Origin of the sequence: Halomonas sp. TG39a, assembly GCF_000744395.1 — a bacterium.
GTDB lineage: Bacteria > Pseudomonadota > Gammaproteobacteria > Pseudomonadales > Halomonadaceae > Vreelandella > Vreelandella ventosae_B.
The window spans coordinates 1,730,147-1,787,817 of record NZ_JQLV01000001.1 but is presented as its reverse complement, the minus strand read 5'-3'; the positions used below and the strand labels follow the sequence as shown (position 1 = coordinate 1,787,817).

General features: G+C 48.4%; 51 protein-coding genes, 1 tRNA gene and 1 pseudogene (2 of these 53 running past the window's edge). 21 read left to right on the top strand and 32 right to left on the bottom strand.

What is annotated here, in order from left to right; genetic code table 11:
* On the top strand, positions 1-1,445 hold the 3' portion of the coding sequence (gene purH / locus U738_RS07855) for a bifunctional phosphoribosylaminoimidazolecarboxamide formyltransferase/IMP cyclohydrolase (protein WP_200882487.1). The gene continues 154 nt to the left of window position 1, outside the view; only the last 1,445 of its 1,599 coding nucleotides appear in the window; its start codon lies off the left edge, out of view; the stop codon is at positions 1,443-1,445.
* A gap of 111 nt (positions 1,446-1,556) precedes the next feature.
* Here purH and U738_RS07850 read toward each other — a convergent pair whose 3' ends face one another.
* Entirely contained in the window at positions 1,557-3,014 is a 1,458-nt protein-coding gene (locus U738_RS07850) for an NAD-dependent succinate-semialdehyde dehydrogenase (protein WP_035579000.1), read from the bottom strand.
* A gap of 119 nt (positions 3,015-3,133) precedes the next feature.
* Positions 3,134-3,685, bottom strand: coding sequence for a GTP cyclohydrolase I FolE (gene folE / locus U738_RS07845; protein ID WP_035578999.1), 552 nt, complete (start codon positions 3,683-3,685; stop codon positions 3,134-3,136).
* A 359-nt stretch (positions 3,686-4,044) separates the two neighbouring features.
* On the opposite strand from folE, the gene U738_RS07840 reads away from it, so the two are divergent.
* A complete protein-coding gene (locus U738_RS07840; protein ID WP_035578996.1) occupies positions 4,045-4,611 on the top strand; it encodes a hypothetical protein in 567 nt (188 codons plus the stop codon).
* Positions 4,612-4,647: 36 nt separating this feature from the next.
* Here the strand turns inward: U738_RS07840 and U738_RS07835 are convergent, their stop codons facing one another.
* Positions 4,648-5,622: a serine/threonine protein kinase gene (locus U738_RS07835; protein WP_035578993.1), complete on the bottom strand. Its 975-nt coding sequence runs from the start codon at positions 5,620-5,622 to the stop codon at positions 4,648-4,650.
* Positions 5,623-5,676: 54 nt separating this feature from the next.
* Positions 5,677-6,381 (bottom strand): ComF family protein, encoded by a 705-nt coding sequence (locus U738_RS07830; RefSeq protein WP_035578992.1) that lies wholly within the window; start codon positions 6,379-6,381, stop codon positions 5,677-5,679.
* A gap of 83 nt (positions 6,382-6,464) precedes the next feature.
* Here U738_RS07830 and U738_RS07825 point away from each other — a divergent pair.
* The 3 genes from U738_RS07825 to U738_RS07815 all read left to right on the top strand — a co-directional run bounded on the left by U738_RS07825 (position 6,465) and on the right by U738_RS07815 (position 8,538).
* A tRNA-Leu gene (locus tag U738_RS07825) sits at positions 6,465-6,549 on the top strand.
* Positions 6,550-6,870: 321 nt separating this feature from the next.
* Entirely contained in the window at positions 6,871-7,500 is a 630-nt protein-coding gene (locus tag U738_RS07820; protein ID WP_035578989.1) for a hypothetical protein, read from the top strand.
* Between the two features lie 51 nt (positions 7,501-7,551).
* A complete protein-coding gene (locus tag U738_RS07815) occupies positions 7,552-8,538 on the top strand; it encodes a hypothetical protein (RefSeq protein ID WP_035578987.1) in 987 nt (328 codons plus the stop codon).
* 81 nt (positions 8,539-8,619) lie between these two features.
* On the opposite strand, the gene U738_RS07810 is transcribed toward U738_RS07815, so the two are convergent.
* Positions 8,620-9,381, bottom strand: coding sequence for an SDR family oxidoreductase (locus U738_RS07810; protein WP_035578984.1), 762 nt, complete (start codon positions 9,379-9,381; stop codon positions 8,620-8,622).
* 182 nt (positions 9,382-9,563) lie between these two features.
* On the opposite strand from U738_RS07810, the gene U738_RS07805 reads away from it, so the two are divergent.
* The 6 genes from U738_RS07805 to U738_RS07780 all read left to right on the top strand — a co-directional run bounded on the left by U738_RS07805 (position 9,564) and on the right by U738_RS07780 (position 16,463).
* On the top strand, positions 9,564-10,049 hold the full coding sequence (locus tag U738_RS07805; RefSeq protein ID WP_035578982.1) for an FxsA family protein: 486 nt from the start codon (positions 9,564-9,566) through the stop codon (positions 10,047-10,049).
* A gap of 235 nt (positions 10,050-10,284) precedes the next feature.
* Complete coding sequence (locus U738_RS07800; RefSeq protein ID WP_027959273.1) at positions 10,285-10,578, top strand: co-chaperone GroES; 294 nt, start codon at positions 10,285-10,287, stop codon at positions 10,576-10,578.
* Between the two features lie 85 nt (positions 10,579-10,663).
* A complete protein-coding gene (gene groL / locus U738_RS07795; RefSeq protein ID WP_035578979.1) occupies positions 10,664-12,307 on the top strand; it encodes a chaperonin GroEL in 1,644 nt (547 codons plus the stop codon).
* 1,032 nt (positions 12,308-13,339) lie between these two features.
* Positions 13,340-14,998, top strand: a complete 1,659-nt coding sequence (gene ltrA, locus U738_RS07790; RefSeq protein WP_035583339.1) for a group II intron reverse transcriptase/maturase — start codon at positions 13,340-13,342, stop codon at positions 14,996-14,998.
* Between the two features lie 121 nt (positions 14,999-15,119).
* Complete coding sequence (locus U738_RS07785; protein ID WP_035578978.1) at positions 15,120-15,425, top strand: hypothetical protein; 306 nt, start codon at positions 15,120-15,122, stop codon at positions 15,423-15,425.
* A 303-nt stretch (positions 15,426-15,728) separates the two neighbouring features.
* A complete protein-coding gene (locus U738_RS07780; protein ID WP_035578975.1) occupies positions 15,729-16,463 on the top strand; it encodes an RNA methyltransferase in 735 nt (244 codons plus the stop codon).
* Positions 16,464-16,527: 64 nt separating this feature from the next.
* Here the strand turns inward: U738_RS07780 and U738_RS07775 are convergent, their stop codons facing one another.
* A complete protein-coding gene (locus U738_RS07775; RefSeq protein ID WP_035578972.1) occupies positions 16,528-17,877 on the bottom strand; it encodes a Na+/H+ antiporter family protein in 1,350 nt (449 codons plus the stop codon).
* 206 nt (positions 17,878-18,083) lie between these two features.
* Between U738_RS07775 and U738_RS07770 the strand changes: the two genes are divergently transcribed.
* The 7 genes and pseudogenes from U738_RS07770 (at position 18,084) to mntR (ending at position 23,693) form a co-directional block, all read left to right on the top strand.
* A complete protein-coding gene (locus tag U738_RS07770) occupies positions 18,084-19,481 on the top strand; it encodes a GntP family permease (RefSeq protein ID WP_035578969.1) in 1,398 nt (465 codons plus the stop codon).
* A gap of 58 nt (positions 19,482-19,539) precedes the next feature.
* Positions 19,540-20,748, top strand: a complete 1,209-nt coding sequence (locus U738_RS07765; protein ID WP_035578968.1) for an MFS transporter — start codon at positions 19,540-19,542, stop codon at positions 20,746-20,748.
* Positions 20,745-20,870, top strand: a complete 126-nt coding sequence (locus U738_RS23710) for a hypothetical protein (protein ID WP_268746281.1) — start codon at positions 20,745-20,747, stop codon at positions 20,868-20,870. The genes U738_RS07765 and U738_RS23710 overlap by 4 nt, the downstream gene beginning before the upstream one ends.
* A gap of 35 nt (positions 20,871-20,905) precedes the next feature.
* The gene (locus U738_RS07760) at positions 20,906-21,355 is read left to right on the top strand and encodes a potassium channel family protein (protein WP_035578965.1); all 450 of its coding nucleotides are present in this window, start codon (positions 20,906-20,908) and stop codon (positions 21,353-21,355) included.
* Between the two features lie 27 nt (positions 21,356-21,382).
* Positions 21,383-22,390, top strand: a pseudogene (locus tag U738_RS07755) (cation:proton antiporter domain-containing protein); the annotation flags it as partial.
* Between the two features lie 138 nt (positions 22,391-22,528).
* A complete protein-coding gene (locus U738_RS23800) occupies positions 22,529-22,924 on the top strand; it encodes an NAD-binding protein (protein ID WP_442905701.1) in 396 nt (131 codons plus the stop codon).
* 289 nt (positions 22,925-23,213) lie between these two features.
* A complete protein-coding gene (gene mntR / locus U738_RS07750) occupies positions 23,214-23,693 on the top strand; it encodes a manganese-binding transcriptional regulator MntR (protein ID WP_035578960.1) in 480 nt (159 codons plus the stop codon).
* A 207-nt stretch (positions 23,694-23,900) separates the two neighbouring features.
* On the opposite strand, the gene U738_RS07745 is transcribed toward mntR, so the two are convergent.
* The 3 genes from U738_RS07745 to U738_RS07735 form a co-directional block, all read right to left on the bottom strand.
* A complete protein-coding gene (locus tag U738_RS07745; protein ID WP_035578958.1) occupies positions 23,901-24,659 on the bottom strand; it encodes a DUF3750 domain-containing protein in 759 nt (252 codons plus the stop codon).
* A gap of 352 nt (positions 24,660-25,011) precedes the next feature.
* On the bottom strand, positions 25,012-25,959 hold the full coding sequence (locus tag U738_RS07740; protein WP_081899067.1) for a glycosyltransferase family 2 protein: 948 nt from the start codon (positions 25,957-25,959) through the stop codon (positions 25,012-25,014).
* Positions 25,960-26,487, bottom strand: a complete 528-nt coding sequence (locus U738_RS07735) for an SGNH hydrolase domain-containing protein (protein ID WP_035578954.1) — start codon at positions 26,485-26,487, stop codon at positions 25,960-25,962.
* On the opposite strand from U738_RS07735, the gene U738_RS07725 reads away from it, so the two are divergent.
* Positions 26,486-27,651 (top strand): IS3 family transposase gene (locus tag U738_RS07725; protein ID WP_092490829.1). Its coding sequence is split into 2 segments (ribosomal slippage): positions 26,486-26,747 and positions 26,747-27,651, totalling 1,167 coding nucleotides; the frame shifts between segments, so codons are not numbered across the junction. The two genes, U738_RS07735 and U738_RS07725, sit on opposite strands and share 2 nt — an antisense overlap.
* On the opposite strand, the gene U738_RS22665 is transcribed toward U738_RS07725, so the two are convergent.
* The 23 genes from U738_RS22665 to U738_RS07610 all read right to left on the bottom strand — a co-directional run bounded on the left by U738_RS22665 (position 27,648) and on the right by U738_RS07610 (position 56,179).
* A complete protein-coding gene (locus tag U738_RS22665; protein WP_051912765.1) occupies positions 27,648-29,267 on the bottom strand; it encodes an acyltransferase family protein in 1,620 nt (539 codons plus the stop codon). The genes U738_RS07725 and U738_RS22665 overlap by 4 nt on opposite strands.
* 186 nt (positions 29,268-29,453) lie before the next feature.
* On the bottom strand, positions 29,454-30,212 hold the full coding sequence (locus U738_RS07715) for an AAA family ATPase (RefSeq protein WP_035578951.1): 759 nt from the start codon (positions 30,210-30,212) through the stop codon (positions 29,454-29,456).
* 177 nt (positions 30,213-30,389) lie between these two features.
* The gene (locus tag U738_RS07710; RefSeq protein WP_035578949.1) at positions 30,390-31,130 is read right to left on the bottom strand and encodes a glycosyltransferase family A protein; all 741 of its coding nucleotides are present in this window, start codon (positions 31,128-31,130) and stop codon (positions 30,390-30,392) included.
* Positions 31,131-31,144: 14 nt separating this feature from the next.
* A protein-coding gene (locus U738_RS07705) for an IS3 family transposase (protein WP_092490829.1) occupies positions 31,145-32,310 on the bottom strand; the annotation gives its coding sequence in 2 pieces (ribosomal slippage) (positions 31,145-32,049 and positions 32,049-32,310; 1,167 coding nt in all).
* Positions 32,225-32,554: a glycosyltransferase family A protein gene (locus U738_RS23795; protein ID WP_442905700.1), complete on the bottom strand. Its 330-nt coding sequence runs from the start codon at positions 32,552-32,554 to the stop codon at positions 32,225-32,227. The genes U738_RS07705 and U738_RS23795 overlap by 86 nt, the downstream gene beginning before the upstream one ends.
* 65 nt (positions 32,555-32,619) lie before the next feature.
* Complete coding sequence (locus U738_RS07695; protein ID WP_050713514.1) at positions 32,620-33,579, bottom strand: glycosyltransferase family 2 protein; 960 nt, start codon at positions 33,577-33,579, stop codon at positions 32,620-32,622.
* A gap of 264 nt (positions 33,580-33,843) precedes the next feature.
* Positions 33,844-34,659, bottom strand: coding sequence for a glycosyltransferase family 2 protein (locus tag U738_RS07690; protein ID WP_035578944.1), 816 nt, complete (start codon positions 34,657-34,659; stop codon positions 33,844-33,846).
* Positions 34,660-34,809: 150 nt separating this feature from the next.
* Entirely contained in the window at positions 34,810-35,709 is a 900-nt protein-coding gene (locus U738_RS07685; RefSeq protein WP_035578942.1) for a phosphoribosyltransferase family protein, read from the bottom strand.
* Positions 35,710-35,928: 219 nt separating this feature from the next.
* The gene (locus U738_RS07680; RefSeq protein WP_035578940.1) at positions 35,929-37,137 is read right to left on the bottom strand and encodes a glycosyltransferase family 4 protein; all 1,209 of its coding nucleotides are present in this window, start codon (positions 37,135-37,137) and stop codon (positions 35,929-35,931) included.
* 125 nt (positions 37,138-37,262) lie between these two features.
* Positions 37,263-38,618 carry a UDP-glucose dehydrogenase family protein gene (locus U738_RS07675; protein ID WP_035578938.1) on the bottom strand — a complete coding sequence of 452 codons (1,356 nt, stop codon included), beginning with the start codon at positions 38,616-38,618 and terminating at the stop codon, positions 37,263-37,265.
* Between the two features lie 51 nt (positions 38,619-38,669).
* Positions 38,670-39,737, bottom strand: coding sequence for an NAD-dependent epimerase (locus tag U738_RS07670; protein ID WP_050713516.1), 1,068 nt, complete (start codon positions 39,735-39,737; stop codon positions 38,670-38,672).
* Positions 39,738-39,804: 67 nt separating this feature from the next.
* A complete protein-coding gene (locus U738_RS07665) occupies positions 39,805-41,001 on the bottom strand; it encodes a hypothetical protein (protein WP_035578936.1) in 1,197 nt (398 codons plus the stop codon).
* Between the two features lie 199 nt (positions 41,002-41,200).
* Positions 41,201-43,201 carry a polysaccharide biosynthesis protein gene (locus U738_RS07660; protein WP_081899063.1) on the bottom strand — a complete coding sequence of 667 codons (2,001 nt, stop codon included), beginning with the start codon at positions 43,199-43,201 and terminating at the stop codon, positions 41,201-41,203.
* 49 nt (positions 43,202-43,250) lie between these two features.
* Positions 43,251-44,402, bottom strand: a complete 1,152-nt coding sequence (locus U738_RS07655; RefSeq protein WP_035578934.1) for a hypothetical protein — start codon at positions 44,400-44,402, stop codon at positions 43,251-43,253.
* Between the two features lie 24 nt (positions 44,403-44,426).
* Positions 44,427-46,241, bottom strand: coding sequence for an ABC transporter ATP-binding protein (locus U738_RS07650; protein ID WP_035578931.1), 1,815 nt, complete (start codon positions 46,239-46,241; stop codon positions 44,427-44,429).
* A 6-nt stretch (positions 46,242-46,247) separates the two neighbouring features.
* Positions 46,248-48,500 (bottom strand): polysaccharide biosynthesis tyrosine autokinase, encoded by a 2,253-nt coding sequence (locus tag U738_RS07645; protein WP_035578929.1) that lies wholly within the window; start codon positions 48,498-48,500, stop codon positions 46,248-46,250.
* 43 nt (positions 48,501-48,543) lie between these two features.
* The gene (locus U738_RS07640; protein WP_197671935.1) at positions 48,544-49,698 is read right to left on the bottom strand and encodes a polysaccharide export protein; all 1,155 of its coding nucleotides are present in this window, start codon (positions 49,696-49,698) and stop codon (positions 48,544-48,546) included.
* 482 nt (positions 49,699-50,180) lie between these two features.
* Entirely contained in the window at positions 50,181-51,173 is a 993-nt protein-coding gene (locus U738_RS07635) for a phosphoribosyltransferase (RefSeq protein ID WP_050713520.1), read from the bottom strand.
* Between the two features lie 528 nt (positions 51,174-51,701).
* Complete coding sequence (locus tag U738_RS07630; RefSeq protein ID WP_035578927.1) at positions 51,702-52,139, bottom strand: low molecular weight protein-tyrosine-phosphatase; 438 nt, start codon at positions 52,137-52,139, stop codon at positions 51,702-51,704.
* Positions 52,140-52,192: 53 nt separating this feature from the next.
* Complete coding sequence (locus U738_RS07625; RefSeq protein ID WP_231896713.1) at positions 52,193-52,831, bottom strand: ElyC/SanA/YdcF family protein; 639 nt, start codon at positions 52,829-52,831, stop codon at positions 52,193-52,195.
* Between the two features lie 7 nt (positions 52,832-52,838).
* The gene (locus U738_RS22890; protein WP_081899062.1) at positions 52,839-54,170 is read right to left on the bottom strand and encodes an O-antigen ligase family protein; all 1,332 of its coding nucleotides are present in this window, start codon (positions 54,168-54,170) and stop codon (positions 52,839-52,841) included.
* Between the two features lie 38 nt (positions 54,171-54,208).
* On the bottom strand, positions 54,209-54,769 hold the full coding sequence (locus tag U738_RS07615) for a sugar transferase (RefSeq protein WP_200882486.1): 561 nt from the start codon (positions 54,767-54,769) through the stop codon (positions 54,209-54,211).
* Between the two features lie 384 nt (positions 54,770-55,153).
* Positions 55,154-56,179 carry a sigma-54 interaction domain-containing protein gene (locus U738_RS07610; RefSeq protein ID WP_050713521.1) on the bottom strand — a complete coding sequence of 342 codons (1,026 nt, stop codon included), beginning with the start codon at positions 56,177-56,179 and terminating at the stop codon, positions 55,154-55,156.
* A gap of 469 nt (positions 56,180-56,648) precedes the next feature.
* Between U738_RS07610 and U738_RS07605 the strand changes: the two genes are divergently transcribed.
* Positions 56,649-57,491 carry a CsgG/HfaB family protein gene (locus U738_RS07605; RefSeq protein ID WP_050713522.1) on the top strand — a complete coding sequence of 281 codons (843 nt, stop codon included), beginning with the start codon at positions 56,649-56,651 and terminating at the stop codon, positions 57,489-57,491.
* Positions 57,481-57,671 carry the beginning of a hypothetical protein gene (locus U738_RS07600; RefSeq protein WP_035578923.1) on the top strand. 574 nt of this gene lie beyond the right edge of the window, so 191 of the gene's 765 nt are visible here — the first part of the coding sequence; it begins with the start codon at positions 57,481-57,483; the stop codon falls past the right edge of the window. Before U738_RS07605 ends, U738_RS07600 begins: the two co-directional genes overlap by 11 nt.

Sequence of the window (57,671 nt, the reverse complement as noted above, 5' to 3'; positions counted from 1 at the left end):
TGCAAGAAAATGCCATCCCAGTGAAAGAAGTCTCTGAGCACACCGGCTTCCCCGAAATTATGGATGGCCGGGTTAAAACGCTGCACCCGAAAATTCACGGCGGCATTTTAGCCCGTCGTGGCCAGGATGATGCGGTAATGGCCGAGAACGACATCACCCCGATCGATATGGTGGTGGTCAATCTTTACCCGTTTGCGGCCACCGTCGCCAAGCCCGACTGCACGCTAGAAGATGCCATCGAGAATATCGATATCGGCGGCCCCACTATGGTTCGCGCCTGCGCCAAAAACCATGCCTACACCACCATTGTGGTCAATAGCAGCGATTACCCGCGAGTGCTTGGCGAGCTGGCCGCTCAAGATGGCCAGGTCAGTCGCGCCACGCGTTTTGATTTAGCAGTAAAAGCCTTTGAGCACACCGCTGGCTACGATGGCGCCATTGCTGACTATCTAGGCCGCAAAGTATCGACTGCCGATGAAGCTTTCCCGCGCACCTTTAACCTGCAGCTAGCTAAAAAGCAGGATATGCGTTACGGCGAAAACCCTCATCAGCAGGCGGCCTTCTACGTAGACCCTCAGGCTAGCGAACCCAGCGTTGCGACTGCAAAAATGCTCCAGGGCAAACCGCTTTCTTATAACAATGTGGCTGATACCGACGCCGCCTTTGAGTGCGTCAAGGCCTTTAACGAGACAGCCTGCGTTATCGTTAAGCACGCCAACCCCTGCGGTGTCGCTATTGGCGCCACCGCGCTTGCGGCCTATGACAAAGCATTTGCCACGGATCCTACCAGCGCGTTTGGCGGCATTATCGCCTTCAATACGCCGCTGGACGCGGAAACCGCCCAGGCGATTATCGACCGCCAGTTTGTCGAGGTAATTATTGCCCCAGGCGTCAGCGACGAAGCCGTCGCCATTGTGGCGAACAAGCAAAACGTACGCTTGTTGGACGTCAGCGCTCACTGGCCCGGTGAGCAGCAGCCAGCGCTGGACTTTAAGCGCGTCAACGGCGGCTTGCTGGTACAACAGCGCGACGACGGCATGGTATCCCGCGACGATCTGACCGTGGTTAGCCAGCGTGCGCCCAGCGAACAGGAGCTGCGTGATCTGGCCTTTGCCTGGCGGGTAGCCAAATTTGTTAAATCTAACGCCATTGTGTACGCCAAAGAGGGCCAAACCGTGGGCGTTGGCGCCGGGCAAATGAGCCGTGTTTACTCGGCCAAGATCGCCGGCATTAAAGCCGCTGATGAAGGGCTTTCGGTTCCCGGTTCGGTAATGGCCTCTGACGCCTTCTTCCCCTTCCGTGATGGTATTGATGCCGCCGCAGCGGCAGGCATTACCGCCGTTATTCAGCCCGGCGGCTCCATGCGCGACCAGGAAGTCATTGATGCAGCCAACGAAGCAGGCATTGCCATGGTGTTTACCGGCATGCGCCACTTCCGCCACTAAAGGCATTTTTTAACGCCTACAAAAACGCCAAAGCCCCACCGGCACTGTGCCAGCGGGGCTTTTTCACGCTCCTTTTTTTACGTTGCTTTTCAGTAAGCGACGCTATAAAGCTTAGCCAAGGTCAATACACAGATACTTGGTTTCCAAGTACTCTTCCAAGCCCTGATGACCACCCTCGCGGCCTAGCCCCGAGGCTTTTACCCCCCCAAAAGGTGCAGCAGCGTTGGAAATGGCGCCAGTATTTATGCCCACCATACCGTACTCCAGCGCCTCAGCTACGCGCCATACGCGGGCAAGATCACGGGAGTAGAAATAGGACGCCAAGCCATACTGGGTGTCATTGGCCATCTCAATCGCAGTCTCTTCATCGTCAAACGGGAAGACAGCGGCCAGGGGCCCGAAGGTCTCTTCGTGGGCCACTTTCATTTTGTCTGTGGCAAAACTAATCAGCGTCGGGGTAAAGAAATTGCCGCCCAGCGGATGCGGGTGGCCGCCCAGCAGCAGCTCAGCGCCATTATCAATGGCGTCCTGCACATGCTCGCTGACTTTTTTTACTGCGTTATCATCGATTAACGGGCCGATATTAATGTTGGGTTTGGTGCCATCCCCCACATGCAGCTCGCTATTCATGGCGACCGCTAATTTTTCACAAAAGGCATTAATCACGCTGGACTGGACGAGGAAGCGATTAGTGCAGACACAGGTTTGCCCGGCGTTGCGGAATTTAGCGGCCATGGCGCCTTCCACGGCGGCGTCTAAATCTGCATCCTCAAACACGATAAAGGGCGCATTACCGCCCAGCTCTAACGAGATTTTCTGGATATGTTCCGCCGCTTGGGCCATCAGCTTGCGACCCACTTCGGTCGAACCGGTGAAGGTGATTTTGCGCACTTTGGGCGACTGCGTCATCGCCTGGGCAATATCGCTAGCGCTACCCGGCACCACGTTAAAAACCCCACGCGGGATGCCTGCACGTTCGGCCAACAGTGCCAGGGCCGTAGCAGAAAACGGCGTCTGGCTAGCAGGCTTAACGACTATTGTGCAGCCAGCTGCCAATGCCGCCCCGGCTTTGCGGGTAATCATCGCAGCGGGAAAATTCCACGGCGTTATAGCGCCGACAACCCCCACCGGCTGTTTGGTAACGACGATACGTTGATTAGCTTTTGCTGCGGGAATCGTTTCGCCGTAAACGCGCCGCGCTTCTTCGGCAAACCAGCGTAAAAAGCTGGCCGCGTAAGCGATTTCACCGGCGGCTTCCTTAAGTGGCTTGCCCTGCTCATAGGTCATCAGCATGGCCAGATCCTGCTGGTGCTCCAGCATCAAATCGTGCCACTTCAACAGCAAATCAGCGCGTTCTTGGGCAGTCATCGCTCGCCAAGCCGGTAGTGCAGCATCCGCCGCATCAATGGCCCGCTCGGTCTCGGCTTTACCCAGGCGAGGAATGTCGCCAATCGATTCACCGGTGGCCGGGTTTAATACGGTAATCTGCTCACCGCTATCAGCCGCAACCCAACTGCCGTCAATATAGGCAAAGGGGCAATATAGCTGTGTTTCTTTAAGCGCTTCCATGACAGGCTCCTGACCAAAATGATGGCCTTCTAGGCTCATTAACGTCTTCATGCTAAGACGAAACACCCCTTCAAACCAAATTTCCGGCGTGTTCTAGTGGCCACAGACTACCGGCAAATTTAGCTAATAAGCATTAAAAACTCTTGCCGAGTCGCTTGATTGCTGCGAAACCCGCCTAGCATTACCGATGATGTCATGCTGGAGTTTTGCTTCTCTACGCCACGCATCATCATGCAAAGGTGTCGCGCCTCAATGACGACGGCAACGCCTTTGGCCTGGGTAACGTCCTGCACGGCCTCGGCGATCTCGCGGGTGAGGTTCTCCTGAATCTGCATACGGCGGGCAAACATATCGACAATCCGCGCAAATTTAGACAGTCCTAACACTTTACCGTTGGGCAAATAGGCAATATGGCATTTGCCGATAAACGGCAGCAGATGATGCTCACACATTGAGTAGAGCTCAATGTCTTTTACCAGCACCATTTCATCCGTTTGCGACTCAAACACCGCACCATTAATAATGTCGTCCAATGACTGAGTGTAGCCCGCATTGAGAAACTGCATGGCCTTGGCCGCACGCTTCGGCGTATCTCGTAGCCCTTCGCGTTCAGGGTCTTCGCCAAGTGCTGAGATTATCTGGCGGTAGTGCTCAGCGATATCATCGGACATATTTAGCCTCATCAAAAACTAGATCAAAAACCATCTTAAAAACTATCTCAAAAGCTATGCGCAATCGCGTCCAGGCGGTTGCCAAGGTCTATCCCCTTGCGCTTGAAAAGTAAGACCATTGTAGAAGCGACGTTAAACAACGCTTCCTCTGCAAACATTGTACAAAAGATATACCTTCACTAGAGTCCGCACAACGAGTATTAAGCAAAGCATGTATTTTACCGCATCTCGGCTGCCTGTGGCCCGTTTACCTGCGGCAGAGCGCCGCGTCGTTAACTTTGCAGCCTAGGGGCCTGTGATATAATTAAGCGTTTTTATTTTACTGCCTTTATTGCAGGCGCCCACATTGAGAGCTCGCCATGTCATTTAAGCCAACGCCTTTTTGGTTAACCGCCCTCGTGGCCCCCTTTTTTGCTACGCCGCTAGTGGCCATAGCTTCTGAAGCCACGCTTTCTCTGCCCAATGAAGCAACCGTCGGCGTCGAAGTTGTTGAAGAGCTTGCGTTTGAGTCAAACCAAGCGCGCCTGAACGATATTTTGCTGCACCCTACTCAAGCCGCCAGCGCCTCGCACTCTTTACCCGAATACTGTGTCATTGTAGGCAGCGCGCAACGGGTCGATGAGCGTATTCGCGTGACCACCCAAGAAGCAACGTGCATTGAAACACACGACGCTGACAGCAATATCTTCACCGGTGAATTTAGTGCCAGCGCCTATGGCGAAGATGGTCAATACGGCATTGCCTGCGAGGATGCCGCGTGCACCCTCTCCCCAGGCCAGCCATTCCTTCTCACGCTGAACCAACCCGTTGAGATTGAAGAGCTGGACAACCCTTCTGAAGCGCTTAATCAGCAGCGCCAGCAGGCCAATGGCGAAGGGGTCGCAAATCCCATACCGCGTGAAGATGCTGACCCGGAAGTTGAGTAGGTAATTGATTGGATGCTGTTGGTATATCAAGGGCAGCTATGCCAACCAGCGCGGATTGTCTAACTGAAGGCACTGCTGCTCTAATTGGCGGATATGCTGATCCCAATAGCCGCTGTCCGCCAGCCACGGAAACGCTCGTGGAAAAGCAGGATCGTCCCAGCGTGATACCAGCCACGCTGAGTGCCTGATCAGCCGATAACTTCTAAGCGGCTCAATAAGCGACATCTGCTCGGTAGGAAATGGGCGCGTCTCTTCATACCCTTCGGTAATTTCACTCAAGTAGGATCGCCACCCCTGAGGGTCATCGGTGGGCAGTAGCATCCAGATATCCTGCATGGCAGGGGCCATGGTGCAGTCGTCAAAATCGACCAGCGTAAAGTGCTCGTCACGCCCCAGCACATTGCCCAAATGGCAGTCGCCATGGCATCGAATCATACTGCTAGCAGGCACGTCATGTTTAATAAGCTGCTGATACACCTTCTCTATCACACCATCATAGGCCCGGCGCTGATGACGATTCATCCAATGACTGGTCAGCACGCGCTGCTGAGCATCAAGAATACCGCTAGCCATCTCTAATCGCGGGCGGTGCTGAAAGGTTTTTTTAGCCGCCACTTCGTGTAACCGCCCCAGCAACTCCCCCATGGCAAACAGGTGCGAAGGGTTATCCAACTCCGGCGCCTGGCCGGGGCAGTGGGGAAACAGCGTAAACCGAAAGGCTTTAAAATAGTGTAACGACGTACCCGCCTTATCACGCCAAGGGGCAACGACCGGCACCTGCTGATCAGCCAGCTCCTGCAGAAAATCGTGTTCTTCCTGGATCGCACTATCCGACCAACGGTCTGGCCGATAAAACTTAACGATCCAGTTTTTACCGTCGTCATCACGAAACATCAGCACACGGTTTTCATAGCTATTTAGCGCAAAAGGCTCACCTGCAGGCCAAATGTCCAGCGACTCCACTGCAGACATCACTAAATCAGGCGAAAGAGAGCTAAACGGGTGTGACATCGGTCACTCCTGGGTTGGCAAAAAGGCTGTTGAATCAACGAAAGGGCTATTCTATCAATCCTTGCCTAACGGTGTCCGCGCGGCCGCCCAAATATCAACGCGCTTTGCGCCCGCATCGAGTGCAGCGCACGCCAATGCATGGCCAGTGGCGCCAGTGGTGACCACGTCATCCACCATGACCACATGTGCCGGGGGCGGTGATTCAAATACAAAGACACCCGCCAGGTTGGCGGCCCGTTGACGGCGATTCAAGGTGCGCTGGGATGGAGAGTTTTTTATCCGTTTGGCAGATACCATGGGAATTCCAAGCTGGCGGCTAAGCTGTTCGGCCAACCAGCTCGATTGGTTGAACCCTCGCGTGCGGGCATGTGCAGGGGTCATAGGCACCGACAACAGCACGCTACCCTGGGTGGCCGGTGGGGTTAATAGCATCAATTCAGCTAATAGCATGCCCGCCCGTGGAGAAGCATGAAATTTAAAATCATGCACCAGCTGTTTGATCGCCCCTTGATACAGCAGCCCTGCCTGAGTAGTCGAGAATGCCGGCGGGGCAACTAAGCAGTGCCCACACAAGCTTGCTCCATGAGTGACAGGGTCGCCGCATTGACGACAGGCATGTAGATTCCACGGCAGCTCATCTAAACAGGTTGCGCACCACCCCTGCCCCGCTAAAGCCGGTGCCAGGCAAAATGCGCAGTAGCCAGGCATGGCCTGCTTGATCCAATGCCCTCCCCGCTGTATCCACTGCTTTAATGCCATGCCCTCTCCTTACGGCTAGCTGCATAAATATCAAATCATTGATTGACTTACACCAAAAATTTGATACTATACGTCTCGTCTTAGCGGATGTGGTGGAATTGGTAGACACGCTAGATTTAGGTTCTAGTGCCGTAAGGTGTGGGAGTTCGAGTCTCCCCATCCGCACCAATTACTTGTTAGTTTTCAAGATATTAGAGTTACCCTACCCCCTTGAATTAGTCATTATATAGCCTGTCTCAGGCATTATATTACTAGCTTTTTGTCAGCATCCCCCCTTAAATTAAAAAACATAAATGGCTTATCGCCATGTTTTTGTGTGCTTGTCATCTACTGAATTTATTTCTATTACCCCTGACTTGCCCCCGCTTTTCCGCTAGTCTCTATGCTAAATAATGCTTCAAAAAAACGCGCCGAAGCTTCCCTAGATGGCTATTGCCTAAAAGCCCTCTACAGAGATTATCGCTAATAACATGAGAAGGATCTCACATAATGGAATGGCTCAACGATAACGCTCAAGCAATTTCAGCTGTAGCGAGCATTTGCACGCTTTTCGTGTGGGTATTTTACGCCCAGTTGCTCTATAACGGTTACGTACGGCAACGCCGTCCTCGCGTGATTATTAATCGCGGCAAGGGAATTGGCGTGGACGCTATCTGCTTAATCAGCAATATGAGCAGTGAAGCGATCTACGTACAGCACCTGGTAGCGGTTTTACACACCCAAAAACGCAGCTACTCCCTGGATGTAGTAGAGTATCAGCAGCATGGTGGCAAACATCAAGAAGCCGACTATCGCACTCATCAAGGCCCGCTAGCTTCCGGTGATTACCTAAATATTCAATCGTTTGGCGATATTGTTAAGCAAGTTAAAGATTATTGGGAAATTGATGATAATCTGTTGCAAGAGCAGAACATACAACTTGAAATTCGCGTTATCGCCATTTACGGATCCGAGGATATGCCTACCGGCGCATCGCGAACCTTTAACCTTGACTTGAACGCATCACCCAATCACCAGCTTATCCCGGCGAGCGTCGATACGGATCGACTCAATAACCGAGGCCAACGTAAGCGTGTTCTGGAGTGGGCGAAAGAGATCGAGACCCACAAAGCACGCTGAATCAACGCTAATGCTAAGCGGCAACGCGCCCCATTACCGAGACTACCCACTATGCATAAACTTGTAACCCTCTGTTGGCTTGGCATACTCACGACGGTATCGACGAATGTGTATGCTGAAGAGGAGGATAGTGACTTACCCGAGTGGGCAGAAGAGCGCATTGAGCCGTTTCGTGAAAGCGTCGGCAACTGGGTAGATAACACGTCACGCCGCATTGATGGGTTCTTTGGCACTGACGACCATATGCAGGTCAATAACGAGTCCTATCTTCGTTTCGGCCAAGAGATTGACTGGATGGAGGGCGACGGTACCCGCGGCGACACCACCCTTCGTTACCGTATTGACCTGCCTACCTCCGAGGATCGTCTGCGACTGGTGATCGAGAGTGACCCGGAAGAGTCACAGGGCACCCTAGAAGAGCAAGGTTCTGGACGCCTTGCCAATGATCAGCGTGACCGTCGCAGCTCTACATTAGGCCTGGATTGGCTAGAAAGCCGCGATAAACGCGAAAACTGGAGTAATCGAGTAGGTGCCGGTGTTCGCCTGCGCCTCCCTCTTGACCCTTACGTGCGCTTTACCAGCGAGCGCCTGTGGCAACTGGGCGAAGGGCCGTGGCAACTTGAATCGAATAACCGCGTTTCATGGTTCAATAATGAAGGCTACTCAGCGCGCACTCGCTGGGATGTCGGCCGGCCGTTGAGCGAACGCCGCCACTTACGCTTTATAACGACAGTTCAGTGGCGCGAGGAAGAGGACAAGCTGGAGTACAGTGAAATTGCCGAAATCAATCACCGCATCAACCGGCGCAGCGCACTGCGCTACTCGGCGATAGCCATCGGCGAAAGCGCCTCAAATCCGCGCATGACCAATTACTACCTACAAACCCGCTACCGCCGCGATATTCATAAAGGCATTTTATTCGCCGATGTGATCCCAGAGCTACACTTCCAGCGCGACGTTAGCTACGACCCACGCTGGGCAATGACACTGCGTCTGGAGATGTACTTTCAACGCAAAATCAGCCGCGACTATTTTTAAGCTAATGAAGCATTCCTTGCGGGCGGCCTTAGTGGGCCGCCTACTTATTTAGCAAATCCCTGCGTGGCCTCAATGACAACCCTATAGCCGCAACCCACCATCGCACTCAATGATGCGTCCGGTGAAGTAGTCGTTCTCAATAATAAAGGCGACGCTTTGGGCAATATTATCCGGCTCACCCAAACGCTTTAACGGCACGCTTGACGAGATACGCTCCAACATATCAGGGCGCATCGCAGCGGTCATTTCGGTCGCTACAAACCCAGGCGCTACGGTGCCGGTACGAATACCATAGCGAGCCAACTCCTGGCTCCAAGTTACTGTCAGCGCATGCACGCCCGCTTTAGCGGCAGCGTAGTTGCTTTGCCCCATATTGCCCGCCCGGGAAATACTCGAGATATTGACGATCACACCTTCATGCCCAGCTTCAATCATCTGGGTAGCGGCCTCGCGACCACATAGGAAAACGCCAGTTAAATTAACATTTATGACGTTTTGCCACGCCTCTAAGGACATGCGTTTTTCCACTTGCCCCTCTTTGGCCTTTACCAGCAGAGCATCCTGGGTGATGCCCGCATTATTAACACAGCCGCTGATCGGTCCCATGCGTTGTGCTATATCGGCAAACGCCTGAGTTACAGAAGCCTCCTCGGCGACGTTGACCACAAACGCCTGAGCATCGATACCTTCAGCGGAAAGCTGCGATACCGCCTGATCAAGCGCTTCAGTGCTCATATCCAATAGCGCCATGCGTGCGCCATGCTTGCCCAACCGGAGCGCCATGGCATACCCCAACCCACGCGCCCCACCCGTAACTGCAATTACTTTATCGGTAAGTACCATTCGTGACTCCTTACAACAGATTAAACCAGCGTCATTGTGCACTGCAGCATAGAAGAATTATTGGTATAAATCGAGCTCCATCAGCGCTGAAATACGCCATGCTAGCTGCTTGCTATTTATATTTATGTCACCATATTACGCAATTACGACGGTTTTCGAGTCGCTTTTGCTAGGAGTTAGCCATGCCAATCCTTATTTTCATATCACTCTTCACTCTACTTGATTTTGTGGTTCTGTTTTCGATTGGCAGCCAGATTGGCCTGCTCACGACGCTACTTTTGGTGCTCGGCACCGGCTTTGTCGGGCTACACCTGATTCGCAAAGAGGGTGTCTCCACGTTTGCCCGGGCACGCCAGCGCATGCAGGCCGGTGAAATCCCTTCCAGCGAGCTATTAACCGGCGCTGCGCTTATCTTTGGCGGCGCCTTATTAATGGCACCAGGCTTTTTGTCTGATGCGCTAGGCTTGGCGTGCTTAATTCCCAGCGCACGCCAGTTGATGTTCAAGGCCCTAACCTGGCTGGGGCTTAAAAAAATTGCCGGGCAACAGCCAGGCCCGAGTGATTCATCAGACCAGACTAATCAAAATCAAAATCGCCAATCGTCACAACAGGATGGCCCGATTGAGGGAGATTTTATCAGTCGAGATGAGCCCCGACGCCGTCGTTAAGGTTTCCCTCGGTAGAAAATCAACGAAAAAGCAATTTTTTTATTACCCGCCCCCTTGAAAGGTCATCCGCAGCCCCCATTTTTCATTCAGCACACAAATTCGGCGGCGATCTAAACGGTAGCTGCCATTAACAATGAAGACTGTGAAGTCTTCACCTCTCGCGGGTTAATCCCTCGAGAACACTTTTTAGCTAACCGCCCTTATCAGGGCTTCAACCATACTCAGGAGAACGTGAATGAATATCCGTCCTTTGCACGATCGTGTCATCGTCCGTCGCGTTGAAGAAGAGCAAAAAACCGCAGGCGGCATCGTGCTTCCGGGCAATGCAGCAGAAAAACCGACACGCGGTGAAATACTCGCCGTCGGTAATGGTCGCATTCTGGAAAATGGCGATGTCCGTCCGCTAGACGTTAAGGTTGGCGATAACGTGATCTTTAAAGATGGCTATGGCGTCGAGAAGCAAAAAATCGACGGCGAAGAAGTCTTGATCATGAGCGAAGCCGATATTCTTGCCGTTGTTGAAGGCTAAGCATCGTTGCAGCTGGTACTTATTTAACCAGTGCTTCGACTATTTACTTTCACGTTTTTGCATTCAATATTAGGAAGTAGCAGATATGTCAGCTAAACAAGTTAAGTTCTCCGATGATGCTCGTAAACGCATGGCCCGCGGTGTCGACGTTCTCGCCAACGCGGTAAAAGTTACCCTCGGCCCGAAAGGCCGTAACGTAGTACTGGAAAAATCTTTCGGCTCCCCCACCGTTACTAAAGACGGTGTTTCTGTCGCCAAAGAGATCGAACTGAAAGACAAGTTCGAAAACATGGGCGCCCAAATGGTTAAAGAAGTCGCTTCACAGACTTCTGACGCTGCAGGTGACGGTACCACTACCGCTACAGTTCTGGCCCAAGCCATTATCGCTGAAGGCCTGAAAGGCGTGACAGCGGGCATGAACCCGATGGATCTTAAGCGCGGCATCGACCAAGCCGTTAACGCTGCCGTCAAAGAAATCAAAGCAATGTCTGTCCCCTGCACTGACACCAAGTCGATTGCTCAAGTAGGCACAATTTCTGCTAATGGCGACAAGCGCATCGGTGAAATCATTGCCGAAGCGATGGAAAAAGTTGGCAAAGAAGGCGTCATCACTGTTGATGAAGGCCGTGGCTTTGAAGACGAACTCGAAGTTGTTGAAGGTATGCAGTTTGATCGCGGCTACCTCTCTCCTTACTTCGTTACCAACCAGGACACCATGACGGTTGAACTGGAAGATCCTTACATCCTGTTAGTGGATAAAAAGATCTCCAACATCCGTGAGCTGCTGCCGGTTCTCGAAGCCGTTGCTAAACAAGGCAAGCCGCTAGCCATCATCGCTGAAGATATCGAAGGCGAAGCACTGGCAACACTGGTTGTGAACAACATGCGCGGTATCGTTAAAGTAGCCGCTGCTAAAGCGCCTGGTTTCGGTGACCGTCGTAAATCCATGCTGCAGGATATCGCTATCCTGACCAACGGCACGGTTATCTCTGAAGAAGTAGGCCTGACGCTTGAGCAAGCGAACCTGGATCACCTGGGTACCGCTAAGCGCATGACCATGTCTAAAGAGAACACCACCATCATCGATGGCGCTGGTGCAGAAGGCGATATCGAAGCACGCGTTAACCAGATCCGCGCGCAAATCGAAGACACCTCGTCTGACTACGACAAAGAGAAGCTGCAAGAGCGCGTTGCCAAACTGGCAGGCGGTGTTGCCGTTATCCGCGTCGGTGCTGCCACCGAAGTGGAAATGAAAGAGAAGAAAGCCCGCGTTGAAGACGCCCTGCACTCTACTCGTGCAGCCGTTGAAGAAGGCGTCGTACCTGGTGGTGGTACCGCACTGGTTCGCGTTATGGCAAAAGTACAAGGCCTGACGGGCGACAACGAAGACCAGAACCACGGTATCAACATGGCGCTACGCGCTATGCAGTCTCCGCTGCGTCAAATCGTTGCTAACGCCGGTGAAGAGCCCGCTGTGGTCATCAACCGCGTGAAAGATGAAACCGGCAACTTCGGTTATAACGCTCAAACCGGTGAATATGGCGACCTGTTCGAAATGGGCGTTCTGGATCCGGCGAAAGTTACCCGTACTGCGCTGCAGTCCGCTGGTTCGGTTGCCGGTCTAATGATCACCACCGAGTGCATGATCGCTGAAGATCCGGAAGAGAAAGACTCAGCCCCCGATATGGGTGGCATGGGCGGAATGGGTGGCATGGGCGGCATGATGTAGTGCGACGAGAGTCGCGCAGGTAGCTAGCCTGGCTGGGTTACGTCCTCTGGGAGCACTTACTTTAAATAGGTAAGTGCCCCTTTTCCAGCAGAAAATAGCATTCTATAAACCCGATATCCGGGCTGAACACCAGCTCGGGTATCGGGACTCCTTAATGGAGTATTCGATCGCGAGTATTGGCTTAAGCCTGTACCCCTCCTATGAAGGATACACGTTGAAGCAGCTTTAAATCTTCAAGCTGTGATGCAACGGGGATATCTACGTTTAAAGAAAGCTAAGCACCTGCCGGTGTGAAGCTGTGTCTGATGATTGTTCCACGTTGTCTTGTCCAAAAGTAACTTGGACGAGATAGCGAGAGGAACCCGTTGTGCAACCAACGGTAGTCTAGGGATAGTGCGTCGCTGGTAACGGCGGGGTTCGAAGCTTCCTGACAATGTACTCCCCATAAGGGCTTGAATTTCATCGTGAGGTGGATCAAGGATACCGCCAGTAGCAGGCGGTTGAGAGGCTAGGCTGAGTCATATGGTTAACTTATGTGAACTGCTAAAAAGCACCGTCAGCCGCAATGAGCGCAAGCTGCTGATGCGCTCTGACCAAAAGGTATAAGGCTAGCTATCCCTCTTACATCTGGGGATACGTTGCTATTCAGCCTTCGGTGTATTGGCAGAACCTAAGTGACTCATGTCATCGACACGGAACTCGGAAACCCTGTATCTCCGCCCTTCTTGGGCAGGCAAAGAGCAATCGATGCTGTAGGAGGTGCAGGCTTAGGATGTTGGAAAAAGCGAATGCCATCCTGTAACGGGATGGATAAGAGGTTAAACGTTCCTCTACCGGAAACGGGGCCCACGTCCAACTGGTCTTTAATCGTGTGATAGTGCTGTAAAGCGCTCTTCATGCAGACATGACGATAAAGGTATAGGCTCTTCCAGAGCCTTACCAATACCCTTGCGGGAGCAAATACACTCCCGCAAGGGACTAATGTATTTGTTCTCCGAGGGTCGTCCTATCGGCATTTCGGAGGATAGCAAGATGAGTACTGACTTTAACCAAGTACCTGCGTTCTCCCACCCGCCCGAAAGCTGGCACACCATTGATTGGTCTGTCGTTAATAGGCAGGTGAGAGGGCTACAAGTGCGGATCGCGAAGGCGACTCGGGAAAAACGTTGGCGCAAGGTGAAAGCCCTGCAACGACTACTTACCCACTCGTTTGCGGCCAGAACATTGGCCGTTAGACGTGTCACTGAAAACCGGGGCAAGAAAACGCCCGGTGTTGATGGTGAATTGTGGAGTACTCCACAAGCCAAGTGGTTAGCGTTAGGCAGGCTAAAAAGGAAGGGCTATCGCCCTGCCCCACTACGCCGTGTCTATATTCCCAAAACGGACGGCTCACGCCGCCCACTAGGGATACCTACGATGCGGGATCGAGCCATGCAAGCACTATATTTGCTGGCGCTCGAACCAGTGTCGGAAACGGTAGCTGATCGTAATAGCTATGGATTTCGTCCCTGGCGCTCAACGGCCGATGCGATAGAGCAATGCTTTGTCAATTTGAGCCGTAATCACTCTGCTGAATGGGTGCTGGAAGGCGATATCAAGGGGTGCTTTGACAATATCAGTCACGACTGGCTACTAGCTAACGTCCCTATGGACAAGCACGTACTCAAGATGTGGCTGAAAGCGGGATTCATGGAGTCCAGACAACTGTATCCGACAGAGGCAGGAACACCTCAGGGTGGGATTATCTCTCCGGTATTAGCCAACTTGGCGCTTGATGGGCTGGAAAAAGTGTTGGAATCCCATTTTGGGAAGAAAAATACCAAAGCCAGCTACAAGACCAAAGTTAATTATGTGCGATACGCCGATGATTTCATCATTACTGGCATCTCAAAAGAGCTGTTAGAAAATGATGTTCTACCTGTCGTTACTGCCTTCATGGCAGAGCGCGGACTAACATTGTCGACCAGCAAAACCTTGGTCACGCACATTACAGAAGGATTTGATTTTCTTGGGCAGAACCTGCGGAAATACAACGGTAAGCTGTTGATTAAGCCTAGCCGTAAGAACCTGCAAAGACACCTGAGCAAAATCAAGGACATCGTCAAAGTGAACCGTACGTCACGACAAGACATATTGATAAAGCAGCTCAATCCAGTCCTACTCGGTTGGGCTAACTATCATCGTCATGTCGTGGCCAAGGAGACATTTGGCTATGTTGACTACCGTGTTTGGAAACTCTTGTGGCGCTGGAGCTGTCGGCGTCACGGTAATCGTCAAAAACGCTGGGTGAAAAAGAAGTATTTTCACTCAGTCAAAAGCGAGAACTGGGTTTTCCAAAGCACCTTATTGCCCGGCAAGCCAGTGAGGTTGTTGAGCAGTAAGGACATCCCAATTGTGCGACATACTAAGATCAGGGCGGAAGCGAACCCTTATGACCCTAGAGACGAGCAGTATTTTGAGGACAGGCTGGAGCGTTCTTGGAAGTCGTCGACGAAAGGTCGTAAGAAACTGCAAACGCTCTGGACTCGGCAAGGTAAACGCTGCCCGATGTGCCGTAGTGTTATCACCTGGGAAACGGGCTGGAATGTTCACCATGTGATGGAACGGCATAAAGGTGGCGGTGACGAGCTGAGTAATTTAGTGTTGTTACACCCTAACTGCCATCGGCAGTGGCATTCGAGGGCTACTTAATAATGCAATTATAACGCTCTACATGTGGTAGATTCTGTCTAATAAAGCACGATATATTGACAATCAATCATAAAAACTGTAAATTAAGACAGTAGCTATGATCTTGTTGATGAGGTGTGTAATGACTGATGACTTTATTACCGCAAGTGAAGCAAGAAAAATTGCAGGCTCAACCCAAAAAGACCTTGGCGAGCTGTTATCTCTGGCTGACAGGGAAATTAGAAATTATGCTTCAATCGGCTCAACTAGTTTGGCGCCGGATTTAAGTGGAAATCTAAACACTGTCGACCAGAGTACGTTAAAGATGTTTGTCTCATTTCTGCAAGAAAAGGGTTATGTGACAGAACTCTCAACTACAACGGATCGTTATAGCGTTTCAATCAGTTGGGCAGGTAAAGATCCTCAAAGACTAGTCGCTGGCCCTTAAAGCTTAAAAGGGCTTATAAAGGCTTGAGCCGTATGCGGGGAAACTCGCATGTACGGTTCTTAGGGGGCGGAGACGTAGCAATGCGTCTCTGCTACCCGACATGCACCCCTGAGCCCTCTGCTCAAGACTGCTAGCTGTTACTAGTTGCAATGCAGTCACCAACAACCCCGCCTCGTGCGGGGTTGTTGCGTTTTGAAAGATCACTAGATTCATTGCAACCCAATATCTCCTTGCCCCATCGGGTAGAGCGAACGTGGTACTATCAGCGCGGATTTTTATAAGGCTATAGGGCAAAACCAGCGCATGTTGCAGCATATCCGTATCGTACTCGTTCAGACCTTCCACCCCGGCAATATCGGCGCTGCGGCACGAGCCATGAAAACCATGGGTTTAACCGAGCTGGTGCTGGTTAATCCACGTCTGTTTCCCGATGAAGAAGCAACTCGACTAGCGGCAGGCGCCACTGATGTTCTAGAGAGCGCCCGCGTGGTTAACTCGCTGGAGGAAGCCGTTAACGATTGTGTTCAGGTAGTCGGTGCCAGCGCGCGACTACGTAGCCTACCCTTGCCCCATTTTGACGAACCCGATGATATGGCGGCAGACGTCATTCAGAATGCGCAAACGGCGCCGGTAGCGCTAGTGTTTGGGCGTGAACGCTCGGGGCTGACTAACGATGAGATTCGCTGTTGCACGCACCAAGTCAGCATTCCCGCCAATCCTGATTACGGCATTCTAAATTTATCTCAGGCGGTACAGATACTGGCTTACGAAGTGCACCGCGCCTGGCGTAAAGGTGAGGATAGCGGCTTTGCTTATCAGCGCCCGCTGGAGGCAACGCCGCCCAGCCGCGAACAGTTCTTACACTTTCAGGCGCATCTGGGTCGCTTAATGCAGGAGAGCGGCTTTTTAACCCAGCCACATGCCCGCACTGAAGAGCAGCTTCAAGCCCTCTTCGCCCGCGCCCAACCCAGCCGCAAAGAACTTTCGCTTCTGCGAGGGCTATTAAGCGCGTTTGAAAGCCATCTGCCTAAACAGTGAAGTATTGAATAGCTATAAAAAAGGGACAACAGCGTTGTCCCTTTTGAGTTTGCAGATAGAGCTTTTAGAGCATCATTGCCGCTAGCCAGCCAAAGCCGACTAACGGAATGTTATAGTGTAGAAACGTCGGCACCACGCTGTCCCACATATGATCGTGCTGACGATCAACGTTTAGGCCAGATGTTGGCCCCAAGGTAGAGTCAGAGGCAGGCGAGCCAGCATCACCCAATGCCGCAGCCGTACCCACCAGCACCACCGTGGCCATAGGGGAAAAGCCAAACTGTACCGCCAAGGGCACGAAGATCGCGGCGATAATTGGGATGGTTGAGAACGATGAGCCGATACCCAGCGTAATAAATAGCCCTACCAGCAGCATCACCAGTGCCGCTAACCCACGGTTATCGCCAAAGAGTGCAAAGGCCCCCGATACCAATGCATCAATCTCTCCCGTGGTTTTCATGACTTCGGCAAAGCCCGCCGCGGAGATCATGATAAAACCGATCAGCGCCATCATGCGCATACCGCTAGTAAATAGATCGTCCGCTTCGCGCCACTTAAAGATGCCGCCCATTGAAAGCAGACCAATCCCCACCAAACCACCCAGTATCATTGAACCGCTATAAAGCTGGAGACCGAGTGCTGCGACGATCGCCACCCCCGACATAACAAGCCCCAGCATATGCGGTTTGGCGGGCGTATGGCCTGCGGTAACGTTGGCGTTAGCGATATCTTCGGCTTGATACTCACGCGGGCGGCGGTAACTCCAAAATAGCGCAACGATTAGCCCCAGCGCCATGCCCCCTACCGGCACCGCCATGGCCAGCGGCACCATGCCACGGGTAATCTCTAAACCTAGCGGTTCCCCAGCGCTATTTAAGTTGGCCAAAAGAATATCATTTAGAAAAATCGCCCCAAACCCTACCGGAAGCAGCATATACGGCGCCGTTAAACCAAACGTAAGCGCACATGCTACTGCGCGTCGATCCAGCTTTAAGCGATTCATCACGGTTAGCAGCGGTGGAATCAGCACCGGTATAAAGGCAATATGCACCGGGATCGCGTTCTGAGAAGAAATAGCCACCAACAGCACTGCCGTTAGCAACAGCATTTTGACCCGCGTCTGTTGCGCAACGCTGGCCTCTTCTTTACCCAATAACGTAATCAACCGATTAGCCAGCATATCCGGTAGGCCAGAGCGGGAGATCGCCACCGCAAAGGCCCCCAAGGTGGCGTAGGCCAGTGCTACCTGGGCCCCGCCGCCAACGCCTGTATTAAAGGCGTCCAGCGTTTGTTCTAGTGACAACCCACCCACTAAACCGCCGACTAAAGCACCCACCACTAAAGCAAATACAACCGAGACACGCGCCAGCGATAGCGCCACCATCACCAGCACCGCAAGAATTACTGCATTCATGAAGTTTCCTAGAGCAATTGAAAGGTCATTAACGGCGAAGGGGGCGGATTTTAGCAGATTAAATAGGTAAACCTAAGGCCACAGTTCATGCTTAAAGCATTGCTACTTTAGTCGCGATACCATTGCTGCATTGCACCACACTACCTAACATCGCTCTCTGGCTTAATTTCAGCGCTGGCTACTTTACGGTCTGCTTAGGAGCTCGCATGAGCATAGTTGCGATTGTCACTTCACTGCTTTTATTAATGTTCCTCGCTTATCGCGGCATTTCGGTGCTGCTGCTGGCTCCTCTTATGGCGTGTTTAGCGGTGTTGCTCTCTGGCGATGCCGCCTTTTTATTGCCGATCTACACCGATACCTTTATGCGCGCGCTGGGTAATTACGTCATCCAGTTCTTCCCGTTATTCTTGTTAGGCGCTCTGTTTGGGCAGTTGATGGCCGATTCTGGTGCCGCCCAATCGATTGCCAACGGAATTGTCAAAAAACTGGGCACTCACCATGTTGTGCTCACCGTCGTCATGGCCTGCGCGGTGCTCACCTATGGCGGCGTATCGCTGTTCGTCGTTGCTTTTGCCATTTATCCGATCAGCCGTGAACTGTTTCGCAGCGCCAATGTGCCCAAGCGGCTAATTCCAGCTTCCATCGCGCTTGGCTCTTTCACCTTCACCATGACAGCCCTACCGGGGACACCTTCGATACAGAACGCGATTCCCATTCCTTATTATGAAACCAACAGCTTTGCAGCCCCTGGTCTCGGTATTATCGCCGGACTGATTATGCTTGGGCTAGGGACTTTCTATCTTCAGTCACGGGTAAAAAAAGCCGCATCTAAGGGTGAAGGATACGGTCAACATACTGAGCGCGAAGCAGTTGCCAATGAAGAGCAAGAACAAGCACCCACTAGCCTCCCGCTGTGGCTGGCACTGATACCGATCATTATGGTGATTGGTTTGAATGCTCTGTTTACCTACGGTGTGTTTCCTGCCCTTGATTTAAGCTTTATCAGCGAGGAGTTTGAAAATGTATCGCCATCGGGACAGAGCGGGCTTTGGGCTATTCTGATCGCCCTGCTCAGCGCATCTGCATGGCTGATTATTACCCGCTGGAAGCATTGGCTGGATCTTAAAGAGAGTGTCAATAAAGGCTGTTTGGGCTCGCTGCTGCCGATTTTCAACACGGCTTCAGAGGTAGGCTACGGTGCCGTCATTGCCAGTTTGGCGGGCTTTGCGATTATCCGTGATGCCGTGCTTACAGCTTCACCTGGCAACCCATTGATTTCAGAAGCCATGGCAATGAGCGTGCTGGCGGGGATCACTGGCTCCTCTTCCGGCGGGCTCTCAATTGCGCTAGAGACTCTGGGTAGTGAATACATGGCCATGGCCCAACAAGCAGGTATTAGCCCAGAGCTAATGCACCGCGTCGCAACGCTTGCTGCTGGTGGCATGGATACGCTTCCCCACTCAGGCGCGGTTATCACCCTACTGGCTATCTGCGGCCTTACCCATCGCCAATCTTATGGCAACGTCGCCATGGTCACCATTGCTCTGCCGATCATTGCGCTCATCAGCGTAATTACTTTGGGTACCCTTTTTGGCAGCTTCTAAAAGCGCACAACGCATGCGATAGTGAGCTAATTGTTAGCCTGCCAATAAAGAGAACATCATGGCCTTCGTTCTTCGCCACTCGCTGCTGCTGATTATATTGGGAAGCCTGGTTATTTCCACGGCCATGGGCTTACGCCATGGTTTCGGGCTCTTTATGGAGCCCCTTAGCAGCGAGCTCGGCTGGGGGCGTGGCGTATTTGCTTTTGCATTAGCCTTACAAAACCTGGTTTGGGGCTTATCGCAACCCTTTACCGGTGCACTCGCGGATCGTTTCGGCGCGGCCAGAATTATCGTGGTTGGCGGCTTGCTGTATGCCTTGGGGCTGCTGTTTATGAGCCTCTCTACGTCAGAACTAGGCATGACGATGAGCGCTGGGCTGTTGATTGGTCTGGGCCTCTCTGGCACCACATTCTCGGTCATTTTAGGCGCTGTGGGCCGCGCTGTGGCGCCCGAAAAACGCAGTATGGCGATGGGCATTGTTAGCGCGGCGGGCTCGTTCGGGCAATTCGCCATGCTGCCCGGCACTCTTGGCTTGCTCGAGTGGCTTGGCTGGGCGGCAGCGCTGATGGCGATGGCGGCTATTGCAACCATCATCATTCCCCTGGGGGCAATGCTGCGCGATAAGCCATCCGCCAAAACCACATCCGATTTAAGCCTCAAAGATGCGCTCAACGAAGCAGCAGGCCAAAAAGGCTTCTGGCTACTCTGTTTAGGTTTTTTTGTCTGCGGCTTTCAAGTGGTTTTCATTGCCGTTCACCTCCCCGGCTACTTATTCGATAACGGCCTAGCGGTACAGGTGGGCACGACAGTATTAGCGTTAGTGGGGCTGTTTAATATTGTCGGCACTTATACCGCGGGGTGGATGGGTGGCATCTGGTCAAAACCCAAGCTGCTAACCTGGCTCTACTTGATTCGCGGCGTAGTGATTACAGCGTTTGTTTATTTGCCGTTAAGCCCTGTTAGCGCTTATTTATTCGGTATCGCCATGGGGTTGCTATGGCTCTCCACTGTGCCGTTAACCAACGGCATTGTGGCGTCCGTGTTTGGTGTTCGTCACCTCTCTATGCTGGGCGGCATCGTGTTTCTATTTCACCAGTTAGGCTCCTTTATGGGCGTCTGGCTGGGCGGCTATTTTTATGATCTTACCGGGCACTACAATACAGTCTGGCAAATTGCGATAGTGCTCTCGGTCGTCGCTGCCGCACTACATTGGTTTATCAGTGAAAAGCCGCTCGAGCGCTCGCAGTCAACAACAGTGATCCCATGACAATCAATCATTTACTCAAAGCCATGGCGGCCATTCTGCTGCTTACCTGTTTAATGCTCGCATGGTGGGGCTGGCAGCATATGGATGCTGCCTTGCTACTGATTGGAACCCGGTTATGCTAACGAACAAAGGCCGATTAAGTTGATGACTTGTTAAGATGACGATTCCTTACCCCGAGCATATCGCGGTTGTGGTAACCACCTTTGTTACCGTGGTCATTGCGGTACTGCTTCACTATGAAGCCCTGTGGCTTATCTCGCGCCAAATAGAAAAATCTCGACGCCCGCACCGACAACGCATCCTGGGGATGGCGTTTGGCGTATTAATGACCCACATTGTTGAAATTTGGCTGTTCGGGGTTACTGGCTGGTGGCTAACCGATCAGCTAAGTATCGGTGCTTTACACGGGTACGACAGCTTTAACGTACTTGATTACATCTTTTTCTCTGCGGTGACCTATACCACCGTGGGCTATGGCGATATTTATGCCATGGGGCCGGTGCGCTTTCTGTACGGCACGTTGGCCTTAACAGGCTTCGTTCTGATCACGTGGTCGGCATCGTTCACTTTTATAGAAATGCAAAAGCACTGGCGGGTTGGCAGATAGTCAGCACCGTCGCTCTAGGGATCCGGCATGTTTGAAGTGGTTATTCTATCGGTAGCGTTTGTTTTTGGCATCGCTGCGCGACAGCTAAGTTTACCGCCCCTTGTAGGGTTCTTAGCAGCAGGGTTTGCACTCAATGCTTTTGGCCCCAATATTGGCCTACCAGCAGATGCGGGCCCACTACTTGAGCATCTTGCTCATTTAGGAGTGCTGCTACTGCTGTTTACTATTGGCCTGAAGCTCAATATACGTAGTTTGGCAGAACCCGTTGTACTGGGAAGCTCATTTATACACTTGGCGTTTACCTGCGTGTTGTTTACGGCGGGTTTTGTCATTTTCTTATCGCTACCCCTTGATAAAGCGATACTGCTCGCCATTGCGCTGTCTTTTTCAAGTACGGTATTAGCGGCCAAAGTACTCGAAAGCAAACGCGAATTACGTGCCCTGCACGGTCGGATTGCGATTGGCATATTAATCATTCAGGATCTAGTTGCCTTAGTGGTTCTTAGCGTTTATGGCGGTGATTCCCCCAGCCCATGGGCCGTGTTGGTTTTTCTGCTGCCACTATTAAGGCCTGTTCTTTATTGGCTTATGAACGCGGCGCAGCACGATGAACTGCTGGTGCTATTAGGTACCGTGTTAGCCATTGCCGTTGGCGGCATGGGCTTTGAGGCCGTGGGTTTAAGCTCTGAAGTAGGCGCTTTGGTGATGGGACTTCTGCTTGCCAAGCACCCCCGCGCTCAGGAGTTATCTAAGGCGCTGTGGGGAGTTAAAGAAGTGCTGTTAGTCAGCTTCTTTCTGCAAATTGGCATGGCAGGATTACCCGATAAAGAAGCACTTATCTTTGCAGTGATCATGGCTATTCTGCTTCCACTTAAAGGGGTGCTGTTTTTTGCCCTACTGATTGCCTTCCGTATCAGAGCGCGTAACGCCTTTCTGGGTGGCTTGAGCCTGACGGCCTATAGTGAGTTTGGTTTGATTGTCGCTGCGAGCATTTTGCCAGAGTGGCTTGTTCCGCTGGCAATTACCGTTGCCCTATCCTTTGTTATCGCTGCACCGCTTAACCGCATCGCCCATCAACTTTTTGATCGTTGGGAGAATAACCTGCTCCGTTTTGAACGGCACGCCCGACATCCTGACGAGCAGCCGGTAGATTTAGGTAGCGCTACCATTCTGGTGTTGGGCATGGGTAGAACAGGTAACGCCGCCTACGATTTTTTTACCGATAAGGGCATGGCGGCAGTGGGCATTGATTCAGATCCCAATAAAATAAATACTGAACGGCATGTTTTTTATGGTGATATCGAGGATGTGGGCTTTTGGCACCACCTTGATATTGCGCAAATAACAGCTGTTACGCTAGCCACTCCGGAACTTGAGAGCAAGCTTATTGCAACCCGCGAACTACGCGAAGCGGGCTTCACTGGCCACATTATTGCGGGCATCCACTTCCAGGATGAAGCCGACCCGCTGCATGCCGCTGGAGTAGATCAAACATATTTGCTAATGACCGGTGCAGGCATCGGTATTGCCGAAAAAACCTGGGAAAGCCTGCAGTCACCGCCGCTGTAAACGTTTGGGTAAGTGGTATTAACCAATTTGACGATGCCGCCAAAACCGCATCAGTCCCCCCCTTGCTTGGGCGAGAACAGCAGCGCCATAAAGAACTAACAGAGCCATATCTAGATTGCGCTTACTCGTTGCCTCTCACTTTTTGTTAATGAGCGATAAGTGGACTTTAGCTCCGCAAGAAAGCTTTGTGCAAACAGTTTAGCCTTGGCTAACAATATTGCACAAAAATACGTTACTATCCCTCCGACTATCCAATGATTGTTCCCACTGCTTCCGATATAATTTACCAATGACTGATTCTAATCCGAACGCCTCATTGACTACCCCAAGCATTCCTGGAGATGCACTGCCCCCCGTGGAGCAGCATGCCCAGCAGTATGCAACGGTGCGAAATGCCCACGAAACCGAACTGATCGAAGACTACGTTGAGCTAATTGGCGACCTGCTGGCGCACCGCGGCGAAGCGCGTGCAGCGGACATTGCCAACCGAATGGCGGTCAGCCAGGCCACAGTCTCAAAAATGATTCGGCGTTTAAATGAGCTGGAGCTGGTCACTAGTAAGCCCTATCGCTCGCTGTTTCTAACCGAAGCGGGCCAAAAAATGGCAGAAACGTCACGCGCCCGCCACGATATCGTGCTGCACTTTTTACGTGCCCTTGGGGTAAGAGATGCGACTGCACGTATTGACGCCGAAGGCATGGAGCATCATGTAAGCGACGAAACCCTCGCCATCATGCAGCGCTTTACCGAGCAGCAGCAAAACGACTAAACCCGCGTCTCGTCATCGGTGGGAAAACCGCAGATGAGTCACTTGGGTAATTGTACCGTTCGAAATCATTTCCAGTTGAGTGGTTTGGATACTGTCGGCCACACTGTTTGGTGTCATCAGCGCCCAACAGTGTGCATTAAGCTTGCGTGCAGAGTGATCGCGAAGCCCACACACACCGACGACTCCTCATGGCTGTTACTTTTATAATTAGCCTCCCAATACTTTAGCAGGCATCCCCAACCGCCCTATACCCGGCAGTTTCAGAGCAGGTCGCATAACATCGAGACCAAAGCTCAGGCCGAGGAGATTGAGTTCAATCCCCTCCTCCAATGCCAACATAATGCCCACCACCCCACCCAATGACACCTGATAACCAGTGCCGCTTGGCGCAGCCGCAAAGACGCCATTGAAAATATAATCCTTGCCGATAGCGGTTACCGGTAGCGTCACCTCAAATCCTGGCACTTCGCGTATTACCCAAACAATAAAGCTATTGCTGTTCGGGCCAGGCCACACTCGATAAAGCTCAGCTTGGGGGTAGTCAGCGGCAGCGACCTCTATCTGCGGTATCATCTGCGTAGCCGCATCGCCGCGATAGTCGGCCAGTAGTGTAGGTGGATTGCCAAACCAGGCTCGATCAGGCGTATCGATAGAAGACACCACGGTGGGACGCCGCCAGCTCAATACTTGATGGAGTCGGTAGCTATCAGCGTCTTCCGCCTTAGTCGCAATCCAGATATGTTCGCCAAACGCCCCGCGCCAATTATAAGCTCGTGCTGAATAGACCTGAACAACGGCTTCAGAACTTACCGCTGGGTCAGGCGCTATGCCCGCGGATGAGCGATCCAGTGATGACCAAGGGCTATCAGTCACTACTTGATTACTCGCCAATATCCAAACAGGCCCCGCCAACAGCAGCGCTACAAGCGCTACAAAAATAAGCAGCCAACGCAGTAACATTTTCATCGCTTTATCCGTAGCTGAAAGTTATCTGTTTAGTACCTCGATAGCTCACATGGTGCAAGCACGGGTTTCAACGGCGTCATGGGTTCTGCAGGGGTATGGATAATCGTGCAGTAAAATCCGTTCTAATCGAGACATGAAATATAAGAAATATTTACATAAAAAAAACCCTCCAAAAAATTCAGGAGGGTTTCTAAACTCTATATCTATACTGATTTCAAGTTTACAGTGACTATCTTTTATAAACCTTAATGTCAGCTGAAGATTTCAATAAAACTCTGTTAAAAAACAACAACCACTCAGAATGTTCTGCTTATTAAAATTAGCATAACATAGAAAAATCTATAATTATTTATCAAGACCTTTCAGGTTTAGCAATGCCAATTAGCAAGGCTAGTTTATAGGTAGTCGAATAAATCTTAAAATAATAACATAACAAATAAGCCAAGAGCTTTTTAGAAAAAGGGAGACCCTTTTTAAAAAAAAGACTCAACTGCCTTCGCGGAGGAAAATAACCTTTAAGCAGTGTTAAAAAAAAACTTTTTTTAACACTCTCATTTTCCTTATTTACTTCACCACCGAGCACTCTCTTACGTTTTTTAAGCATGGCTTTGATATCGGCACGAGCAGGATGGTTCACAATAACCTCTGGAGCGTATTCTATTGGTATACCTTTAGCCATTGCCCTCCAGCCCCACTCATTATCACCTCCGGACATTAATGCATCATTAAAAAAACCAACCGTTTTAAAATGTTTAGCCAATGTGATCATGTTGGCAGTTGCGGCGCCACCAGTCTTTGCATATTTTTCCTGATCGAAAGAAAAAGCTTTTTCATAAATTTCAACAAGAGTGAGCTTATCAGACTTAAAAAAAAGCTCTATCCTGCCAGCAATTCGCTCTACACCTTTATCAAATCGATTAACTGCAGCTTCCAACCAGTAAGGATCAGGAATACAATCAGAATCTGTAAAGGCAATAATTTCACCTTTGGCCAATTTTAAAGCAGCATTTCTAGCAGCGTATGACCCTGGTTTAACCTCAGTAATTACACGAAAATTATTGGGCAAGTGAAAATCAAGAGGCAACGTATCTTCTGGTGCATTATTTACAATGATGACTTCAAAATCATTTTGTGGATATGATTGATTTTCCAATGCAGTAACACACAGTTTTAAACGTGCCCAATCATAATAGGTAGGCACAATAACTGAAGCTCTTGGGTTGCTAATTTTCATAACCCCTCCTGCATTTTCTCTGGCACTTTTATATTTCACCTCTTTTTCAAATCTATAAAAAGACATTTAATCGCTCTCCCCATGGTTATTAAAAGTCTGAAAAATGGATGTTTGGTGCTCAAGTGACGCTTTCAGACTTGGGGTAATATATTCAAGATAATTTCGTGTCAGGTGGTGAGTATCAGACCACATTAACCTTCCATCAAAATATGCTGGACACAACCCATCAACACATATTAATTCAGTAAAGTCTATAGAGATGAAAAGAGGAATTTCACCTACATACGCCTCTATAGGATTGTCTTCTAGTAGCACTTCGTCAATTGGTCGAGCGCATTGGCTCGCTTCTTGACGATTCTTCCACACGCAATAGCTTGGATCACTTTCAAACCACGGATTATCTCTTATCCCCATTACTGGAATACCCAGGTTGGTTATTTCTCTCCATTTCTCCACATGCCCAGTAGGAACAAATTCAATAACATTGTCTGCTACTAATCTGTTGTCGCGTGGCCGATTAGATCTCGTAGAATGATCTTGCCCAGTAACGATGGACATCTCAAGAATGTAATACACTGCAGTGAGGTGGACCATGGCAAGATCGACGACATCAATGAAGAAAAAATCCTATACCCGTTACTCAGAAGCTTACCGGCAAGAAGCGTTAGCACTCGCTGATCGCATTGGCGTTGCTGCAGCGGCTCGTGAATTGGGTCTACATTCGAGTCAGCTTTATCAGTGGCGTTCTAAGGTTCAGCAACAACAAGATACATCGGAGCGAGAGCGGTCACTAGCAGAAGAAAACGCTCGCCTGAAGCGACAGTTAGCCGAAGCCAATGAGGAGCTGGCCATCACAAAAAAGGCCGCGGTGTACTTTGCGAAGAGCCTGAAGTGAAGTACGCCTTTATCCATCGTCATCGCCAGGCTTTCAGTGTTCAGCGCATGTGCCATGTTGTTGGGGTCGCTCGAAGCGGCTACTACGCTTGGCGACAGCGCGAAGGAGGTCTGTCTCTAAAGCGCAGCCAGCAAGCCGTTCTCGATAAGCGTGTGGCTGCGGCGTTTCACCAACGTAAAGGCCGCTCAGGCGCCCCGAGATTAGCTCTAGACCTGCAAGATGACGGAATACCGGTGAATCGCAAGACCGTGGCTGCCAGCTTACAGCGACAAGGCCTGCGTGCTAAAGCTGCCCGTAAGTTCAAGGCCACCACAAACTCTCGACATTCGCTACCTGTTGCGCCAAACCTGCTAGAGCAAGACTTCAGGGCTTCAGCCCCTAATCAAAAGTGGGTGGGTGATATCACCTACTTGGCGACGGGTGAAGGTTGGCTTTATCTTGCTGTGCTAATTGATCTTTACTCTCGCAAAGTCGTTGGTTGGGCAATGAGCGAGCGTATGACGGCAGATCTTGTCTGTGATGCACTACAAATGGCGCTATGGAAACGTAAAATGCCAACAGGCGTGATCGTCCATTCAGATCGAGGTGGTCAGTACTGTTCGACGCTGTATCAGTCGCTACTGACGCGACATGAACTCAAGTGCAGTATGAGCGCGAAAGGCAACTGTTATGATAACGCCTGTGCCGAAAGCTTCTTTCACAGCCTCAAGGTGGAAGCGATCCACGGCGAGAACTTTAAAACGCGAGATATGATGAGACGCCAGGTGTTTGAATACATCGAACTGGACTACAACAAGCAACGACGGCACAGTGCTATAGGGATGATCAGCCCAGAGGCGTTTGAAGTCCGAATGATCGCTTAAACGAGTGTCCACTGTTGCTGGGTAAGATCAGAATTCGTTATAACAAGGTCAGGTGATAGCTCACTCAAATACTCAACAATGCTTTCATTCCACAGTTTACAAGTATCATTGTCCTCCACAATTTCATAACCAAGGGAACAGGATTGTTTTATTATACTTACTATCTTGAATCCATATTCTTCTGCTAAGTTCGTAAAAAAAGGCTCCCATTGTCCTATATGTGAACCACCCACTAATGCAACAACGCTGTCAGATGTAACATCTCCAAACTCACAAGTTGAGATTTCAGACTCAGCAACCGTTGCAGCACAATCATTGTCTCTAGCCATGGCTTCACCTAAATCATTAGATATTGCCGTAACATAACTATAATTTAAACTTGAAGCATTATTTTGTATAGAAATTTTAGAGCCATTAAAAAAAGAGTCTTTAAAAACAACGCTTACATCATGAAGATTTTCAATATAATATTTCGCTCCTAGACCAAGCGTCACAGAAGGAATAAAGAACAAAAATCCCGCCATATAAGAAATCCATATTTTAGACTTTGGTATTCTTCTAAAAGGTTTTTCAACTAACCAGGTTGTAATAATAGCTAGCAAAACACTTAATATCACGACTAAAAAACCCTTTATCACTCCTAAACTTGTCGTTTCATAATAATGCTGGAAGAAAACCAATATTGGCCAATGCCAAAGATAAATGGTAAAAGACATTGCACCAAACATAACAAGATATCGATTTGACAAAAGCCTATTCATCAGCGTCGTATATTCAGATTTATCTCCTGAAATTATCAGAAACACGGCTGATATGACAGGAAATAGTGAGACATATCCGGGAAAATTCCATTCTCTAGGCAAAAATATGCCTACACTAAAAAGCACTAGAACACCTAGCAAAGAGAGAGCCGAAGCATGTTTTTTACTCAGATTTATATAAGGTATAAATATAGCAGCAAGTGCACCTATTAAAAACTCCCACACTCTTGCTATAGGATTAAAATAAGCCGTATCTGGAGTATAGTGCGTAGAGATGAGGGAGTATATAAAAGAGAAAAGCACAACAGCAGAAACACCCAATATCAAGGGCATCAATGATTTTATTCTGCTTGAAATATACAATAACGGCCCAATTAAAAAAGGAAAAAAAGCATAGAACTGTACTTGCATTGAGAGAGCCCAGTACTGTTGGAAGGGACTAGCCGGGTCGCCAATCTGTAAGTAGTCAACCTCTCTTCTTATTAACAATAGGTTTTCTAGATGTCCGGCACTAAAAATAAATTCATGTATTGTAGCCACCCAGTATACAGGAGGCACGAAGAAGTAACTAAGAATAAAAGTAGCCAAGAGTACAACGTAAGCAGATGGAGCTACACGCTTAATAATTCCTCCCCAAAAATGAAAAGGCTTTATACTCCCTTCCTTTCCATACTGGCGAAGCAACATGCCTGTCATTAGAAACCCAGATACAACGAAAAATACATCGACACCTCCAGATACCTTCTGAAACCAGATATGGAAAACAAGTACAAGCATCGCGCCGATGGCACGAACTCCTTGAATATCTTCACGATACTTATTATTTAGAGTATAAACATCAAATATTTTGTTCACTTTTATCCTCCTTGATAAATAGCAAAAACATTCAAAAAACCTAGTCATAGGTATCCCCTGAAGCCCCTCAAGAGGAAAACTCAACGTCTATATAAAGTGATTAAGGACAAATAATCGGCAATTCATTACTTTATCAAAATATTTTCAAGCTCTCTCAACCCAAACAATTAGATTCATAATAATTAATTATTGACCATTTTTTTTGACAAAATCATCTATATATTTCGTGTTTTCTTGACTACTATCTTCAGCATTTATCGTTAACACCGGCACTCCTCTTGTTTTAAATTTCCTAATCACTTTTTTTCTTTTTTCTTGAGCCTTTCTACAGTATTCAATAATTTCACATTCTTGTTTGTTTTTATAATATGGCAAAAGATTACCAGTTTCCCTGTAACGTTTCAGAATACGTTCCGCTATAATTTCTGGCCGAGCGATCATATGTACAAGAATCCTTTTCTCCATCAACTTACTAAATATAAACTTATTTTGTTCCCAATTATCACTAATTTCATATTTGAAATGGTGAAAAAGCCCTTCGTCTATTAGTAATACAGTAGGATTTTTGTTATTTTCAATATATTTATCCATTGCTCTTGGAATAATAGCGTGCCGCAAATATCTAGACCTTACTCTCTCATCCTCCAAACTCATTATTTTATAATCTAAAATACTTGTATATGCACTGGCTATTTTATTATTACGTTGCAGCCTGGTTGCCCATAATTTTGTACAAATCAAGCCTTTAATTAATTCCTTTTCTTCCATATAGTCTATCAGCGTACTCTTCCCCACACCTGGGCATCCTATAATCTCTATAAAAAGTGATTTATTTGCGTTATCTATCTGGTAATCAAAAACACCTTTAACTAAAAAATGTGCTCTATACTCACAACCATAAAATCGATCTAATAAATTTTTGGCAGTTAATACTAATTGGGTCATGGCTCATTACCTTTACAAGTAAATCATTGCATAGATTTATTTTTGTTAGCTAAGATATACAGACATCATTCATATCAGCATGCGGAAAATTCTACAAATCCTCTGTAGTTGTATGATTATTTAGGTGATCTATCTTATACTTTCATTTCGAACAATTACCGTAAATAAAAAATTTTCTTATCCACTTAAAACACGATCCCGTAATCTACCGTAATAGGGCTGAGGTATTATTAGAGTTATTAAGGTCATCCACTGACGGGGGCGCATACTAAAAAGCGTTAATGAGCGAATATCTTTCTCAACCGACCTTCCAACTATCTTTTTCTCGACTGCCCATGACAATATTTTACGATTGATAGCGGCATTGAGATAATGTTTTTCAAACCAATTCAGCCCAACATTAAACTCCCTCTTTAAATCTAAACATGGATGAGTTTGAATTATATTATTTTTATTGCTTACCACACCGCTGTTATGAAGTAACCACATGCTCGTAACAGTGGGATCATAGTGAACCATTTTGAGACTGCATATCACTTTTAACCAAAAATAAACATCCCCTGCACGCAGATACCGATCAACAGGAAATCCACCAAGAGCCTTGAATGTATTTCTATGTATGCAAGCGCCGTTCATATGAATGAAGTCAGAACGAGCGAACGCTGCTAAAGCTTCCTGTCGACTCAAAACTCCGTTTTTTAAAAATTCACTTCGCGGAAGTACTATATTTCCTTCCATCTTCCTAAATGCATTTACAAAAAAATTAATAGATGGGTTTTCCGAAATAGCATTAGCAAATCTCGATAGATGGTCATACACAAGCAGATCATCAGCATCAAAAAAAACCAACCATTCAGATGTTGCCTGCTGTGCCCCATAATTGCGCGCTGCGTACCCACCTGTGATCTTACCCAGCAACAGTGGACACTCGTTTAAGCGATCATTCGGACTTCAAACGCCTCTGGGCTGATCATCCCTATAGCACTGTGCCGTCGTTGCTTGTTGTAGTCCAGTTCGATGTATTCAAACACCTGGCGTCTCATCATATCTCGCGTTTTAAAGTTCTCGCCGTGGATCGCTTCCACCTTGAGGCTGTGAAAGAAGCTTTCGGCACAGGCGTTATCATAACAGTTGCCTTTCGCGCTCATACTGCACTTGAGTTCATGTCGCGTCAGTAGCGACTGATACAGCGTCGAACAGTACTGACCACCTCGATCTGAATGGACGATCACGCCTGTTGGCATTTTACGTTTCCATAGCGCCATTTGTAGTGCATCACAGACAAGATCTGCCGTCATACGCTCGCTCATTGCCCAACCAACGACTTTGCGAGAGTAAAGATCAATTAGCACAGCAAGATAAAGCCAACCTTCACCCGTCGCCAAGTAGGTGATATCACCCACCCACTTTTGATTAGGGGCTGAAGCCCTGAAGTCTTGCTCTAGCAGGTTTGGCGCAACAGGTAGCGAATGTCGAGAGTTTGTGGTGGCCTTGAACTTACGGGCAGCTTTAGCACGCAGGCCTTGTCGCTGTAAGCTGGCAGCCACGGTCTTGCGATTCACCGGTATTCCGTCATCTTGCAGGTCTAGAGCTAATCTCGGGGCGCCTGAGCGGCCTTTACGTTGGTGAAACGCCGCAGCCACACGCTTATCGAGAACGGCTTGCTGGCTGCGCTTTAGAGACAGACCTCCTTCGCGCTGTCGCCAAGCGTAGTAGCCGCTTCGAGCGACCCCAACAACATGGCACATGCGCTGAACACTGAAAGCCTGGCGATGACGATGGATAAAGGCGTACTTCACTTCAGGCTCTTCGCAAAGTACACCGCGGCCTTTTTTGTGATGGCCAGCTCCTCATTGGCTTCGGCTAACTGTCGCTTCAGGCGAGCGTTTTCTTCTGCTAGTGACCGCTCTCGCTCCGATGTATCTTGTTGTTGCTGAACCTTAGAACGCCACTGATAAAGCTGACTCGAATGTAGACCCAATTCACGAGCCGCTGCAGCAACGCCAATGCGATCAGCGAGTGCTAACGCTTCTTGCCGGTAAGCTTCTGAGTAACGGGTATAGGATTTTTTCTTCATTGATGTCGTCGATCTTGCCATGGTCCACCTCACTGCAGTGTATTACATTCTTGAGATGTCCATCGTTACTGGGCAAGATCACTGGACCGGGTTTATCTCGGTGGTACAATCGCAGCTTACCCTTACGCTCCTCTTGCAATAAAATCTGTAGAGACCCATCCGTAGAGGCATCATCAACCACAATAATTTCAAAATTCTTAAATGTTTGGTTATAAAGACACGCGAGGGAGTCCAATAAAGTTGCAGCCTTGTTATGAACAGGCATGATAACAGAAAACTTATACATAAACTCACCTCACTTTAAGCCATTAACATCTTTTAACCAAAAATTTATAAACTTTCACATTTATAAATTCTCAAAGGGAGGCACTGACTATTAACCGGAGAATCAATATATTCAATCCCAGGAGAAAATAAAAAACCTTCAATCAAGCCTGTTGTTACAATACTAGCTTTTTTTAACTCCCACCTTCGTAATAACTTTAATATCATATATAAATCCAAACACATCACTTTTATTACTACACGAGCAGGACGATATTTTTTGGTAACAAATATTCTATTTCTTATTAAGTACTTATAATATTTGAGACGTACATCACTATTTTCAGAAATGATGTTCAGCACTCCTTTCTCCTGACGTAAATGCATCACCCTACTGGAACCAACAATAAATCCAGGAACATCTTTCGTTATTCTTAATGTATATTCAGTATCTTCACCCCATATAAACATATCAGAAATAGGTAAACCATATTTATCAAGCGTAGCGCGGGGAACAAGAATGGATACAAAAGTTGCTCGATCCACGGAGACCACACCATATTGAGTGAACTTAGGCCAATCCTTATATCCAATATGATTCATTTTTTTATTGATAGAGGGTGAGTTAGTTACATAGCCATTTTCTGTAAAAGCAGTAGAGATCAGATAAGCTCTGTCAATGCCATTTTCATCGAGGGTATGATCTGCTTCAATCAACCGTTGCAAGGCAGACGGTTCCGGGATCACATCATCGTCCATCATCCAAATAAAATCAGCACCTTCCTGATATGCAAGACGAAACCCAGTATTGAACCCACCTGCAGCACCGACATTCTGCGACAATAAATACACTTTTAGATTCGGGTAGTCCAATTCATTTAGCATTTTTTGTGTATTATCATTGCTAGCATTGTCGACTACAATCACCTGGTCACAAATACGTGTTTGTGAATAAATGGATGCTAAACATAGCTGCAGCAAATCCTGCCGATTGTAGGTGAGTATCACCGCGATCACCTTGTTCATAGTGTCCCCTAAAAATTGTGCCCTTGAGAAATGAATATGGCGTTTATTTATTAGCTAACGCTTCATAAATTTAATAAAACAGCGTCTGCTATTATGTATCGCCTTAGTTTAATCGTTGTTGCTGGTAATAAATATAAGCTAGAGATAATAGCGATTCTTACAAACCCAAATAGATAACACACATAACTTATCTAGCTCACAGCTTATAGTTACTCCCTTTCAGACGACAACCCTAATCACGTTACTAAGTCATTATCGTAGCTATTAAAGCCCCACCCTTTTTAAGCGACGACGGATGCTTCTTGGTATGTTATTATAAAAAAATTTAACAAATGCAATTGGAAAGTAGTAAAAAGGAGCTTTAAGCTGTCGTAATTTTCTTAAGCTTACTTTTAATGAATTATATGTATAACCCAATCGATTTCCAACTTCAAAGCTTTGTTCGTCATGAAGACGTTTAATCGTTAACGGTAAATCCACTCGGTAAAATATAAAACCTTGGCTAAGAGCGCGTACCCAAAGGTCAATATCGACCTGCCTAAATAATGTTTCATCGTACCCCCCAACCTGATCAAAAAATCGTCGAGAGAACAGTATAGAACTATGATTTATCGGATTATGAACATAGAAACTGTCACACCCCATTGGCGTCACTGAGAATCCCCCTCTGAGAATCGACTCTCCTTCACCCTCTTCTTCTCCATAAACGATCTGACTAGCTGTAACGACAAGTTCTACGTCTGGAAACAGACTCAAAGTAGCGACCTGCTGCGATAACTTCTCGGGTAGCCATTTATCGTCTGCATCGATATTGGCTAGCCATGGATAGCGAGCTTGGCTGACGGCAAGATTAAGCGCCTGCGAGCGCCCAACACCTTGCGTATTCACTAACTGGACCTGGATGGGAGCCGTATGGCGTAATCGCTTGAGCACTTCCCAGGTATCATCGTCAGATCCATCATTGACCACAACGACTTCTTTAGCCGGATAGGTCTGAGAAAAAACGGATAAAAGACTAGATTCCAAGTATTTAGAACCATTCTTAACAGTCATAATGACTGAGATGTGAATCTGATCCATCAGTCATCTCCATGGCGTCAAATAAGCTTATTGATGAACCCCAGAAAGCCAAATAAAATTAATCTTCGGACTCTGGTGATGCAATTCATTAGTTTTTAGCAACAGGTTTTGATGTGTTCTACATAAACAGTAATCTGGAAATATCCCTTGCTACCACGCCTTGCTATTAACGATTTTCCACACCAATAACTTTATCTTATTCTTAACAAAACGAGTCCCAAGTTCATCACCGGGATTATATATACAGTTATCACTAGAACAGAAAACTGGCTTCCTTGCTTCCCGACAAATAAGTTTTGCTTGATCAGAATTCGCTTCGACAAATAAATCCGCCGTTGAATCTATGAACGTCTTGACTTTGAACCTCACAAGAGAATCCATTTCCATCACATCTTTATCGTTGTTAGCCATGACAAGGTTTCGATATGAAATTCCATTGTTCACAAGTAAAATTTCTACCTCATGGCGGCTTGATTCATGTTGGCAAGAAACAATTGTATTGATGTACCTTGATGGAATATAACGAAAGCGTGCTGTGCGCTTGTCGCTGCCTGCCTCGCCTTCGATAATCATACCCTCGAGACAAATACACGATCTATTCATGACATTGTGATGGAATATGTTCCATTCGAAAGCCCTAGGGTGTGGAAGGAATTCAAGAATGATATCTATATCACTTCTGATTGGCTTGCCGGAATAAACGGCCAGAGTAGTTGCACGAGATGCTAACCACTCAGGAAGCGCGTCAATCTCGCTTCTTATTGATTTGCCACTCATTATGCTGTCGTCCACAATGAGAACCTTTTTTGCCTCCCAAGGAGAGCTCAATTCTTTTCTCACTCCTCGGGTAAGCCCTCTTTTCAATGGATAATTATTCACCCAAGATGAGATATCCGTGCAGTTCACATTCAGTGCAAGTGCAATCATGTAAGCGGGAACCATACCACTTCTCGGTACCCCGACAACTAAGTCCCAGTCACCAGAAAATTTTTCAAAATTTTTTGTAATATCTCTGCCTAAATCACCATATGACTTAAACTGAATCTGCATTAAGTTTTCTCCGATAACTTGCTTAATATATCCAGCAACAGCTATCTACCACCCATTTAGCTGATACATATAGATACTTGGTGTATCACCGGTCAAAAATACCTATTGCATCAGAGACAGCAGCTCTAAAATGAGAGACACTTAGAACATGAGCATTGAGGCTGTTAATGCTTTTTTGAGGGTATAATGTAAATAACGCACAGCAATGTTTTATATATTCTATTTAGCCGAAATAGTATCAAATGGTTTTGCCACCATATTCCGAACCTCTGGTTTTCCTATACCCATTGCTTCAAGCATAACGGCATTTACTTTATGCACATCGTATTTATCTTTAGCAATCTCGTTGGAGCGTCTCCCCATACTTTGCATTAAAGCGGGGCGGTCAATAAAATGCTGCATGGCTTTAACCAGCGCATCAACATCTTTCACGGGTATCAAGTAGCCATTTTCGCCATCAATTACGGTTTCTCGACAGCCCGGTGCATCGGTGGTGATCACCGCTCGCCCCATAGACATAGCTTCCAAAATTGAGCGTGGCGTGCCTTCCCGGTAATAACTAGGCAGTACAAAAACGCTGCTCTCGGCTAGTGCCGGTCGCACATCACTTAGCCAACCTAAATGTTCAAGGAATCCTTCCCCTACCCAGGTATCCAATTCTTGTTGCGTAATCGTATCGGGATTGCTATCGATATCACCGGCCAATTGAAATACGACCTCAGGATGCTGCTGTTTGATTTGCCTAGCGGCCTTAGCGTACTGACGCACGCCCTTGTCGGCCAGCAAGCGAGCAACTAATAAAAACCGTGGCGGTCCTTCAGGTAAAGGACCCGCTGCAAAATGAGCCATATCTACCCCTGACCCATTGAGTACTTGCGAAGGGATGTGAGCGCGTAGTATCCCCAAATCACGAAATAAAGTTTCGTCATCAGGGTTCTGAAAAAATACTCTATCTACCTTATTCAGAGCTGCCGAATACAGTCTGCACACCAAATGAAAAAGCAGAGCACGCTTGCCACGAGCCTCTCCGGCAAAGGCATACCCCAGCCCAGTGATTAATGCGTAGCGCTGAGGAACCTTCGCCAACCAAGCCGCTAACATTCCATACACCACCGGCTTGATGGTATATCCCAGAACAGCATCGGGACGAATATCGTTCATCAAGCGATAAAGTGCCTTCAGGGTAAGGAAATCGTGCCAAGGATTCAGTCCTGTTCGTTGCATAGGGATATCATGAATAAACACCCCCCAGGATTCGAGCTGCCGACATGTGGCAGGATCATCACGAAGCCCTGGAGAAGCCGCATGAACTTCTAATCCTGCATTAATCAGACTGCGTACTAGCGGGCCGCGAAAATTAACCAAGGAATAACTTGAGCCCGACACCAGCAGAAAACGGCGATTTGGTTTATCAGACTTAGCGTTCATAATGCCTCCTCAAAAAGTACCAGACAGATTAATAATTTTGCTCTTTAAAACTGGCATAAAATTAATATATTTAATGAGATGTGCTGTCTATCAGAGAATATCAAACAGGTTATGAAAGTGTGCTTTTAGTGGGGAGTGGGTGAAGATAGTAACGGGCTAGGCCTACCCACTGAGTAGTAAGTAAATCCTTTCTCCTTCATGCGACGTGGCTCATAAATATTACGTCCATCAAAGATAGTGGGTTCAGTAAGTTGTGATTTAATAAGATCAAAATCAGGCGCCCGAAAATTTTGCCACTCGGTGACAATAATCAAAGCGTCGGCATGCTTTAAAGCAGCTTCTTTGGTGCCACAAAGAACCAAGTGATCATGCCGCTCATAAAGACGCTGTGCTTCTTCCATGGCTTCCGGGTCATACGCCTTAACCTTGGCACCGGCAGCCCAAAGTGCTTCCATAAGCACCCTGCTCGGAGCATCACGCATATCATCAGTATTAGGCTTGAATGAAAGCCCCCAAATGGCGAAGGTTTTTCCCTTTAGTTCCGCATTGAAGTGCTGACTTATCTTGTTGAATAACGTGTTTTTTTGCTCTTTATTACGTGACTCCACTGCTTTCAGTAATTTGGCATCAAAATCGATAGCATTTGAGACGTGTATAAGTGCCTGGAGATCTTTTGGAAAGCAAGAACCACCATACCCCACGCCAGGGTAAATGAAGTCGTAACCAATACGTGGGTCCGAGCCTATTCCTTTACGCACCGACTCGATATCGGCACCCAAACGCTCAGCCAAATTTGCCATCTCGTTCATAAAACTTATCTTAGTAGCCAACATGCAGTTGGCTGCATACTTAGTCAATTCGGCACTTTTTACGTCCATCACGATAATCTTGTCGTGATTACGATTAAAGGGAGCGTATAACTCGCGCATTACTTCGATCGTGGCATCGCACTCGGTACCGATAATAATACGATCAGGTTTTTGACAGTCGGCGACCGCACTACCTTCTTTTAAGAACTCAGGATTAGACACCACGTCAAACGCAATATCATCACGGCCGCGTCTTGCTAGAATTTTTTCCACCTCAGTTCGTACTCTGTCCGCACTACCTACAGGCACGGTGGATTTGTTAATGATAACTTGGCTCTGTTCCATATGTTCAGCAATGGTTGCAGCCACAGTTAGAACGTACTTAAGGTCAGCACTACCGTCTTCATCCGGTGGAGTCCCCACAGCAATAAACTGTACTTGACCATGTTTGACCCCGGCTACTGCGTCGGTGGTAAACTCAAGCCGTCCAGCGGCGTGGTTTTCTTTTACCAAAGACTCAAGACCAGGTTCATAAATAGGGATGTTACCCTGCCTAAGTTGTTCGACCTTATTATCATCCAGATCAATACAAACAACGTGATGGCCAACTTCAGCTAGAATAGTGCCTTGAACCAGGCCTACATAACCGGTTCCGAAAACTGTAACGTTCATTGAATTACCTAAATGTAGAGTAGAGTAATGAGAAGAATATGAAGAAAGGGGTTACTCAGACGGACTATGTATTTCACTCAAGACGGTGTTTGGTTTATTTAACGAGTAGTAATTACGATACCATTCGACAAAATTTTCAACGCCTTGAACTACTGGTGTAGTGGGTTTATAACCAACCATTCTTTCTAATTCACCTGAATCCGCATAAGTGTCTGGGACATCGCCAGGCTGTAAAGGCAACAGGTTCTTGATGGCTTTTCTACCTAACGCTTTTTCAATAGCTTCTATATAGACGTTGACCGTAACAGGATCATTATTGCCAATATTGAAGATACGAAAAGGAGCATTGCTGGTAGCAGGATCAGGACTATCGCTATTCCACTGATAAGCAGGAGTAGCTATATCATCGCTGGCGCGAATAACACCTTCCACGATGTCATCCACATAGGTAAAGTCACGCGTATGACAGCCATAATTGAAAACATCAATAGGCTCATTGGCCAAAATACTTTTGGTGAATTTAAAAAGTGCCATATCTGGTCGCCCCCAGGGGCCATAGACGGTGAAAAACCTCAGTCCGGTGGTCGGTAATCCAAACAAATGACTATAGCTGTGAGCCATCATTTCATTCGCTTTCTTGGTGGCGGCATAAAATTGCAGTGGGTGATTAGCACCTTCATGTTCGGAAAATGGCATTAGAGTATTAGCGCCATAAACACTACTGGTACTGGCATAAGTCAGGTGCGCTATATTGGAGTGGCGGCACGCCTCCAACACATTAGTAAATCCAATCAAGTTGCTTTCCACATAACTCAGTGGGTTTTCCAGCGAATAACGCACCCCCGCTTGGGCAGCCAGATGAATGACCCGGTCAAAGCGGTGCTCATTAAAGCACTCTGCCACCGCCTGTTGATCCGCTAGATTAGCGCGAATTGAAAGATAGTCGCCCCTCGTTGCTAACGCCGTCTGCTCAAGAATTTTCAGACGCGCCTCCTTAATAGCGGGGTCATAATAGTCATTCACGCTATCAAAGCCGACGACACTATCGCCGCGCTCCAGCAACCGTTTGGCTGTGTGAAAGCCGATGAATCCGGCATGGCCGGTAACAAGAATCTTCATTTAATGACTCCATGACGGGGAAATAGAGGGCATTAGGCAGGAGTGGGAACTATTAACAGCACTAAACTCAGTTGCGTACAAAGCGCTGAATATGGCGCCAGCTCACTCGCCTCAAGCCATCCAACGTCAAGGGCACCAAGGCCACTGAACGCACCATGGCAAGTAATGGACGCGGAAGTTCACTCAGGCATAAGGTTCGCGGCAGCCCGGTATAGGGAAACCAACGATGTCGATAGGAGCTATGACGAGCTGAAAGCGGCAAGTCGCCGGTAAAAAGCGAAGGCACTTCGTACCAGGCATAGTTGCCTTTCAACGTCTTTATTTCATTAGGACCGGGCTGTAGAAATTCGAAATCAATAATCTTTAACCCCTGACAAGGGTCATAGATAAGATCTTGCGGATTAAGGTCGATGCATTCGTAGCCAAGACGGCGATAGTGCAAAATCACTGCTCTCACGCGCTCAATGGTCCAGATAGGCAGCAAACCATGACGAGAAAAAGGCGCACGAGGCGATAAAATGCGTTCCATACAATTGGCATAGCGCTCAAACACTAGGTAATGAGGCCCGACTTCTAGCAGCCGAGATACTTCTGGCAGTGACGCACCGAGCTCACGCGCCTTTACTTCACGCTCTAGATAGCGCTCACGCCCAGGTCGAAACGTCTTGCAAATCGCCTCAGAGCCATGAAAATCCACCAGCTCTACCTTGGCTCGACAAACCTCTTTACTTAGGTCGGCCAGAACCGGATAAGGTGTGCGAAATGCAGCCTCGTTGCTTAGAGCTACTGCACGTATTTCACCAGCCTGCTTGGGTACCAACGTATTGAGATACTCGAGCGCTTGGCCAGCATCGCGGGAACAATGTATCGGACTAAGCAGTTCTTCCTTGCTCTCCCCTTGATGGACCATGGCACTGAACGCTGCCTTGATAATAGGTACGCGTAGATTGTTAACCTTTTCAGGAGCGTCACTTGAAATCTGCTTCTCCGTTAATGGATGGACATCCTGTACCACCAGGAGAAAAACAGGTAGGTACCCACCGCTGGAATATTTTCCTGGCGCCTGTTCATCATCAATAATCCACTGAGCAAGTGCCTGTTGTTGCTTGCCTTCAATTGGCACGCCATACAGCACATTAAATCCATGGTGATCAAGCAAATTGCGGAGGGTATCCAAATACGCCAGTTGACAATCTCTGATCAGAAAAACGGTAATCCCGGATAGCCACTCTTGTTGTTCGCCATTAGATTGTTTGTTCGTCATGACTTGCCTCCTTGTGCTAAAGAGAGCACTTTTTATTGAATAAGCATTGATGACATGCTCAATAATGCTTTTCGCATCACTCAAGCACGAAAAAATGGTGATCAGAGCGAGGATTGAGAAGCTCAGACCCTATGGCATAGGCACCGTAAGAACAGGTTGTGGCAGGATGGGGGTAAACGTCAGGCGGTCACTCGGCTGCTCAGCCTTCCTTGGATACCGGGCTTAATATAGGACCTAGTCGTGTGACCGACCTTAAGGCCAAGTTCGTTGCATCAATGGGTTGACGTTGCGTATCTAAAGGCATTGCCTGGCGTGCTTTCCATACCAGATCGGCTATTTCATCCAAGGGGTTGTAGTCCAGGGGGGCCGACTGCAGCAGTTGGCGGATACGCAGATGATCAGTAGCAATAAACGCCTGCTCCAGTTGCTGTAAAAAGGCTTCGAGCCTCGACCATTCCCAGAATCGCTCTTGTGACGTCATGATACGATCATGGCGCGTCTTGCTGACGTCATGACCTATCAACAATTCCTCGTACAGTTTTTCACCAGGCCGCAAGCCGGAATAGATGATTTCGATATCCCCATCAGGATGGGCAGCGTCTTTTACTTCCAGCCCCGAAAGACGAATCATATTCATGGCCAGATCATGAATACGTACTGGCTCGCCCATATCGAGCACGAAAACCTCCCCACCCTCACCCATAGCACCGGCCTGGATAACCAGTTGCGCAGCTTCGGGAATCGTCATGAAATAGCGGGTGATATCAGGGTGAGTCACCTTAATGGGGCCGCCTTGCTCAATCTGTTGACGGAACACTGGGACAACTGAGCCGCTTGAGCCTAAAACATTGCCAAAGCGCACCATGCAGAATCGTGTGTTGGACTGGGCATGGGCGAAAGCTTGACAGATAAGCTCAGTTAAACGTTTGGATGCTCCCATGGCATTAGTGGGGCGAACGGCTTTGTCGGTGGATACCACAACAAAAGTTTCTACATCCGCCGCCATTGCCGCCTTGGCTAGATTTAAGGTGCCTAAGACGTTATTGCTCACTCCCTGCACGAGATTGAACTCAACCATTGGCACATGCTTATAAGCGGCAGCGTGGTAGACAGTATGCACCTCGAAGCATTCGAATACGGCCTTAAGACTGCCCGCATGCTGCACTGAGATAAGTAATGGTTTTAGATCGCACCGAGACAACGTACTTTCAATATATTGCTTCAGCTCTTGCTCAATGGCGTATAGTGCGAATTCGCAATTGTCTACCAAAAGTAGCCGAACAGGATTCTGATTTAGAATCTGACGACACAGCTCGCTACCTATCGAGCCTCCCGCCCCCGTCACCATGACCGCTTTATCACGGATATTGGCCTCCAGCAATTCGGGGAAAGCAGGCACCGACTCCCTACCCAATAAATCCTCAAGCGCCACATCGCGAAGTTCGCTGATTTTGGCCCTCCCGGCGATCACATCGGCACTTCCGGGAATTGTTTTGAGAGGCACGGAAAGTCCCGAAAGCCAATGCAATATCTCGCGTCGACGCCAACGGGGAGCGCTGGGAATGGCCAGAAGAACCATAGCGGCCTGATATTCTTGGATCAGGGCCGCCAACGCGACCGGTTGATGTACCCGCAGTCCTTCTACCATGGCACCTTCCAACCCGCGCCAATCGTCAACGAAGGCCACCGGTTGGTACTCTTCTCCGTTTCGAAGCGCCGCTACCAGCTCGCAACCAGCGGCTCCTGCCCCATAGATCACCACCGGCTTGCGCTGACGCAGCTGACTATGGCGATACAATTCACGTAAAACAAAACGCAGGCTGCCGATACCCAACAACAAGAACAGCGCATAGATAACGATAATCGATAACCCAATGGGTGAGGCCGTCATGTAACTGGCCGGTGCGACTAACAAACTCGATGCCAGCACAGCCATAACAATCGTCGATACAGTGGCATGGCTCATGTAGCGAATGACGACGCGATAAAGCCCTAGCCAACGGAAGAGCAAGAGACTCACCGGAACCAACAGGCCGATGGTCATCCACAAGACAACACTGCTTAGCGGTTGTAGGCTTTCCACATGAGTCATTGTTGCAAGCTGCAAGCTGCCCGCGATAATCAAACCATCTAGTGCTACAAGCACCCTGCGCTTTATGCAACGCGGCGTCATCGATAGCGACTTCATTAAACTAGCCATAAGTTATCTCTATCCATTCTCGCGGGTTATCAGATTACAGCGCTGGCAATCACGTCATTTCAGAAGGGGGATTAAAAGCGAAGCCTCGACGGGAAGCCGCGATCGAGCCTTGCCGGTAGAGATGCCAACAGATCACAAGTAGTATCCAGAATAGCGTCGAGCGTAAACCGTTATGGGTAGTGGAATAGATCAATGGTCCCGCTACTCCCGCCCAGATATAGAGCGGAGCTCGCCGCAATACGGTGGCTATCATCGACAGAAAAAGTACTAGCCCTGGTAAACCATAGGCAAACAGCATATTAACGAAGGAAGAATGAATTTCGGCCCCATCATAAGGAGCAAAACGCTCTCGTTTAGCTTCCCCTGCCCCCAATATGGCGTAGGCGGGAAAGTTTGTTAGCCGGTCAAACTTGCGCTCCTCATAAACACTATCCACTTTGCTTGGTGCCCGATCCATTCGTGCCTCAAGGTTGCGCAATACTTGCCCCTCCGAACTGATATTAGCTATTACAATGCCTCCCAATAGCAGTGGGACTACCAACAGCAGGCGCGCAAAATATTTGACTTGCTTGGCATTTGCTATGGCCCAACCGACCATTACCATGACGCCTCCCCCCATAGCGGCCAACGAAGACGCCGATAAAATCCCTAGTACGCCGCTAGCCAGCCCGGCCAATGCCAAAGGCCTCATTTTCGGGTGAAAATCATCGAGCATTAACAATACCACCACACCACATAGCGAAAAATAAGCCAGCTGGTTGGGGTTATTAAAGCTTCCAGTGGTGCGGTTAATGCCCAAGGCTAGTTGCACTAGCACAAAGCCACCGGCGACCAATAGCGCAATAGACACGCTATTGCGAATCAGGCTATTAGCACGCTCACCATAAACGCTCAGGAAACGCAGCAAGCCCATACCAATTAAAAAGTTGAACAAGAAGAACAGAGCAGGCATAAAAAAGTCCGTCGTTTGCATCACTAACGTCCAACTAAGACATACCATTACCACCCATAACACCATTAACCCCCAACACATAGCGAAGGCAGAAACTTTCAGGTGTTTATCTCCTAGTGACATCAAAAGCATCACGCCAGCAAAAACGATCAGCACAAAGTCAGCCAGCTGTGGGCCACCACTGGGAAACAAATAAAGGCTGCTTAACGCAAGACCCACAAACAGCAATAGCGCACCAATCAAGTTCATGGCGATACCTTTTTTCTACTGTGGCTAGAGGTTAGCCATCATTTGGAAGGTATGATTGCGGCTGGCCAAATCATCATAAGTACCAGCATCACTCACTCGTCCGTTTTCAAGCATATAAATGATGTCGCACTCTTTGACCGTGGCCAGACGGTGGGCAATAAGCACTACTGTCATCTGGCCTGCAAAGCGCTGAATATCTTCCATTACACGCCGCTCGGTAATCCCATCCAGAGCGCTGGTGGCTTCATCAAAGACCAATACTCTGGCTTGCTGATAAAGGGCACGAGCAATACCCAGACGCTGGCGCTGCCCTCCTGATATCTGAACTCCTCGCTCGCCGATTCGGGTTTCGAGCCCTTCGGGAAATCGCTCGATCAGCTCATCAAGTTGCGCCATATGCAGAGCTTCCTTGACCCTCTCAACGTCAATATTTTCGCGTTCAATGGCAAAGGCGACGTTTTCGAGAATGGAACCATCGGCAAGAAATATCTGTTGCGGCACAAACCCCACACCCGCATGCCAATTGCGCAAGTTTTCCTGCGTTAGAGCCACACCATCAATGAGTATTTGACCTTGCTGAGGCTCAATCAGACCCAGCAATAAGTCCACTGCAGTGCTCTTGCCACTGCCTGAAGCGCCGACTAAGCCGACCATTTTGTTCGCCGGAATTGTCAACGTCAGCCCATCCAGTGCCAATGCCCGCGTTCCAGGGTAGTCGAAGGCTACCTCCTGTATCGTTATCTCTCGCTGAGGCACCCACGGCGCTGATTGAGCCTCCGGCTGAGATTCACTACCTGCATTTAATTTTTTGGTTTCACCACGGCTAGCCATTAGATCTTCTCGGATCGCATCATAAGCCGCTAAGTTGCCGCGTATTTTAGTAATAGAGGTATAGATTTTCTGAAAGCCAGGTAACATCTTGAAGCCGGCCAGGGCGTAGATTGAAAGTGCCGGTAGAATGGCGCCCAGGTTGCCTTCGTAGAGGTTAAGCAGGTAGAGAACCAACAGGATTACCGAGCCAAAGGCCACCAGTTCGATCGCGTAACGGGGGGCTTCACTTAATCCTTGTGTCACGCCTTGGCCCCGCGCTATGCGATTGCTGGCCTTTTCAAAACGCGAGGTAAAATTCGCCTGACGATGCAATAAAAGGAGATCCTTAATACCTCCAAATCCTTCGGTCATCAGTTTGAAGCGTTTAGATTGAGCCTCCGATATACGCTTGCCATTAATGCTAAGAAAGCGACGCACCGTTTGATAAAGCAACAGATAAGTGGCGAGGAATATCACCAACCCGGATATCGCTACAACGGGGTTGTAGATAAAGATAGCCAGGCTCATCAAGGTCACCATGACCGTCTTAGCGTTGAGCTCCATCGCTGGGTTGATCACTTTAGTGGTCACGCGCTGGACTTCAACCGAGACCTTGCTGATCAGGTTGCTGGTGTTTTGGTTGGAATGAAACAGCCAAGGCTGGTGCAGGTAATAGCGATATAGGCGACTAGAGAGTTCCGCCCCCACTTGCTCGCTATAAAGCGAAAGACGCCAAGTGGTATACATGGAAATGAGTGCCGCCATTAGCAAAACCCCAAGCACCAAACCGCCTAATAGACTTAAAAAGGATTTGTGGCTTTGCGCCCCGCTATAGGTATAAGCCCAGGCTAACCAGCCATCACCCTGGAGTTTGCTCATGTCACCAACCACTGCCATGAAAGGCCCAATGGCGATCACACTAGCGATCTGCGCTAACGCCATAATAATGATCAGTACCTGGAGGCTTAGCAATCGGCGACGCTGTTGTTGCGTTAGTAAGGAATAAAATTCACGCAATTGATTAAGCATATTGGTTCACCGGTAAGCATAGAGGTAGCTGCCGTAATATCCATGGCGGCTGCTGGTCGGTTTCTTCACGCCGTTTAGAATCCCACCTTTGAGTCTCACACCAGCACTCTCAAGACGACGCTTAGCGGCTTTGATTTCGCCAGGCGGGTTAGTATCGAAACGCACCACCATTAAACTGGTACCTACCAATTTGCCTACCACCGAAGCATCGGTAACCGCCAGTATCGGAGGTGTATCCACGATTACCAGATCATAGCTTTTACTTATAGTGTCTAGAAATTCGTGAAAACTTTGCTGCATCAAAAGCTCTGATGGATTAGGCGGCACACTCCCTCTTGCCACATAATCAAGCCCATCTAGATCACTATGCCGAATGGCCTCTTCTAGGCTGATACGTCGTGCCAATAACTCTGAGAGCCCCTTTACGCCCTTGCCGTGAAAGGCATGGTGCAAATGGCCGCGGCGCATATCCGCATCAATTAACAACACTTTTTGCCCCGCTTGGGCACATACCGCCGCCAAGTTAGCGGCTATAAAGCTCTTACCTACCCCTGGGCTCGCACCAGTAATCATTAACCGATTATTGTCGGACTCCAGCATGGCGAAATAGAGACTGGTACGCAGCCCACGCAATGCTTCCACCGCGATTTCGGCTGGTTTTTTGATGGCCAGCAAGCCGCGAAAAACTTCTTGGGCTTTTTTGGAACGACGCGGGCGAATCCGTTCGGTAAGCCCAGCCTGTTCGCCGGAATTCGGTAATGTGGCATAGACAGGCAACCCCAGTTCTTCAAGCTGTTCGGGAGTTTTAATCGCTCGGCTGAGCAAAATACGAACAACTAGTACTAGCATCGCCAACAGTGCACCAATCAAGCCACTGACAGCAGTTATTAGAGCAATACGCGGCGCAATAGTGCCAGGGCTTAGCATGGCCGCATCCAAGATACGTACATTGCCCACGGTACCAGCCTTCACCAAACGCATCTCTTGAAGTTGGTTGAGCAGTTGCACATACACTTGCTGATTAACCTGGGTGTCCCGGGTAAGACGCAGCACTTCCTGCTGCGTCTCGGGTAGCTCATTCACCAAGGTGTTTAGTCGGTCACGCTCGGCTTCAAGCTGACCGCGTTGCCTCAATAACGTTTGGTAGTTGGGATGCGAGGGACGGTACCTTTCAGCCAAATCTGCTTCTCGCATCGCCAGTTCACTGAGCTGATTCTCCACATCGACTACCCGAGTAAGCAGGTTCTGTGTCTCGAACGTCAGATCCACAGAGTCACGTTGTGCTCGGTAGTCGTTAAGCATTCCTTCGGCATCTGACAGTTGGTTGCTAACCTGGGGAATTTGCTCATCGAGAAAGGCGATCTGGTTTTCTGCTTCTTCCGAATGACGCTGAACATTCTGGGTCAAAAAGACGCTGGTCAACGTATCTAGCGTAGGCTGAATCTGGCTCTGGTCAGAACCATTCAACGTCAGTTCATAGACCCCCGACTCTAACCCGCGCGGGATGATTTCAAAGCGATTCTTCAGCTCTCCGATGGCGCTAAGCGCGGACGTCCGCACTAATGTGAATTCTGCACCGGGGTGTGCTTCTGCCTGACTAACAAACAGACGATATCCCAATTCATCATTCTGGGCGGTTTCCCCAACGCTGCCCGTCAGCAGCGTTTGCTCATCTAACAGTAGCTCGAATTCACCGCCTTCGATGAGGCGCAGCACATGCTCACTTCCCACATTTTCCTCTGGAACATCAAAACGGGCGACTCGCAGCGACTCGCCGGCCCATACATAAGGATTGTTCCAATCATCTTCGGAATCTGCCAACCACTGGAGAATGAAATTCGGCGTAAGGCTTTCAAACCACTCTTGGTTAACGCCATGATGCACCAGGAAGTCTCCTACCAACGGCAACCGACGCGGTTCAACCTGAATAGCAAGGTCAAGACGGTCTGCGGTTTCCCCCAGCACCATACGTGACTGCAGAATTTCGAGCTCAGCAGAGGTGGGATTACCTTGTTGCGGCTCTCCCAGTGACTCCATGAACGCCAAGTTCGACCCTCTGGTCTCTATCTGAACCAAGGCATCAGCCTGATATATTCTCGGCTGAGAACTGGCATTAAAATAGCCCGCCAGCAGAAAAAATCCCGTCACAGACACAATAAACCAGCGATGATCGGAAAGCGTATCTACCAACTTACGCAGATTAAGGTCATCGCTCTCTTGGGGGGATGGCGACGAAGGTGGTGAAGGGAAATTAGTCATGGTGATGCCTCATCACTCTTAAGATATATTGCAAAATTGATGCTTACAGCTCACCGGCATCGATTGCTGACGTTGCAAAATCGCCAGGCAAACTAACTGATGGCAGCAGTAGTGAGATCACAGAGTTCCAGCGAGCCAGCGGTGCTGACGTCACGTAAACCACATCCTGCGGCTCAAGAGGAAAACGTGTTCCCAGCAATAAGCGTGTGGCATCCTGAATATCCAACTGATAGACAGTGGCAAGTTTCTCGCTACCAGGCGGGTTTCCTCGCACTACGAAAATACCCGACGGCTCGGCACGATTTTCATTAACACCACCAGCTCTGCCCAATGCATCCGTTAACGTGATGCGCTCATTACCCAAGGCAATGGCACCGGGGCGACTGACTTGGCCCAGAACAACAACGTTTTGATTTTCCATGGTGGGTACGTGAAGCAAATCACCATCACGCAGTAACCGATTCTGTGTCATATCCCCTTGACGCATCATGGCGTAAAGCGATATCACCTCTTCGCCTCCATTGCGGCTTAGTTTTACGTTGCGCCAATCCGCATTATCACGCGCTCCACCTACTGCACTAATGGCATCAAGTATCGTCATCGGCGAAATAGTCAATGGCAGAGTACCGGGGGTTTCCACGGCGCCGCTGATATAAACTTTCTGAGAGTTAAAAGCCGCGATGCCTACCTCTACCTGAGGCTCGTTGATCACTTCGGAAAGTCGCCGTGCGATTAACTCACGCACCTCGTCAAGCGTCATACCCTCAACCCTCACGCGCCCCACGTAGGGATAGAACATCGTGCCATTGGGCCGTATCCGGTTACCGGTTTCCGCAGCGGAGCGTTCGGCGCCAGCTGGAATAGTCAATTCGGGATGGTCGTAGACAATCACGCTTAAAATATCCCCAGGCCCTACTCGATACTCATAACCTTGTACTTCTTGATTCAATGCCTGAGATGTTGCTTGCGTGGTAGGCGCTTGCGGGACATACAATGTATCTACAAACTCCGGCGTGATTGGCTGTACGTCCACTCGACCGTCCAGCGACTGGTCGAGCTCGCTGTCATCAATGTGTCCACCAGGGGCCATGGCGCAACCACTCAATGCCCCTAGAAGCATAAAAAACGTCAGATAGCGAACCAACCGCACTGGGCTTTTTCTAGTTTCTATACCTGCTATTGCTTTGAAATTAGTCATTTTTTGTTCCCTTTGTTTTGTGTCTTACCACGCTACCGCCCGGGGATAGTAAATGGCATTTCCCTGAGCCTTATTTGGAAACTCGTCTTGGCGGTTCAGTTTTCGAACCGCCATAAGACATGAATGCCATGTACGGCAGACAAATATAAGGTTACATAAAAAAACAAAACAGATACTTTGATTTACTTAATTGATGAGGGTGAGATAGCTAACGCTATTTAGGCGTGCAGAAATGAGATTGGCGTTAGGGAAATGAGGAAACAACATCATGCCTAGCAGGTAGGTGACATTACCTTTTGTAATACTAATAAAAAATTTATATTTAAAATTAAGGAGTTGTAAAAAATAACATAAGAAGCAATCGCAAGTTACAAGCGCAGAACAATTGTAATACTCCAAAATGGGGAGAGGTCATAGTGACAGTGGAGACACAGAAAAAAGCCCCCCTTGAGGGGCACCCACTAGTCGGTCTTTGAATCAGTTCACGCCTTGTTAGGTTTCCACCGCTCCTTCAGCGCCGTCTTTAGGGGACGTGGAAGGCCAGACGCGATCCTTCGTTTAGCGGCGCGGAGAAGGCGTTTGGTGTAGCCGTGTTGTTCCTTTTTGGCGGAAGTGTTACTGGCCGCCGTATAGACTCGGTTATCTTCACAGCAATAAACGGCTTTCCCCGATATTTTGGCAATACTCGTAGCCTGGCTGGCACCACTTTCAATAAAGAAAGTGTAATCGGAGTTCTTGTAGAACAGGCCCTTATGCGTAGAGTGAACACCCTGGCGCTGACGCTCCTCCTTCGAAGGCAGATCCAGCATGACCAAGCGTTCATACTCAATGCCCTGCTGCTTAAGCCACGTCTCTGTCTGGCGACGGTATTTCTCGAGCCGGTTGGTTACCAAGCAGCCAATTCGACCTGCAGGCAGGAAAAGCAGCTCAGCGTTTTTCAAAAATGCAATGTACTGCGCTCCATCATCGTTCTGGTAAGCGGTAGGATCGACGCACAGCACACCATCGATATCGACACACGCTCGGGAAAGCATGACGGGGGTAAACAGGTTCCACTGGAAAGCCCGGGGTGATTCGAGAGTGTAAAAATGAATATCGACGTATTGCTTACCGTCCGGATCTGCATAGATCGCCAAGGTATCAATTAAGCAAGGGCAGTTGTCGGGGATAGCATCCCGTGCTTCCTGCGCAGTCTTCCCTGTTATGACACTATCATCGACTAGCAGCACTTTTTTCGCATCCCACGCAACGCCCGGCCCACTCTCAGCCTTTCTGCGCAAGCGGGTTTTCAGCGGTCGGTTGGCAATGAATTCTGGGAGCCCTACCACATCGATATGCAAGCCCAACGCAATCATGCTGGCCGGGATCATGCCGCTACGGGGGATACCCACCACCAAGTCGTAACCCTTTCCGTGAACTTTGAACAAGGACGCAGCGATGTCTTCACTTAAATCACCATAGGATTTATAATTCATTGTCTAACCTCTCCTTTTATCAGGATCGTCCAATAAATTTGTGTAGTCAGTAGCCATCTAGGAACGACTTTATAAATACTCAGCAGTGATAACCTTATGTGCGAGAACATACCGGTGTTTTCAGCCCAGGATACGTCACCTCCATATTCTTAATACGAAGCATCGTGACTAGGGTTGCACAGCCATCATAGATAATTGTATGTATCAACAAAACTGGCGATCACGACTCACTGTGCAACGGTAATGTTATTAAATGACATAATCGTGTCACTTAAATGATAGCTCAACAAACACTGCACAAATAACATTATGAGGTAGTATAAAATAAGTCCAAAAAATCGTATAAAGCAAAAAAAATAATACTAGCCACTAGCACTTAATCTTTAAAAAACTAAATAGCAAGATATATGAACTATTTTTTAAATAATAAATAAAAACTATCTTTGATATGCCCAATCGGTCATATCGCAAAAAGATATATAAGGTAAAGTAGATATAAAAAGTAAAAAAGAGACGAAGGCGATGTCTCTAGAGTTTCTTCGACCACGTGAGGGTCGCGTCTTTGAGTAACATATGAATATGTTCGAAAACTTCCATGGATTTTCGGTACGGATCGGGAATATTGCGTCCTTTGCCACTGTCTAGCCAACGACCTAGCAGTAGCGTCTTGCCCAAGGCTTGAGGTGCCTGCTGCCCAACGGCACGGCGCTGGCCCTCGGACATCACCAGTATAAGATCGGCTTCCTGTATCATTGTCGCGGTTAGTTGCCGTGCCTGGTGATTAGTAACATCCAAGCCATCGGCCTCGGCCAGTTGACGTGCAAACGATGCTACAGGTTCACCTTGTAAGGCGCCTAAGCCAGCGGAACTGATATGACGATCGGGTAGCTGCTGTTTAAGCAATGCTTCAGCGACGGGGCTACGACAGATATTACCGGTACACACCACTAAAATACGCTTGAACATGTCTTACTTATCTCCTAGGTAAGCAGAGGCGCACGTTTTCAAATGTGACACATTCAATGCTCCCACTGAATAGCAAGCAACCCAAGGGTTTCGTAGATCGCCCTTTCGGTCTTGCGTAGCTCACGCGCAGAGGGTAGCCAATAAGCTAGCGCTGAGCCCTCCGTTCGATCAGCCAAATAATGAGTAGGTGCAGCCACTGGGGCTAGGCCTGCCGCCTCGAAATGACGCATCGCGCGCGGCATATGCGACGCTGATGTCACCACCAATACTTGAGCACCTTCACCGAGTAGTGACTGCACCGCCTTGGCCTCTTCAGCCGTATCATTGGGCGACACGAGCGTCACGATACTCTCCGAGGGCACCCCCAATGCCTTGGCAGCTTCAGCGTAGCCATGAGCGATGGTCATTTCCGGATCTTTCCCTCCACCTGATACTACCAGCAGCAAGTCTGGACGCTGATGCCATAGCCGCAAGCCTTCCATCAGACGCAAGCCCGAACCTTCGCTGAACCTACCAGTGATCGACCAAGGGCGATCTGGCTGCCAACCACCCCCGAGTACTACCACTGCTTCGATGTCACTCTCTTCAGGCCATTTTTCCCAGGCGGCATATTTCGACTCTAACGGCCCCAGCAAGTTATCTGCCACTGGTGCCCAAGCTGCCAGCAATAGCAAAAGCATTGCCAACGTCATTATGCTGTCACCCAGGCGATGCCGACCCAGCTTTCGAATCGACCATCCGATTGTAAAAGTGACTGCCATCAGTGACATTGGCATCAGCAATATCGCCGTCAGGCTTTTTATTAGTGTATACATGGCGACCATCTTGCGGGACTTGCTCGGCAACGTGAACCCAAAGGAAAATCAGCCAGCTAGCATACACTGCTATACCTGCCGGATATGCAAAAAAAGAATAGCTTAAACCGAAACTCATAAAAGCGATTGGCAACAACATTCCAGCTACAGCATAAGAGCGCTGAATAGGGCTTTCAGCGCGCAAACCTGGAAAAAAAAGCCATAAGGGAATGAGATAGAGGCTCACTACTATAAGAAAACCTGGCAGCCCTCTTCTCACCCAGGCATCCAGCAGATCGTTATGTGCATGCCAGTAATTGCCTAGCTCAGGACTTAGCACGCCTTGTGCCTCTAGTCTTTGCATGGCGGGTAGATAACCCTGATGCCCGTAACCCATAAAAGGACGTTCATAAATCAGCCAGAATGCACCGCGATACATTTCTAAGCGAGCCCCGACGGAGCCATAGTCACCGCCTTCCATATAGCGATGCACCTCAGCCACCGCCTTATCCACGCGTTTTTCTACACCGCTATATGGCGTCGCATACACACCTATCATCACAGCTATTGCAGCACTCAGTGCCAGCCATCGCCAAATCGCTCGCCATCGACGCGCATATCCGCAATAAAACACCCATATCACTAGCGGCAATGCCAACCATCCGCCCCGCGTGCCAGAAAGTGCCGAGGCTAGGCCGCCTCCCATTGCGCCACTCAGCAAAAGCGCTACCCAAAAAAAACGTGTTGAACGCTTTTGCCAAGCCCAACCCAGCCCGGCCAAACATAACAGCGCCACCAACAGCGCAAGATTGCCGAAAAAGATCGAATGTAACGGCGGGTGCCCTGTGGCACGGGTTAAACCAACTACCCATTTTTGCCAGGCTGCCCATCCCCCCGTACCCAATCCACTCAACGCTAAACCAAACCACCACGCGGAAGGCCTTGGTGGTACAGAGCGGATTATTACAAAGGCCAATGCCGCAAGCCAGGCGGCACCCGCAAGCGGCATGGCTTTATTCAAACTTGAATGCCAAGCGCCAGCCGTTATTTCGACAATGCCTACGCCTAATAGCAATGCCAACAGAAGGCTATCCCCACGCCCCATTGTTTTTTTAAAAAAGCTATACTCTCGTCGTTCATCCCTGGTAATAATCGCCCATATGACGGCGCCCCCCAATCCAAGCCAATAGCCAAAGGGAGCCAATAGCGGTAACACAGTGATTGCTAAAGCCTGCATGCAGTGTTTGCCTTGTAGGTCACGGAAGTACGTATGCTTTATTGCCTCACCCGATCTCCGCTTCCTCTACCCATCACCGTTAGGAACAGGTAGCGAAAATACGTCGGCACCGCCATAGTCGCCATCATTTTCTGATCCGTTTCTGCCAGTAACTGAGGCGTAGACATATCAATATCGTTAAGTTGCGCCAGTCCGGTAATTCCCGGGCGAACATTGTATACACCACGCTCGGTACGCTCTTTGATCAACTCATCTTGCGTGTATAAGCACGGACGAGGCCCCACAAGGCTCATATCCCCCTTCAATACATTCCATAGCTGGGGTAACTCATCCAGCTTGGTACGGCGTAAGAAATGACCGAATTTGGTAATTGAGGAAGAGTCTGCAAGATGTGAAGCAACCCAAGCGGTATCAAGCTTCATGGTACGAAACTTGATCAATACAAACGGTTGGCCACGATATCCCACACGCTCTTGTAAAAATAGAGGGGAACCCGTGTCCCAGTAGCCGATTAGGGCTAATATAAACAGTAATGGCATACCTATGAGCAGGCCCGTGGCAGCAAATAGAATGTCAAAAAATCGTAATATTTTAGTCATGATGTCAAAGCCCACAGGGTTAAGTCACAAGCATTGCCATATAAAAATTAGGTCTTGGCAACGTCTAATTCCACAACAATATGCATTTTTTCGCCCAAACGAAGGAATTCAAAGAGTAGCGATATCGATGAGAAGTATATAAACAGACTGCCTATATAGCCATAACGGTTAACCTAATAACCTCAGAGAGCTTTACCATACTATTTTACTACCCTTGCTAACTAGAAATTAAGCAAAAAGTAACCAAGAGTACTTTTCACTAATATGCGTTATTTTATAAAAAACAAGGTATTATTGACAGAAGTCAGCTTTAAATACAATCGAACCATTAATACTAATTTATAAAGAAATCTAGAGTACATAGCTACTTTAGACAGTTACTTTTTAACTTATAGAATTGTCGGGGCAGAATTTCCAAGCCTGACGTTTACGGTAGAGTGTTGAAGGTGCAACTTCTAGCAACGACGCTGCGCGCTGAATATTTCCATTACATATTCTAATAGCATTTTCAATGGCCTTCTGCTCTACCTGCCACAGCGGTGTAACCGAATGAGGCCAAGCCTCGCCCTCATCTTGAGTGCATTTACTTAAATGCTTTTCTAAACTTTCCTCTAGATCCAACATTTCTAAAGTAAGCATAACACCATCGTGCATTATCACCGACCTTCTTATAACATTTTGAAGTTCTCTAACGTTTCCAGGCCACGAGTAATCAAGTAATGCTTTTTTAGCATTCGCCGAAAAATGCTGAAATTTTTTCTTCTCCTCGGACGAATAACGCTTCAACAGATTCTCTGCGATCTCGATGACATCGCGCCCTCTCTCCCGTAAAGGCAATAGCTTTACGGGCACTACATTCAAACGATAATAAAGATCTGATCGAAACAACCCCTTACTAACTTGCTCCAAAGGATTTACATTTGTTGCGCATACAATACGACAGTTTACTGTATGGGCAGTCGTCGACCCGACTGGCATAACTTGTCCCGTCTGAAGAAAACGAAGCAACTTACTTTGCATGGATAGGTCTAACTCAGAAATTTCATCGAGAAAAAGGGTTCCTCCATCCGCAGCTCTTGCATAGCCGATAGTGTCGCATGTGGCTCCGGTAAAGGTGCCTTTCAAATGACCGAAAAATTGAGATTCAAAAATATCAAACGGTATTGCCGCGCAATTAACAGCAATAAAAGGCTTGTCACACCTAGCACCCTTTTCATGCAGTACCGTAGCGCAAAGCTCTTTTCCAGTTCCACTCTCTCCAGTTAGAAAAACTGGAACATCAGATTTAGCCAAACGTTCAAGAGTCTCGTAGAGCGTGCACATCCCTGCTGAGCTTCCAGTAAAATATTGTTTATTTATGTTCTTATCATAGTGTTCAATACTCTTATTTCGGCAAATGTACTGATTCATTATTAACTCCTCTGATTCATCACCTATATAAACAAAGCCCTACCTTAGCATACACAATCAAATATAAAATGAATAAAAAAAATACGCTTTAAATGAGTCTATTTTTATAGCCAAAAAAAAACAAATCGAATACTTATTTTTAATTTTTTTAATATTAAAGTCATACTTATTATTGACTAAAGAAAGGTAGCCATTTTTACCATCTAAGCTAATATATTTTAATTTATTTTCTAATATTCTAAGGGATAAAAAAATAATACTCTGGGTGCTTAATCTACCCAACCTACAGATTTATCGCTTATAAATGCCGCATTTCAAAAAATTTATACTAAAACGAAATGCAAAATGAAAAAACAAAAAAAACACAGAAAGGAACCAAACAGATACCTTATTATAAATAAAGGTAAATTCAGCTTTTGGCATACGTCCTGCCTTGATAACACCAGGGAACAAGCCAGGGCACATTATAATGAAAATGTATAAGTACAGTTTTGCTTGCTGCTTAATAAGCATCATTAGTGGTTGCGCATCTATTGAGCCAAACGTAAATACCGTACATCCGCTTGCAGGGCCACCTGTAACATCGAACGATACGCCTTACTCGCAGTGCCTGACTGCTCTGCGTAATAGCTACGAGGCTAGCAATCTCCCCGTCATAGCAGTTGGGCAGATCAGCGATAAAACCGGTCAACGGACTTACTCCACCGTTACTGAAAGCAGCGCCTTGACTCAAGGCGTTTCAGAAATGCTGATTAGCGCCTTCTATAAGACCGGCAAGGTCAATCTAACTGAACGCTTGGACGTCAGGGTTCCTCTGGCAGAGCAACAACTATTCGAACAGAACGCACTGGCATTCGCACCAAAACCCATTGCGGTAATGCCGGCTAACTTTGTAATTTTAGGCGCTTTAACTGAGCTCAATTACAATATTTCCACTGGAGGTGCGCGCCTTTTCGTGAGCGGAATTGGAGCCGGTATTCGCACCGCCGTCATCAATGTCGGCCTGGATCTTCGCCTGGTCGATGTCAGGACATTCAGCACCTTATACGTATCGAGCCTGCAAAAGCAGGTCGTTGGCTATGAGGTGGAATCGGGCATCTATCGCTTCTTTGGCAACCAACTTATCGAGTTCGATACCGGCGCTGTGAGGAATGAACCGCTACAGCTCGGTGTTCGATCGGTCGTGGAGATGAGTGCTTTTCAGATCCTGACCGAAGGCCTGGGCCTCCCGCTCCCCGATGGCAAATCGTGTGAACCGGAAGCCGGGTATCCTGTAGTCGCTAACCATGAGGTAAGCCACAATGAAACTTAACAAACTCACCATATCTATCGGCGCAGCAAGCGCCCTGATGTTGGGCATCTCACAAGCGCAGGCTTTCGATCAGTCCCACTGGAAATGGGATCTAAACGTAAAGACTGATGTAGATCAGTACATCGATATTGATATTGATGCTCACGAGATTGACCCTGACGGTCTTACATTGGTCGAAAT

Bases quoted from the DNA above. Each gene is read 5' to 3' on its own strand.
- U738_RS07850 (WP_035579000.1), bottom strand. From the start codon at position 3,014: ATGGAAGCGCTTAAAGAAACACAGCTATATTGCCCCTTTGCCTATATT.
- folE (WP_035578999.1), bottom strand. From the start codon at position 3,685: ATGTCCGATGATATCGCTGAGCACTACCGCCAGATAATCTCAGCACTT.
- U738_RS07840 (WP_035578996.1), top strand. From the start codon at position 4,045: ATGTCATTTAAGCCAACGCCTTTTTGGTTAACCGCCCTCGTGGCCCCC.
- U738_RS07835 (WP_035578993.1), bottom strand. From the start codon at position 5,622: ATGTCACACCCGTTTAGCTCTCTTTCGCCTGATTTAGTGATGTCTGCA.
- U738_RS07830 (WP_035578992.1), bottom strand. From the start codon at position 6,381: ATGGCATTAAAGCAGTGGATACAGCGGGGAGGGCATTGGATCAAGCAG.
- U738_RS07820 (WP_035578989.1), top strand. From the start codon at position 6,871: ATGGAATGGCTCAACGATAACGCTCAAGCAATTTCAGCTGTAGCGAGC.
- U738_RS07815 (WP_035578987.1), top strand. From the start codon at position 7,552: ATGCATAAACTTGTAACCCTCTGTTGGCTTGGCATACTCACGACGGTA.
- U738_RS07810 (WP_035578984.1), bottom strand. From the start codon at position 9,381: ATGGTACTTACCGATAAAGTAATTGCAGTTACGGGTGGGGCGCGTGGG.
- U738_RS07805 (WP_035578982.1), top strand. From the start codon at position 9,564: ATGCCAATCCTTATTTTCATATCACTCTTCACTCTACTTGATTTTGTG.
- U738_RS07800 (WP_027959273.1), top strand. From the start codon at position 10,285: ATGAATATCCGTCCTTTGCACGATCGTGTCATCGTCCGTCGCGTTGAA.
- groL (WP_035578979.1), top strand. From the start codon at position 10,664: ATGTCAGCTAAACAAGTTAAGTTCTCCGATGATGCTCGTAAACGCATG.
- ltrA (WP_035583339.1), top strand. From the start codon at position 13,340: ATGAGTACTGACTTTAACCAAGTACCTGCGTTCTCCCACCCGCCCGAA.
- U738_RS07785 (WP_035578978.1), top strand. From the start codon at position 15,120: ATGACTGATGACTTTATTACCGCAAGTGAAGCAAGAAAAATTGCAGGC.
- U738_RS07780 (WP_035578975.1), top strand. From the start codon at position 15,729: ATGTTGCAGCATATCCGTATCGTACTCGTTCAGACCTTCCACCCCGGC.
- U738_RS07775 (WP_035578972.1), bottom strand. From the start codon at position 17,877: ATGAATGCAGTAATTCTTGCGGTGCTGGTGATGGTGGCGCTATCGCTG.
- U738_RS07770 (WP_035578969.1), top strand. From the start codon at position 18,084: ATGAGCATAGTTGCGATTGTCACTTCACTGCTTTTATTAATGTTCCTC.
- U738_RS07765 (WP_035578968.1), top strand. From the start codon at position 19,540: ATGGCCTTCGTTCTTCGCCACTCGCTGCTGCTGATTATATTGGGAAGC.
- U738_RS23710 (WP_268746281.1), top strand. From the start codon at position 20,745: ATGACAATCAATCATTTACTCAAAGCCATGGCGGCCATTCTGCTGCTT.
- U738_RS07760 (WP_035578965.1), top strand. From the start codon at position 20,906: ATGACGATTCCTTACCCCGAGCATATCGCGGTTGTGGTAACCACCTTT.
- mntR (WP_035578960.1), top strand. From the start codon at position 23,214: ATGACTGATTCTAATCCGAACGCCTCATTGACTACCCCAAGCATTCCT.
- U738_RS07745 (WP_035578958.1), bottom strand. From the start codon at position 24,659: ATGAAAATGTTACTGCGTTGGCTGCTTATTTTTGTAGCGCTTGTAGCG.
- U738_RS07740 (WP_081899067.1), bottom strand. From the start codon at position 25,959: ATGTCTTTTTATAGATTTGAAAAAGAGGTGAAATATAAAAGTGCCAGA.
- U738_RS07735 (WP_035578954.1), bottom strand. From the start codon at position 26,487: ATGGTCCACCTCACTGCAGTGTATTACATTCTTGAGATGTCCATCGTT.
- U738_RS07715 (WP_035578951.1), bottom strand. From the start codon at position 30,212: ATGACCCAATTAGTATTAACTGCCAAAAATTTATTAGATCGATTTTAT.
- U738_RS23795 (WP_442905700.1), bottom strand. From the start codon at position 32,554: ATGCCTGTTCATAACAAGGCTGCAACTTTATTGGACTCCCTCGCGTGT.
- U738_RS07695 (WP_050713514.1), bottom strand. From the start codon at position 33,579: ATGAACAAGGTGATCGCGGTGATACTCACCTACAATCGGCAGGATTTG.
- U738_RS07690 (WP_035578944.1), bottom strand. From the start codon at position 34,659: ATGGATCAGATTCACATCTCAGTCATTATGACTGTTAAGAATGGTTCT.
- U738_RS07685 (WP_035578942.1), bottom strand. From the start codon at position 35,709: ATGCAGATTCAGTTTAAGTCATATGGTGATTTAGGCAGAGATATTACA.
- U738_RS07680 (WP_035578940.1), bottom strand. From the start codon at position 37,137: ATGAACGCTAAGTCTGATAAACCAAATCGCCGTTTTCTGCTGGTGTCG.
- U738_RS07675 (WP_035578938.1), bottom strand. From the start codon at position 38,618: ATGAACGTTACAGTTTTCGGAACCGGTTATGTAGGCCTGGTTCAAGGC.
- U738_RS07670 (WP_050713516.1), bottom strand. From the start codon at position 39,737: ATGAAGATTCTTGTTACCGGCCATGCCGGATTCATCGGCTTTCACACA.
- U738_RS07665 (WP_035578936.1), bottom strand. From the start codon at position 41,001: ATGACGAACAAACAATCTAATGGCGAACAACAAGAGTGGCTATCCGGG.
- U738_RS07660 (WP_081899063.1), bottom strand. From the start codon at position 43,201: ATGGCTAGTTTAATGAAGTCGCTATCGATGACGCCGCGTTGCATAAAG.
- U738_RS07655 (WP_035578934.1), bottom strand. From the start codon at position 44,402: ATGAACTTGATTGGTGCGCTATTGCTGTTTGTGGGTCTTGCGTTAAGC.
- U738_RS07650 (WP_035578931.1), bottom strand. From the start codon at position 46,241: ATGCTTAATCAATTGCGTGAATTTTATTCCTTACTAACGCAACAACAG.
- U738_RS07645 (WP_035578929.1), bottom strand. From the start codon at position 48,500: ATGACTAATTTCCCTTCACCACCTTCGTCGCCATCCCCCCAAGAGAGC.
- U738_RS07640 (WP_197671935.1), bottom strand. From the start codon at position 49,698: ATGACTAATTTCAAAGCAATAGCAGGTATAGAAACTAGAAAAAGCCCA.
- U738_RS07635 (WP_050713520.1), bottom strand. From the start codon at position 51,173: ATGAATTATAAATCCTATGGTGATTTAAGTGAAGACATCGCTGCGTCC.
- U738_RS07630 (WP_035578927.1), bottom strand. From the start codon at position 52,139: ATGTTCAAGCGTATTTTAGTGGTGTGTACCGGTAATATCTGTCGTAGC.
- U738_RS07625 (WP_231896713.1), bottom strand. From the start codon at position 52,831: ATGACGTTGGCAATGCTTTTGCTATTGCTGGCAGCTTGGGCACCAGTG.
- U738_RS22890 (WP_081899062.1), bottom strand. From the start codon at position 54,170: ATGCAGGCTTTAGCAATCACTGTGTTACCGCTATTGGCTCCCTTTGGC.
- U738_RS07615 (WP_200882486.1), bottom strand. From the start codon at position 54,769: ATGACTAAAATATTACGATTTTTTGACATTCTATTTGCTGCCACGGGC.
- U738_RS07610 (WP_050713521.1), bottom strand. From the start codon at position 56,179: ATGAATCAGTACATTTGCCGAAATAAGAGTATTGAACACTATGATAAG.
- U738_RS07605 (WP_050713522.1), top strand. From the start codon at position 56,649: ATGAAAATGTATAAGTACAGTTTTGCTTGCTGCTTAATAAGCATCATT.